Annotated in this window: 51 protein-coding genes and 4 pseudogenes (1 of these 55 only partly in view); 35 read left to right on the top strand and 20 right to left on the bottom strand. The window is 67.9% G+C overall.

Annotated elements, in window-relative coordinates:
• Positions 1-590: 590 nt before the first annotated feature.
• Positions 591-830, top strand: a pseudogene (locus FIV44_RS12365) (PaaI family thioesterase); the annotation flags it as partial.
• A gap of 51 nt (positions 831-881) precedes the next feature.
• Here FIV44_RS12365 and FIV44_RS34045 read toward each other — a convergent pair.
• From FIV44_RS34045 to FIV44_RS12350, 3 genes are all read right to left on the bottom strand, one after another.
• Positions 882-1361: a MarR family winged helix-turn-helix transcriptional regulator gene (locus FIV44_RS34045; protein WP_141004691.1), complete on the bottom strand. Its 480-nt coding sequence runs from the start codon at positions 1359-1361 to the stop codon at positions 882-884.
• Positions 1358-2107, bottom strand: coding sequence for an enoyl-CoA hydratase-related protein (locus FIV44_RS12355; protein ID WP_219996424.1), 750 nt, complete (start codon positions 2105-2107; stop codon positions 1358-1360). Before FIV44_RS12355 ends, FIV44_RS34045 begins: the two co-directional genes overlap by 4 nt.
• A gap of 73 nt (positions 2108-2180) precedes the next feature.
• A complete protein-coding gene (locus FIV44_RS12350; RefSeq protein ID WP_141004689.1) occupies positions 2181-3026 on the bottom strand; it encodes an SDR family NAD(P)-dependent oxidoreductase in 846 nt (281 codons plus the stop codon).
• A gap of 45 nt (positions 3027-3071) precedes the next feature.
• Between FIV44_RS12350 and FIV44_RS12345 the strand changes: the two genes are divergently transcribed.
• From FIV44_RS12345 to FIV44_RS12325, 5 genes are all read left to right on the top strand, one after another.
• On the top strand, positions 3072-4268 hold the full coding sequence (locus FIV44_RS12345) for an acyl-CoA dehydrogenase family protein (RefSeq protein ID WP_219996423.1): 1197 nt from the start codon (positions 3072-3074) through the stop codon (positions 4266-4268).
• Between the two features lie 9 nt (positions 4269-4277).
• A complete protein-coding gene (locus tag FIV44_RS12340; protein WP_141004688.1) occupies positions 4278-5219 on the top strand; it encodes a hydroxymethylglutaryl-CoA lyase in 942 nt (313 codons plus the stop codon).
• Positions 5220-5230: 11 nt separating this feature from the next.
• The gene (locus FIV44_RS12335; RefSeq protein WP_181411136.1) at positions 5231-6013 is read left to right on the top strand and encodes an enoyl-CoA hydratase/isomerase family protein; all 783 of its coding nucleotides are present in this window, start codon (positions 5231-5233) and stop codon (positions 6011-6013) included.
• Between the two features lie 111 nt (positions 6014-6124).
• Entirely contained in the window at positions 6125-6856 is a 732-nt protein-coding gene (locus FIV44_RS12330) for a hypothetical protein (RefSeq protein ID WP_141004686.1), read from the top strand.
• Positions 6857-6954: 98 nt separating this feature from the next.
• Positions 6955-7728 (top strand): MBL fold metallo-hydrolase, encoded by a 774-nt coding sequence (locus FIV44_RS12325; RefSeq protein WP_246087023.1) that lies wholly within the window; start codon positions 6955-6957, stop codon positions 7726-7728.
• Positions 7729-7831: 103 nt separating this feature from the next.
• Here the strand turns inward: FIV44_RS12325 and FIV44_RS12320 are convergent, their stop codons facing one another.
• A complete protein-coding gene (locus FIV44_RS12320) occupies positions 7832-8482 on the bottom strand; it encodes a TetR/AcrR family transcriptional regulator (RefSeq protein ID WP_141004684.1) in 651 nt (216 codons plus the stop codon).
• Positions 8483-8503: 21 nt separating this feature from the next.
• The gene (locus tag FIV44_RS12315) at positions 8504-10006 is read right to left on the bottom strand and encodes an aldehyde dehydrogenase family protein (protein WP_219996422.1); all 1503 of its coding nucleotides are present in this window, start codon (positions 10004-10006) and stop codon (positions 8504-8506) included.
• A 213-nt stretch (positions 10007-10219) separates the two neighbouring features.
• On the opposite strand from FIV44_RS12315, the gene FIV44_RS12310 reads away from it, so the two are divergent.
• Positions 10220-11455 carry a cytochrome P450 gene (locus FIV44_RS12310; RefSeq protein WP_141004683.1) on the top strand — a complete coding sequence of 412 codons (1236 nt, stop codon included), beginning with the start codon at positions 10220-10222 and terminating at the stop codon, positions 11453-11455.
• Positions 11452-11661, top strand: a complete 210-nt coding sequence (locus FIV44_RS12305) for a ferredoxin (RefSeq protein WP_219996421.1) — start codon at positions 11452-11454, stop codon at positions 11659-11661. The genes FIV44_RS12310 and FIV44_RS12305 overlap by 4 nt, the downstream gene beginning before the upstream one ends.
• Before the next feature lie 199 nt (positions 11662-11860).
• Here FIV44_RS12305 and FIV44_RS33175 read toward each other — a convergent pair whose 3' ends face one another.
• From FIV44_RS33175 to FIV44_RS12295, 4 genes are all read right to left on the bottom strand, one after another.
• Positions 11861-11989 (bottom strand): hypothetical protein, encoded by a 129-nt coding sequence (locus tag FIV44_RS33175; protein WP_281285844.1) that lies wholly within the window; start codon positions 11987-11989, stop codon positions 11861-11863.
• Between the two features lie 259 nt (positions 11990-12248).
• Complete coding sequence (locus tag FIV44_RS30445) at positions 12249-12404, bottom strand: hypothetical protein (protein WP_181411134.1); 156 nt, start codon at positions 12402-12404, stop codon at positions 12249-12251.
• A gap of 402 nt (positions 12405-12806) precedes the next feature.
• Entirely contained in the window at positions 12807-12941 is a 135-nt protein-coding gene (locus FIV44_RS31330) for an SDR family oxidoreductase (RefSeq protein ID WP_219996420.1), read from the bottom strand.
• On the bottom strand, positions 12914-13621 hold the full coding sequence (locus tag FIV44_RS12295; protein WP_219996419.1) for an SDR family NAD(P)-dependent oxidoreductase: 708 nt from the start codon (positions 13619-13621) through the stop codon (positions 12914-12916). Before FIV44_RS12295 ends, FIV44_RS31330 begins: the two co-directional genes overlap by 28 nt.
• A gap of 241 nt (positions 13622-13862) precedes the next feature.
• Between FIV44_RS12295 and FIV44_RS12290 the strand changes: the two genes are divergently transcribed.
• From FIV44_RS12290 to FIV44_RS32140, 7 genes and pseudogenes are all read left to right on the top strand, one after another.
• Positions 13863-15686 (top strand): flavin-containing monooxygenase, encoded by a 1824-nt coding sequence (locus FIV44_RS12290; RefSeq protein WP_141004682.1) that lies wholly within the window; start codon positions 13863-13865, stop codon positions 15684-15686.
• A 372-nt stretch (positions 15687-16058) separates the two neighbouring features.
• Entirely contained in the window at positions 16059-17291 is a 1233-nt protein-coding gene (locus FIV44_RS12285; RefSeq protein WP_141004681.1) for an ABC transporter substrate-binding protein, read from the top strand.
• 27 nt (positions 17292-17318) lie between these two features.
• The gene (locus FIV44_RS12280) at positions 17319-18191 is read left to right on the top strand and encodes a branched-chain amino acid ABC transporter permease (protein ID WP_141004680.1); all 873 of its coding nucleotides are present in this window, start codon (positions 17319-17321) and stop codon (positions 18189-18191) included.
• Positions 18191-19303, top strand: coding sequence for a branched-chain amino acid ABC transporter permease (locus FIV44_RS12275; RefSeq protein WP_141004679.1), 1113 nt, complete (start codon positions 18191-18193; stop codon positions 19301-19303). The genes FIV44_RS12280 and FIV44_RS12275 overlap by 1 nt, the downstream gene beginning before the upstream one ends.
• Before the next feature lie 59 nt (positions 19304-19362).
• On the top strand, positions 19363-20154 hold the full coding sequence (locus FIV44_RS12270) for an ABC transporter ATP-binding protein (protein WP_246086932.1): 792 nt from the start codon (positions 19363-19365) through the stop codon (positions 20152-20154).
• Positions 20151-20909: pseudogene (locus FIV44_RS34040) on the top strand (ABC transporter ATP-binding protein); the annotation flags it as partial. The gene FIV44_RS12270 and the pseudogene FIV44_RS34040, both read left to right, overlap by 4 nt.
• Positions 20910-20967: 58 nt before the next feature.
• Positions 20968-22692 carry an AMP-binding protein gene (locus FIV44_RS32140; RefSeq protein ID WP_141004677.1) on the top strand — a complete coding sequence of 575 codons (1725 nt, stop codon included), beginning with the start codon at positions 20968-20970 and terminating at the stop codon, positions 22690-22692.
• An 80-nt stretch (positions 22693-22772) separates the two neighbouring features.
• Here the strand turns inward: FIV44_RS32140 and FIV44_RS12255 are convergent, their stop codons facing one another.
• The 3 genes and pseudogenes from FIV44_RS12255 to FIV44_RS12245 all read right to left on the bottom strand — a co-directional run bounded on the left by FIV44_RS12255 (position 22773) and on the right by FIV44_RS12245 (position 26573).
• The gene (locus tag FIV44_RS12255; RefSeq protein WP_181411132.1) at positions 22773-23921 is read right to left on the bottom strand and encodes a 2-oxoacid:ferredoxin oxidoreductase subunit beta; all 1149 of its coding nucleotides are present in this window, start codon (positions 23919-23921) and stop codon (positions 22773-22775) included.
• Positions 23918-25941: pseudogene (locus FIV44_RS12250) on the bottom strand (2-oxoacid:acceptor oxidoreductase subunit alpha). Before FIV44_RS12250 ends, FIV44_RS12255 begins: the two are co-directional and overlap by 4 nt.
• 14 nt (positions 25942-25955) lie before the next feature.
• On the bottom strand, positions 25956-26573 hold the full coding sequence (locus tag FIV44_RS12245) for a cyclase family protein (RefSeq protein ID WP_281285863.1): 618 nt from the start codon (positions 26571-26573) through the stop codon (positions 25956-25958).
• 445 nt (positions 26574-27018) lie between these two features.
• Between FIV44_RS12245 and FIV44_RS12240 the strand changes: the two genes are divergently transcribed.
• The 10 genes from FIV44_RS12240 to FIV44_RS12195 all read left to right on the top strand — a co-directional run bounded on the left by FIV44_RS12240 (position 27019) and on the right by FIV44_RS12195 (position 37806).
• Positions 27019-28272, top strand: a complete 1254-nt coding sequence (locus FIV44_RS12240) for a 4Fe-4S dicluster domain-containing protein (protein WP_141004676.1) — start codon at positions 27019-27021, stop codon at positions 28270-28272.
• Positions 28273-28294: 22 nt separating this feature from the next.
• On the top strand, positions 28295-29974 hold the full coding sequence (locus tag FIV44_RS12235; RefSeq protein ID WP_141004675.1) for an AMP-binding protein: 1680 nt from the start codon (positions 28295-28297) through the stop codon (positions 29972-29974).
• A gap of 313 nt (positions 29975-30287) precedes the next feature.
• A complete protein-coding gene (locus FIV44_RS12230) occupies positions 30288-31175 on the top strand; it encodes an amidohydrolase family protein (protein ID WP_181411131.1) in 888 nt (295 codons plus the stop codon).
• The gene (locus FIV44_RS12225; protein ID WP_141004673.1) at positions 31172-32308 is read left to right on the top strand and encodes an amidohydrolase family protein; all 1137 of its coding nucleotides are present in this window, start codon (positions 31172-31174) and stop codon (positions 32306-32308) included. The genes FIV44_RS12230 and FIV44_RS12225 overlap by 4 nt, the downstream gene beginning before the upstream one ends.
• Positions 32309-32340: 32 nt before the next feature.
• On the top strand, positions 32341-32532 hold the full coding sequence (locus tag FIV44_RS12220; protein ID WP_141004672.1) for a ferredoxin: 192 nt from the start codon (positions 32341-32343) through the stop codon (positions 32530-32532).
• Positions 32529-34139 (top strand): FAD-dependent oxidoreductase, encoded by a 1611-nt coding sequence (locus FIV44_RS12215; protein ID WP_141004671.1) that lies wholly within the window; start codon positions 32529-32531, stop codon positions 34137-34139. The genes FIV44_RS12220 and FIV44_RS12215 overlap by 4 nt, the downstream gene beginning before the upstream one ends.
• Positions 34140-34148: 9 nt before the next feature.
• The gene (locus FIV44_RS12210; RefSeq protein WP_141004670.1) at positions 34149-35402 is read left to right on the top strand and encodes an Nramp family divalent metal transporter; all 1254 of its coding nucleotides are present in this window, start codon (positions 34149-34151) and stop codon (positions 35400-35402) included.
• Between the two features lie 54 nt (positions 35403-35456).
• Positions 35457-36086, top strand: a complete 630-nt coding sequence (locus tag FIV44_RS12205; protein ID WP_181411130.1) for an MFS transporter — start codon at positions 35457-35459, stop codon at positions 36084-36086.
• Positions 36065-36589 (top strand): MFS transporter, encoded by a 525-nt coding sequence (locus tag FIV44_RS12200; RefSeq protein ID WP_141004668.1) that lies wholly within the window; start codon positions 36065-36067, stop codon positions 36587-36589. Before FIV44_RS12205 ends, FIV44_RS12200 begins: the two co-directional genes overlap by 22 nt.
• Positions 36590-36660: 71 nt before the next feature.
• On the top strand, positions 36661-37806 hold the full coding sequence (locus tag FIV44_RS12195) for an acyl-CoA dehydrogenase family protein (protein ID WP_141004667.1): 1146 nt from the start codon (positions 36661-36663) through the stop codon (positions 37804-37806).
• Between the two features lie 8 nt (positions 37807-37814).
• On the opposite strand, the gene FIV44_RS12190 is transcribed toward FIV44_RS12195, so the two are convergent.
• Both FIV44_RS12190 and FIV44_RS12185 read right to left on the bottom strand, forming a co-directional pair.
• Positions 37815-39917, bottom strand: coding sequence for an acetate--CoA ligase family protein (locus FIV44_RS12190; protein WP_141004666.1), 2103 nt, complete (start codon positions 39915-39917; stop codon positions 37815-37817).
• A gap of 58 nt (positions 39918-39975) precedes the next feature.
• Positions 39976-41058, bottom strand: a complete 1083-nt coding sequence (locus FIV44_RS12185; RefSeq protein ID WP_181411129.1) for an ABC transporter substrate-binding protein — start codon at positions 41056-41058, stop codon at positions 39976-39978.
• 242 nt (positions 41059-41300) lie between these two features.
• Between FIV44_RS12185 and FIV44_RS12180 the strand changes: the two genes are divergently transcribed.
• From FIV44_RS12180 to FIV44_RS12170, 3 genes are all read left to right on the top strand, one after another.
• Complete coding sequence (locus tag FIV44_RS12180; RefSeq protein WP_219996416.1) at positions 41301-41996, top strand: carboxymuconolactone decarboxylase family protein; 696 nt, start codon at positions 41301-41303, stop codon at positions 41994-41996.
• A gap of 104 nt (positions 41997-42100) precedes the next feature.
• A complete protein-coding gene (locus tag FIV44_RS12175) occupies positions 42101-43894 on the top strand; it encodes an ABC transporter permease (protein WP_141004663.1) in 1794 nt (597 codons plus the stop codon).
• A 26-nt stretch (positions 43895-43920) separates the two neighbouring features.
• The gene (locus FIV44_RS12170; protein ID WP_141004662.1) at positions 43921-45009 is read left to right on the top strand and encodes an ABC transporter ATP-binding protein; all 1089 of its coding nucleotides are present in this window, start codon (positions 43921-43923) and stop codon (positions 45007-45009) included.
• Between the two features lie 92 nt (positions 45010-45101).
• Here FIV44_RS12170 and FIV44_RS12165 read toward each other — a convergent pair whose 3' ends face one another.
• The gene (locus tag FIV44_RS12165; RefSeq protein WP_141004661.1) at positions 45102-45926 is read right to left on the bottom strand and encodes a mycofactocin-coupled SDR family oxidoreductase; all 825 of its coding nucleotides are present in this window, start codon (positions 45924-45926) and stop codon (positions 45102-45104) included.
• Positions 45927-46016: 90 nt separating this feature from the next.
• Positions 46017-47249, bottom strand: a complete 1233-nt coding sequence (locus tag FIV44_RS12160; RefSeq protein WP_141004660.1) for an NAD(P)/FAD-dependent oxidoreductase — start codon at positions 47247-47249, stop codon at positions 46017-46019.
• A gap of 235 nt (positions 47250-47484) precedes the next feature.
• Here FIV44_RS12160 and FIV44_RS12155 point away from each other — a divergent pair, with 235 nt between their 5' ends.
• Together FIV44_RS12155 and FIV44_RS12150 are read left to right on the top strand one after the other, a co-directional pair.
• Positions 47485-48492 carry a LuxR C-terminal-related transcriptional regulator gene (locus FIV44_RS12155; protein WP_181411128.1) on the top strand — a complete coding sequence of 336 codons (1008 nt, stop codon included), beginning with the start codon at positions 47485-47487 and terminating at the stop codon, positions 48490-48492.
• Positions 48493-48543: 51 nt separating this feature from the next.
• The gene (locus tag FIV44_RS12150; protein ID WP_141004658.1) at positions 48544-49437 is read left to right on the top strand and encodes an alpha/beta fold hydrolase; all 894 of its coding nucleotides are present in this window, start codon (positions 48544-48546) and stop codon (positions 49435-49437) included.
• Here FIV44_RS12150 and FIV44_RS12145 read toward each other — a convergent pair.
• From FIV44_RS12145 to FIV44_RS12130, 4 genes and pseudogenes are all read right to left on the bottom strand, one after another.
• On the bottom strand, positions 49426-50505 hold the full coding sequence (locus tag FIV44_RS12145) for a hydroxyacid dehydrogenase (RefSeq protein ID WP_141004657.1): 1080 nt from the start codon (positions 50503-50505) through the stop codon (positions 49426-49428). The two genes, FIV44_RS12150 and FIV44_RS12145, sit on opposite strands and share 12 nt — an antisense overlap.
• A gap of 5 nt (positions 50506-50510) precedes the next feature.
• Positions 50511-51943 (bottom strand): annotated as a pseudogene (locus FIV44_RS32135) (aldehyde dehydrogenase family protein).
• A gap of 8 nt (positions 51944-51951) precedes the next feature.
• Positions 51952-52731 carry an SDR family NAD(P)-dependent oxidoreductase gene (locus FIV44_RS12135; protein ID WP_141004656.1) on the bottom strand — a complete coding sequence of 260 codons (780 nt, stop codon included), beginning with the start codon at positions 52729-52731 and terminating at the stop codon, positions 51952-51954.
• Between the two features lie 69 nt (positions 52732-52800).
• On the bottom strand, positions 52801-53835 hold the full coding sequence (locus FIV44_RS12130) for an Ldh family oxidoreductase (protein ID WP_181411127.1): 1035 nt from the start codon (positions 53833-53835) through the stop codon (positions 52801-52803).
• Positions 53836-53936: 101 nt separating this feature from the next.
• Between FIV44_RS12130 and FIV44_RS12125 the strand changes: the two genes are divergently transcribed.
• The 5 genes from FIV44_RS12125 to FIV44_RS33165 all read left to right on the top strand — a co-directional run.
• On the top strand, positions 53937-55574 hold the full coding sequence (locus FIV44_RS12125) for a thiamine pyrophosphate-binding protein (protein ID WP_181411126.1): 1638 nt from the start codon (positions 53937-53939) through the stop codon (positions 55572-55574).
• Positions 55575-55729: 155 nt separating this feature from the next.
• Positions 55730-56836 (top strand): mandelate racemase/muconate lactonizing enzyme family protein, encoded by a 1107-nt coding sequence (locus FIV44_RS12120; RefSeq protein ID WP_141004653.1) that lies wholly within the window; start codon positions 55730-55732, stop codon positions 56834-56836.
• A gap of 3 nt (positions 56837-56839) precedes the next feature.
• Positions 56840-57094, top strand: a complete 255-nt coding sequence (locus tag FIV44_RS12115; protein WP_141004652.1) for a hypothetical protein — start codon at positions 56840-56842, stop codon at positions 57092-57094.
• Positions 57091-57501 (top strand): DODA-type extradiol aromatic ring-opening family dioxygenase, encoded by a 411-nt coding sequence (locus tag FIV44_RS33170; protein ID WP_141004651.1) that lies wholly within the window; start codon positions 57091-57093, stop codon positions 57499-57501. The genes FIV44_RS12115 and FIV44_RS33170 overlap by 4 nt, the downstream gene beginning before the upstream one ends.
• Positions 57468-57671, top strand: the start of a protein-coding gene (locus tag FIV44_RS33165; protein ID WP_141004650.1) for a DODA-type extradiol aromatic ring-opening family dioxygenase. Its footprint extends 261 nt past the window's final position; 204 of the gene's 465 nt are visible here — the first part of the coding sequence; the start codon lies at positions 57468-57470; its stop codon lies off the right edge, out of view. The genes FIV44_RS33170 and FIV44_RS33165 overlap by 34 nt, the downstream gene beginning before the upstream one ends.

Raw genomic sequence — 57671 nt, 5'->3', positions numbered from 1 at the left:
ACGCGGTGCCGCCACCTCCGAGCACCATGAGGATCGCGACCGGATCGTGGGGGTCACGCCCCGACCGGTCGATCCACCAGCCGGTGGCCAGGCGCATGGCGATCCCGCAGCAGTTCGCCACGACCACCACGGCCACGGAGACGTTCTCGGTGAGCCCTCCCGAGATCAGGGAGATCACGGCGAAGCCGGTGAGTGCGCCAGACAGCAACGACGCGAGGAAGACGGCACCACCGACCCGGAGGAAGGACGGTGTCGTGGCCAGGCCGCGGCGAGTCGGGACTGTCGCCCCAATGAGGTCGAGTCGTATCGATCGCTCGCGGTCGCGGCCAGGACCTTCCTGGACGCCTTCTCCGGAGCAGACCCGGACGAGGCGCAGCGGTGGTGGTTGCGAGAGGAGCTGGAACGACTTGACGGCTGTGCTTCTCGATGCGCGAAGGGCGCCCGGAGTGCACAGGTTCGGCCACACGGCAGAGCTGCCCTCCCACGGCAACGTGATGTTGCCCGAGGCCACCTCGGAGGTGTAGGCGACCGGCGCCCTCCGGGGGACAGCCCAGTTCTCGGAGTGCTTCCTCGGCGGCAACGGCGCGGCACACGGCGGAATCGTGGCCTCGCTGCTGGACGAGGTCTGTGGCGAAGTGGTCGAGCGGCGGACATCTGGGAGGTCGCGCACGGCATACCTGCACGTCAACTTCCGCGCAATCGCGCCGCTGAACAGGCCGCTCCAGATCGAGGCACGCATCAGGAGATCCGTCGGCCGGAAGACGTACGTCGACGCCACGATTCGTGACGGCGAGACGGGTTTGCGCCCGATGCTGAGGGCCTCTACGTGATGCTCCGCGCGGACCAGCCGTGAGCCAGAGAGGTCGGGGAAGCCGGAGAGGTCAGGGACGTGGTTCGCTCTGCGGATGTTCCCAAGCGTCGGCGAGTCGCCGGAGAGCCGACCCGTGCCGGCGGACCTCCTCGGCAGTGATGCCTGCACCGTGGGCCTGCTGTGCCAGGGCATTGCCCAGCTGTCGCCGGTAGGTCATCAGAGCCTGGCGGCCGCGTTGAGTGATCCGGACCCTGCGCACTCGCGCGTCATCGGGGTCGGTCGCGCGTTCCACCAGCTGTCGGTCTGCCAGGGATGCGACTGCTTCCGACATCGTCGGTTGCGCGACACCGTCGCCGATCGCCAGCTCGTTGATGGTCGCCGTGCCAACCTCGTCGAGGATTGACAAGACCCTGGCTCCTGGGAGCTCCGGGACGGCCAGCCGGGCCCGGCGCAGGACTCGGGCCGCGTGGACCACGAGGTCGGCCAAGCCTTCGGGATCGAGGCTTTCGCCGCACGCCGAGGAGATCGCGCGGGCTCTCTGGCCACTCATCGTCTTCTGAACTTCCGGTAGTCTGGCTCGCGCTTCTCCAGGAAGGCGTTGATGCCCTCCAGATTCTCGTCGTCGCCGAACGTCGATGCGAGAAGCTCCGCTCCCATGGCGTAGGTGGGATGGTCCAGGTCCGATCCGTGGTTGACCAGCATCTTCAGCAGCCGCAGGGACCGCGGGCTGAGATCGAGGATTCGCTGGGCCATGGCATCGGTCTCGGCCGCGAGCTCGGAGAGGGGCACCACCTTGTTGACCAGCCCCATGGCGAGAGCCTCGTCGGCGGTGTACTGCTCACAGAGGAAGAGGATCTCTCTCGCGCGCTTCTCGCCGACGGTTCGTGGCAGCATCTGTACGGCGCCCCAGAACGGCAGTCCCCCAACGCGCGGTCCCACCTGACCGAATCGTGCCGTGTCTGCGGCGATCGTGAGGTCGCACATGAGGTGCAGCTCGTGGCCCGAGCCGATCGCGTAGCCGTTCACCGAGGCGAGGACGGGCTTGCCGCACGTACGGATCGACTCGCCGAGCTTGAGAAGCGTACGCATGTGGGAGCGACCCTCCTCGGGGCGTCGAGTGCGCTGCCCACGTACGTCGCCGCCCGAGCAGAAGGACCGGTCGCCCGCGCCGGTGATGATGACGACGCCGATCTCGTGGTCGTCCGCACACGCATCCATGGCGGCGAGCAGCTCCACGTACGTCTGGCGCCGAAGGGCGTTGAGCACCTCGGGGCGATTGATGGTGATCCGCCCCACGCCGTCGTCCGTCGTGAACAGGATGTCGTCGAGCCCGGGAATCGGGGTGTTCATCTTCTGCTCCTTTGTGTGATCAGCAAGGTCGGAAGGTTCCGCCGTTGACGCTCAGGATCTGGCCAGTGAGATAGCTCGCGTCCGAGCGCAGGAAGTGGGCCACCGCCGACGCGATGTCGTCAGGGGAGGCCAGGCGGCCGACGGGATTCGCGCGCTGACGCTTCTCGATCTCCTCGGGTGTGTACGCCTCTGTTAGCATCGGCGCGTCGGTGCTCCCGGCGCTCACGACGTTCACGGTGAGCCCGGCTCGGGCCGTCTCGAGGGCGAAGGACCGGGCGAACCCGTTGACGCCGGCCTTCGCCGCGGCATACACCGCCAGGTCCCGCACTCCGATGCGTGCGGCGTCGGAACTCACGAACACCAGCCGCGCGTTCTCGCCGTACTCGAGGAGGGAGGCCGCGAACGCCTCGGTGACGTTCATGACGCCCAACAGGTTCACGTCGAGTATCCGCTGCCACAGGGACGACGGTGAGCCGAGGAACGCGCCGCGCTGGGCCCAGCCGGCCGCCGCCACGACCGCGCGCACCGGTCCGAGCTCGGTGTTCACGTGGACCGCAGCCTCGGCGACGGCGTGGGGATCGGTGACGTCGCACACCACTCCGTGGGAGTTGTCGCCGAGTTCGAGCAGCGCGTCGTCGATGTCTGCGCCGCGCAGGTCTAGGAGGACGGCGCGCTCGCCGTCGGCGATGACCCGGCGTGCGATCGCACGCCCGATGCCGCCGGCGCCACCGGTGATCGCCACCGCCGTTGGGGTGAGGGGAACTGAGCCTGGGATGGACACCTGCTCAACATACTCGTTGACAGTCGATTGTCCAATGTCCGCAGGTTGCTCCAATCCAGCGAGATGTCTGGCGGCGATTGACATCAACGGACTTGTTGATAACGTTCGCAGTGCCGTGTACTTCGAGAGATGGGTCCGATCACCGTCATGCTCAACATCCAGACGACCACGGGTCACAACGACCTGCGCCGAGCGGTGCGCCAGCTCTGTTCCCGGTTCGACGAGACGTACTGGGAGAAGCACGACGCCGACCACGAGTTCGCCTGGGACTTCTTTGAGGCCTTCGCGAAGGCGGGCTATCTGGGACTGACCATTCCCGAGCAGTACGGCGGCGGCGGTGGCTCGATCGGCGATGCGTGTGCCGTGCTGGAGGAGGTCGCGGCCGCGGGCGGTGGTCTGAACGCCTGCAGCACCGTGCACACCTCGATGATCAGCCTCCATGCCATCGTCGCCCACGCCGACGAGGAGTTCCGCCGCAAGTACCTCCCCCGGATCGCCGCGGGCGAGATGCGGGTCTCCTTCGGGGTCACGGAGCCCAATGCCGGCACCGACAGCACGAGGATCACCACCTTCGCCCGACGGGAGGGCGACAAGTACGTCGTCAACGGTCAGAAGGTGTGGATCTCGGGAGCGCAGGAGGCCGAGAAGGTCCTGCTGCTGGTGAGGACGGCGCCGCGGGAGCAGTCCGCCCGCAAGACAGACGGGGTGAGCCTGATCCTCGTCGATCTGTCGGCTCCCGGCGTACGCATCCAGCCGATTCGGAAGATCGGGCGCAACGCCGTGGACTCCAACGAGATCTACTTCGACGACGTCGTTGTCGAGGCCTCCGATCTGGTGGGGAGCGAGGGAGAGGGCTTCCGCTATCTGCTCGACGGGCTGAATGGCGAGCGGATGATGATCGCCGCCGAGTCCGTGGGGTTCGGGCGCTGGTCGCTGGAGACGGCGGTCGACTACGCGAGGCAGCGAGTCGTCTTCGATCGCCCTATCGGGATGAACCAGTCGGTCCAGCACCCGTTGGCTGCCGCCTTCATGCAGTTGCGTGCGGCGGCCGCAATGGTGCGTGAGGCGGTGGACCTGTTCGACCGAGACGCGTCAGTCGCGGAGCAGGGTACTGCGGCCAACACCGCCAAATGGCTCGCCTCGGAGGCGGCGTACTTCGCGGCCGACAGCGCGATGCAGACGCATGGGGGCTACTCGTTCGCCCGCGAATACCACGTTGGCCGGTACTGGATGGAGGCCCGGCTCCAGCGGATTGCGCCGGTCAACAACCAGATGATCCTCAACTACGTCAGTGAGCGGGTGCTCGGACTCCCGCGCAGCTACTGATCCCCAGACATGAGAAGCGAGCTTGCGATGCGGCAACCCCCTGCCATCCACATCCGGGAGGTAACGCCTCGCGACGGTCTTCAGGCCGAGCCGCGGATCGTGGCCACGAGTGACAAGGTCGCGCTCACGGAGATGCTGGTCGATGCTGGCTTCACCCATGTGAACGTGACGTCGTTCGTCAGCCCGACCGCCGTACCCCAGATGGCTGACGGTGCAGAGGTGTTGCAGCGCGTACGGCGCCGGCCGGGTGTGGTGCTCGACGTTTCGGTTCCCAACGCGAAGGGCGCGGCCCGAGCGGTGGAGGCTGGCGTCGACGCGGTGTCGGTGTTCGTCTCGGCCAGTGACGAGGCGAGCCGCAAGAACGTCCGTCGCGGTAGGGAGGAGGCCCTCGCGGGTGTCCTCGAGGCCGTGTCCGTCGCTGTCGACGGCGGTCTTCCGGTGATCGGCACGATCGCCAACGCCTTCGGGAGTCCCTATGGCGACACCGTGTCGCTCGACGTGGTGCTGCAGATCGCCGGCCGGCTGGTCGACCAGGGGGTCTCGAGCGTGACGTTGGGTGACACCAGTGGGGAGGCCGTGCCTCCTCAGATCCTGAAGTGGGTGTCCGCGCTGACTGCGGAGTACCCCGAGCTTCCGGTCGCGCTGCACCTCCACGACAGTCGCGGAAGTGCTCTTGCGAACACGGTGGCGGCCATGGATGCCGGTGTGACGCGATTCGACTCCGCGATGGGCGGCCTGGGCGGGTCGCCGTACACGAAGGATGCCTCGGGGAACCTGTGCACCGAGGACCTGATCAGTCTGTGCGAACGAAGCGGAATCGCCACGGGCGTGCGTCTCCAGGACGCAGTGCGCATATCCAGGTTCTGTGCCGAGCTGGTCGGACGTGAGCTGCCTGGTCGGACGGCGCGTCTGGGTGCCGAGCCGCAGCCATCGGCGGGTGTCAGCTCGTGACGGTCGTGGTCGTGGTCGAGGTCGAGGCCGGCGTTGCGACAGTGACGCTCAACCGGCCGGAAGCACGCAACGCACTCGACAGCCGGTTGCTCGGTGAGCTCTCGGCGGCCCTGTGGGCAGTGGAGGCGGATCCGGACGTCGGGATGGTGGTACTGACCGGGGCCGGCCCGTCCTTCTGTGCGGGTGCCGACCTCAAGGAGATGTCCGCGCAGCACGACCAGGACGACTTCTTCGTCACGCGCGCTCGAACCGATCAGTCGATGAACGTGCATCTGGCGCTGGTCCAGATGACGACCCCTGTCATCGCGGCCGTGAACGGCCATGCGCTCGCTGGCGGCTGCGGGCTGGCGCTGTCGTGCGACCTGGTCTTCGCCGCCGAGTCGGCGACGTTCGGCTATCCCGAGGTGCTGCGCGGTCAGGTTGCGGCGCTGGTGATGGCGAACCTCGTTCGGGTGGTCGGCCGCAAGCCGGCCATGGAGTTGCTGTTGAGTGGTCGAAGGATCGACGCGGCCGAGGCCACCCGGCTCTCGATGGTGAATCGTGTGGTGCCCGATGATCGCCTCCTGGCCGAGACGCTCTCCTACGCCCGGGAGCTTGCCGGCCGCAGCAGGTCGTCCGTACAGATGACCAAGGAGCTCTTCTATCGCGTGAGCGAGGGTACCTACGACCAGGCGATCCGGATCGCACGGGACGCCAATCTGCTGATGAAGTCGACCCGGGACTCCCACGATGGAGCCCGCACATTCGCCGAGAGAAGTCGGATCGATCGACATGGCGCTCCGGGACAGAACTGACAAGGAACGAGAAAGGATCCGATGGTGACGACAACGTCATCCACGTCCGTCGACGCATACGCCGAGCCCTTCGAGGTCGTTCCTCGGACGCTCTTCGCGGTTGGAGGTCTGGTGGAGATGGACGGCCGAGCCAGCTGGAGCCCGGTCGACAAGGGCTGGCAGCCTGCCAATACCTATGTCTTTGTCGATGGCGATACGCTCCTGATCGACCCCGGCCTTCCGGCGGTCGAACAGGGCGTCATGGCCGGTTTGCAGCAGTTGATCTCGAAGGACCAGGCGCTCAAGATATTCCTGAGTCGCGCGCAGTTCGACTCCGTGGGGAATCTGGGCCGCATCATCGCGAAATACGATGTGCAGGAGATCTTCACGGGCGGGATGCGCAATCGCTTCGACCAGTTCGAAGAAGCCATGTCGGTCGAGAGCGACCGGGTTCGGCCGATCGTGGTGGAGCGGACCCCGGAGGAGTCTCGGCTGGAGATCTACAAGCCGTCGCTGCGGATCCTTTCGACCTACTGGGGATACGATGCCAGGTCGAAGGTGGTCTTCACCTCGGATGCGTTCTCGCACGGCATCCTCGACGACAACAGGCGTGACTCGATCGCGATCGACTCGGGTGCGGACGACCGCATCACCGTCGACGACGTCCGCGCGCACCTCCATGCCTCGTTCTGGTGGTTGCCACTCGCGGACAAACGCGCACTGACCGAGGACCTGCGCAACTTCTTCAGCAGTCACGAGGTGGAGGTCATCGCCCCGGCACGTGGTCAGGTGCTCAGAGGAGCTGATGTGGTGAAGCGACACGTCGACCTGGTGGTCGAGGTTCTGGAAGAGAGGGGTCAGTGAGGATGACAACGCAAAGCGAAGAGAGTCCCGAGTCGACGGCCACGAGTGAGCCTCGCGAGATCGCGCCGGGCGTGTGGTGGATCACGGAGTGTCTGGTGATGCCCCTGTCGGGGGTCACGACGCACCTGCATGTGGCTCCCTTCCTGATCGTCGGGTCCGAAGGCGTCCTTCTCTACGACACCGGCACGCCGATCCAATGGTCTCAGGTGGAGGGTCGCCTGGACGCCATGCTGGGCGATCGCCCGGTCGACTTCATCGTGCCGTCCCACCCCGAGATCGCGCACTGCGGGAATGTGGTCCGCCTGCTCGAGAAGTATCCAGCGGCGAAGCTCGCCGGCGACGTGCGCGACTATCCGCTGTACTTCCCGAGCTATGCGGACCGGTTGGTAGAATTCGCCATCGGAGACGAGATCGATCTCGGTTCCCATCGGTTCGTCTTCCTCGACGCGATCGTCAAGGATCTGCCCAGCACGGTGTGGGGCTACGAGCGGTCGACGGGCGTTCTGTTCGTTGCCGACGGGTTCGCTTACTCCCATCAGCCGCCCCTCGAAGGCGACGACCGGCCGACTCATCTCGAAGGTGAATGCAACCTCTTCGCGAGCGAGCTCGGCACGCCACCGGCAGACGACCAGATCCTGTGGATCACGAAAGCCGCGCTGTACTGGACCCATTTCGTGAAGTTCGACCTGCTTCTCGATCGGTTCCAGACTCTCCTCGAGACGTATCCGCCGAAACTGGTGGCTCCGGCTCATGGCGCCGTCATCGATGACATCGACAACGTGCTGTGGATGATCTGGAACTCGTTGGGGAAGGCCTACGACCCGCTCGCCGGCGTCGCGCGTGCGGGCGTCGATGTCCACAAGGCCGGTTGAGACCGCAGCGCGCACCACGAGAGGAAGCCTGCACGGACGCGAACTCCCGATCCTCGGGCCCGCGCATCCTGCCCCAGCCTCGACGAGCACGTCGGCGCGAGGATCAGCGGGCCAGCCCGGACAGAAGGATGTCCGAGAGCCCTTCGCCGATCTCGAAGGCATCCATGAGTCCCTCGGGCCGGTACCACCGACTCGAGGAGTTGATCATCCCGATGACGCAGTTGGCCACGACACCGGCGGGCAGCGCTGTCTTGATGCTTCCGTCGTTGATTCCGTCGAGGATGATCTGGCGTACGGCCTTGAAGTAGCGCGCGTTCCATTCACGCGCGGCGGTCAGCCAGTCGCCCTCGTTGTTGTCGTCGGCCGTCAGCTTGGTCATGTCCTCCTGCACGAAGACGTACATGAAGGGGTAGTGACGGTCGAAGGAGTCCATCAGATCCTTCACCAGCCGAGAGAGCTTCTCGGGTGCAGGCAGATCCGAGGCGACGAGTGTCTCCGCCTTGTCGATGTTGCCTGTCACGGCCTCGGCGACCACGTCGCGGAACAGCTGCTCCTTCGAGCCGACGTAGTAGTAGAGGGAAGCCCGGTCCACGCCTGCCTCTTCCGCGACGTCGTTGAGCTTGGTGCCGTGGAAGCCCTTCTCGTGGAAGACCTTGCTGGCGGCCTGCCGGATCAGCCGAACCCTCTCGGCATACGCGGGGTTGGACTCCGCGGACGCTGCCGCAGCGGCCCGTCGCCTGGCGATCTGGCTCACGTGAGCACCGTCCTGTTCATCTCACCCACCGTCCGTGCTGATCCAGACGGCCTTGGTGTTGAGGTAGTCATCGAACTGCTCCTTTCCACCCTCGCGGCCGTAACCGCTCTCCTTGAACCCACCAAAGGGTACGGCGGGGTCCATTCGCTGATAGCAGTTGACCCACACCGTTCCCGACCGCAGGCGGTCGGCGAGCCTGTGTGCGTGTCCGATGTCGCGGGTCCACACCCCGGCGCCGAGGCCGTAGGGCAGCTGGTTGGCTCGATGTGCGACCTCGTCGATGTCGGTGAAGCGAAGGGCGGAGATCACCGGCCCGAAGATCTCCTCCCGGGCGATCCGCATGTCGTCCTTCACGTCCGCGAAGACGGTCGGCCGCACGAAGAAGCCTCCGCTGCGGGAGTTCTGCTCGTCATCGATGCCGCCGGTCACGGTCCGCGCTCCCTCCGTCGACGCGTTCTCGAGGTATCCGCGGATGCGGTTGAGCTGGCTGGCAGAGATGACGGGGCCGATCTGTGCATCGACGTCGAATCCGTCGGCGACGACCACATCGTCGGCGAACGCTGCCAGTCGCTCGACGAACTCATCGTAGACGGACTCCTCCACGAAGAGTCGCGTGCCGGCACTGCAGATCTGCCCACTGTTGGCGAAGACCGCCATCGCGGCTCCGGGGACGGCCTTGTCGAGATCGGCGTCCCTCAGCACGATGTCCGGGGACTTGCCACCCAGTTCGAGTGTCACGCGTTTCAGGTTCGCCGCCGAGGCCTGGACGATGGCACGCCCCACGGTCGTGGAGCCGGTGAACGATACCTTGTCCACTCCCGAGTGGGCGGCCAGCGCGGCGCCTGCGGTCTCCCCGTCTCCCGTCACGACGTTCACCACGCCGTCGGGCACACCGGCCTGCCGACACATCTCGGCGAAGTACAGAGGTGCGAGCGGTGCCTCCTCCGCGGGCTTGATAACGATCGTGCAGCCCGTGGCAAGAGCCGGGCCGGCCTTCCAGACGCACATCACCATCGGTGCGTTCCACGGGACGATGGCGCCCACGACGCCGACCGGCTCCCGTGCGGTGTAGGTGAGGAAGTCCTGGTCCGTCGCTGAGTTCCGGATCGTCTCCCCGTGCAGCAGCACCGAGTTGGCGGCGTACCACCTCAGCAGCCGGACGCAACGATCGGATGTCATCCGGGTGCGCGAGAGCGGAGCGCCCATGTCCATGGTCTCGAGCCGGGCGATCTCCTCCACGTTCTCCTCGAACAGGTCGGCCAGGCGCAGGAGCAGCCGCTGCCGATCATAGGGGCGCCACGTTTGCCACGGCCCGTCGAAGGCTGCCCGGGCGGCGGACACCGCAGCATCCACGTCGGACGCATCCCCTGCGGGGACGTCGCAGAGCACGGCGCCGGTCGCTGGGTTGAGGACCGGCAGTGTCTGCTCGGAGTGGGGATCCAGCCACGAACCTCCGATGAACATCTTCCTGGGCAGGGACGCCACGACATCCGTGGTCGTCCTGTCTGCGGTGGCGCTGCTCATCGTTCCTCCGTAGGTCGAGTGGCCGGCGATTGAGTCTGACATCAGTCCAGCGCTGCGTCAACGACGGCGTTGAAGAGCGGTTCTCCACCACCGGCTCTCGATGGGCATGGCGTTCGCGCTTAGGAATCAACACAGCAGTTGACGGCCGATGTGGTGTTGGTTACGTTGGGGTTCGCAACCAGGCCGGTCCCACCGATCTCACCGAGGTGAAGCATGACGACGACCTATGTTCCGGAGACCGACCTCTCGGTCGACGAGATCAACCTGGCCGACCCGGACTTCTGGCTGCGGTCGGATCGGTGGGCCGCTTTGGAGATCCTGCGCCGCGAGCGGCCGATCGCCTGGCACGAGCACCCGGAGTGTGGCAAGGGGTTCTGGTCGTTCGTCGACTATGACGACATCCGTGAGGTCACTCGCGACTGGCAGAACTTCACGAGCCGGTACGGCACCCGCGCCCACCACGACGCCGACCAGGGCAAGGTCCGGCCGGGCAGCAACGCGATGATCGAGATGGACCCTCCAGAGCACACGCGGTTCCGCCGACTGGTCAGCAAGGGCTTCACGCCGCGCCAGGTAGCCAAGATGGACGAGTACATCCGCGAACAGGCGAAGGCCGTGGTCGGCAGATTCTCGACGGGTGAGGAGGTCGACTTCATCACCGACATCGCGCGGCCGCTGCCAGCACAGATCATCTGCGACATCATGGGTGTCGACCAAGCGGATCGCGACGACCTGATCCGTTGGACCGAGCTCACCATGGGTGAGCAGGATCCAGACTTCATGTTCTCCCCCGAGGAGGGCACCAAGGCCATGGTCGCGCTTCGCGACTATGGCCTCGCCCTCGCCGAGGAACGTGAGCGTTCCCCACGGGAGGACCTCATCTCCGAGCTGGTTCAGGTCGAGGTGGACGGGCAGCGACTGACTCGAGAAGAACTCGGTGGCTACTTCGCGTTGCTGATCGTGGCGGGTAACGAGACCACCAGCACGACGGTCGCCCACGGCATGCACGCATTCTCGGAGTTTCCCGAGGAGAAGGAGAGGTTCGCGTCGGACCCAGAGAGGTGGTCGCCGACTGCGACCGAGGAGCTGCTCCGATGGTCGACGCCGGTGCGGAATCAGTCACGGGTTCTGATGAACGACATCGACTTCAAGGGCGTCCATATGCGCAAGGGTCAGAAGGTCGCGACATGGTTCGCCGCCGCGAATCGCGACCCCGAGCGCTTCCCCGACCCTCACCTCTTCCGCATCGAGCGCGATCCCAATCTCCATCAGAGCTTCGGAGGAGGCGGTCCGCACTTCTGTCTCGGCGCCAATATCGCACGCCGGGAGATCTCGGCGCTGTTCCAGGAGCTGCTTCGTCGGTTCCCCGGCGCCACCGTGACGGAGGAACCCAGACCGCTGCGGTCGATGCACATCAACGGCATTAAGTCGATGCAGGTGCGGCTGTGAGTCCGGACGAGCACATCGTCGTCGACGAGTTGGTGTGCGAGGGAGCCGCGGTCTGCGAGATGCTGGCGCCCACCATCTTCCAGGTGGGCGACGACGATGTCGTGTCCGTTCGACGTCAGCCTGACGACGATGTGACGCGGGCAGAGGCGGCCGAGGCGGTGGACCGCTGTCCGAAGCAGGCGCTTCGCCTCATGCAGGTCGTCTGAGTGTCGACCCGTCGATCTCCCGCCAGCCACGTCCATGGCATGGTCAAGCCACCTCCTCGGTGTCCGGGACTGCTGCACTGATTGTGACAGTCGGTCACGCGGTCTGGTCGGCCAGCGTGGTCATGATGGCTTCGTACTCGATGGGCGTCAATCGACCGAGTCGTGCCTGGCGTCGGCGGTGGTGGCAGGTTCGCTCGATTCAGGTCACGATCGGGATCCGGGGGTTCTCCCGGTTGGTTCGCTTGTGCCGGTCCGAGACGTTGCGTTGGAGCAGGCTGAAGAAGCTCGCCATGGTGGCGTCGTCGCCGGCTGGGCCGACCTGCCCCATCGAGCCAACCATCTGGTGACGCCGCAGCGACTGCTGCAGTTTCCGGCTTCGACGCTGGCCTCCACGATCAGAGTGACAGCGTGAATCCGACCACCCGGGCGCCGCGTCGGGCGACAGCCGATCCGAGGGCGTCGAGTGCGAGTTGAGAACTCTTCCGGGAATCGATGGAGTAGCACATGATCCGGTTGGACCACACGTCCTTGACCGCGCAGGTTCAGAGCTGACCGACCGCGGTCGGATGCTCGGAGATGTCGGTCAACTATGCCCTGTTGGGGCCGGTCACGGTGAACTGACGACGGACCAGATCCTCGTGTGCGGGAGCGCCGGGCCGACCCTTCTTGCTGCGGACCTTCTTGCCGAACACGCACCACCACTCGTTGGTCGAGCAGATCTTCCACACCGTCCGCTCCGACACGACGTGTCCTGCGTCGGGTGACCTCGTCGAACAGGAGCCGGTAGCCGAGCTCGGGGTCCTCGCGGTGTGCGTCGAAGATCCCGTTTCGGAGGTAGGCCTCCCCAAGTTCGCTATCGGTGACCGGGTTGGCGAGCCAGGCGCAGCAGTGCTGGACGCAGTCACTTCGAGATCGTCATCTCATGGACCCAAGTCGGTCGCGATCTGCGCGAGTGTCACACCAGGACCGCGGTTCGGAGAAACCCGGACAACGTCCTCACAGAACTCGCGGGGATAGGGCTTGGGCACTGCGACATCCTTCCAGCCTGACAACTCATCAAGCGATCTCAGATATCACAGATCCGTTCATCAGGCCCTCCTGCCCGCGGGGCCGGCCGGCTCGGCCGCATGCTTGACGGCTCCCCGCTACTTCAGTGCGCAGCCGGCGTCGACCGCCAGGTTCACGCCCGTCACGTACCGCGCCTCGTCGGATACCAGCCAGGCGACGGCGGCGCTCACGTCGCTGGCCTCGATCAGTGGAACCGGCAGCACATTCGACATGTCCCACGGCACTTCCTGCACTCGTTGCGCCATCGACGACTCCCCCCGAGGGAGACCATCGGAGTATTGACACCGGTGGGACTGACCATGCTGACGCGGATCGACTCGCTGCCCAACGCCAGTGCGTAGCTGCGCATGAGGCCCACCAGGCCATGCTTGCTCGCGGTATAGCCGCGAGCACCTGCGCTCACCTCCGAGGCCTTGCCCGAGGTGCCGTTGGTGGAACCGGTGATCACGACGGCGCCGCCTCGGCCGCCGGCGACAATGTGCGGAACCGATGCCTCCAGGGTGTTCCAGGTGCCGATCAGGTTCACCTCGATCGCGTCCCGGAATCGCGCTGCCGGGCGATCCTTGCCGTAGGTCAGGATCCCCGCGTTGGCCACGACGATGTCGAGCCTGCCCAGCTCTGCGACCCCGTCGGCCACGGCTTGCTCGAGCGCCGCCTGATCGCGGGTGTCGGCGCGCGTGGCCACGACCTGCCGACCCGTGTCCCGGATCTGGGCCTCGGTCTCGGCCAGATCCTCCTCGGTGCCGAGTCCGTAGTCCGCCGTGTCGATGTCCGCGCAGATGTCGAGGGCGATGATGTTCGCCCCGGCCTCGGCGAGGCGCACGGCGTGACTCCGCCCCTGGCCGCGAGCGGCCCCGGTCACCAGCGCGACGCGGTTGCGCAGATCCGACATGGATGAGCTCCTCACAGCTGGGCGGTATTGACGGGCACGCTATCCCTGCGCACAGAGAAGGTCAACTCATGCGTTGAACGCTGCCACGGAGCCGCCGTGAAGAAAACTGCTCTCATGCCTACGCGAAGGTGAAAAGGTGTGATCCAGACGATCAACGACAATGTTGACAGAAGGTCGTCGGTCGGCCGACGATGGAACGAGTGGGCTCGCCACGCGGCGAGCGACGAGGAGGAGGCTCCAGATGACGTCGACCGATCCGACAGCAGAGCGCGCGCAGCGCGTCTTCGAGCAGTGGCTCTCTGCGTTCACGCCCGCGGTCGCTGATGGCGACCTGCACATGGTGGGAGAGTTGGTCGAGCCCGACGGATATCTGAAGGACATGCTGGCGCTGACCGGCGGCTTCCGGACGTTCCAGGGGTCTACCGAGATCGGGCTGGCTCTCGTGGACGCGTTCCCAGGCGTTGGGCTCTCGAACATCCGTCCGTCGTCCGACCGGATCCAACCCAGGTGTGTGCGCCGGTCTGCTCGAGACGTCGTCGAGGGATTCTTCGACTTCGACACCCGGGTGGGCCGAGGCACCGCCTTCGTGCGTCTGGTCGACGCGGAGCCGGGTCCTGCCAAGGCATGGACCATCCTGACCGCTCTCCAGGAGCTGAACGGCTACGAGGAGCGGATCGGTCCGCACCGGCCGGAGGGTCTCGAGTACTCCCAGACGTTCTCGGGGCCCAACTGGCTGGACAGGCGGAACCTCGATCGCGAGTACCTGGACCGCGACCCGGAGGTGCTCGTCATCGGTGGCGGCCAGTCAGGGCTGATCCTCGCCGCGCGGCTCGTCGCCCAGGGAGTCGACGTGCTGGTGGTCGAGAAGACGCCGCGCGTCGGCGACAACTGGCGCGAGCGCTACCACTCGCTGACCCTGCACAACGAGGTGTGGGCCAACAGTCTGCCGTACATGCCGTTCCCGCCGACATGGCCGACGTTCATGCCCAAGGACAAGCTCGCCGGTTGGCTGGAGTACTACGCCGAGGCGATGGAGCTGAACGTATGGACGTCGGCCGAAGCGGCATCGGCGGAGTACGATGCCGAGGCTCGGACCTGGCGGGTCGAAGTGAGGCGTGCGGGACATGAGCCGCGATCGTTGACCGTCCCGCACGTGGTGCTCGCGACCGGCGGCGCGAGCAGCATCCCCCACATCCCCGAGATCGAGGGCCTTTCCCGCTTTCAGGGCGAGGTGATCCACTCGAGCAGGTACTCGAGCGGATCTGCGTATGCCGGCCGCCGGGCGATCGTGGTGGGTACGGGCAACAGCGGTCACGACGTCGCACAGGACCTCCACGCCCATGGCGTGCCTGTGGCGATGGTGCAGCGGAGTCCGACCTGTGTGGTGAGCCTCAAGCCCAGCGGCACCATGGTCTATGCGGTCTACTCCGAGCATCCCGACATCGAGTCGATCGATCTCATCACGGCGTCCATTCCCTATCCCGTGCTGCAGACGAGCTACCAGTGGCTGACCCGGAAGACATGCGAGCTCGACTCCGAGTTGATCGACGGCCTGGAGCGGGTTGGGTTCCGGACCGACTACGGGCCGGACGGAACCGGCTTCCACATGAAGTACCTCCGGCAGGGCGGTGGGTACTACATCAACGTCGGCTGCTCCGATCTCATCAGCGCGGGAGAGATCCCGTTGGTGCAGGCCGCCGACATCGCGAGCTTCGCCGAGGATGGTCTGCGACTGGCCGACGGCACGTCGCTCGACGCAGACCTCGTGGTTCTCGCCACGGGCTATCTGAACCAGCAGGAGGGCGTTCGCCGGCTGATGGGCGACAGCGTCGCGGACCTGGTCGGTCCCATCTGGGGGTTCGACGAGAACCACATCATGAGGAACATGTGGCAGCGCACGGCCCAGCCCGGCCTCTGGATCATGGGCGGGTCTCTGGTCGACGGTCGTGTCTACTCGACCTTCCTCGCACTCCAGATCGTGGCAGCCCTGCGAGACGTCGAGCTTGGTCCCGGTCGCGATACGGCGCCAAGCGACTCGGAACTCTCCGCAGCGGGAACGCCATGACCGGCGATGAGCGTGAGGCGACATCATCCCCACCGTCGACGCGGAATGCACGCTCTGACGCGAGTCGAGGGCCGGTGGGCGCGGCCAGCGGCGGTGGTTGTCAACCATAACGTTGACCCCCTGTGGCGCGCCCTTTGCGCTATCGCGCGCCTCATATCCGTTCCTGTAGTCAGGACCAAGGGGTTGACTTCAACATAGCTGTTGACAATGATGGTGTTGCCGACGTCACACTGTCGCCGGTACCGCCAAACGTCAGCGGCAGCGCTCGGCGAGCGGCCCGCCGGTACTCGGCCGACGGATGTCAATGAAGACGGGGGACTGAGGCAAGTTCTCGGTTGACCAGGTCCCCACTGACCAGAGGAACCAGTGCACATGAGCAAGCGATTCTGGACCGGTGCCTTCGCCGCAGTGGCCGCGGCCGCGAGCCTTACCGCCTGTGGTGGCGGCTCGGGCGGTGCGAACAACGAAGGTGTGAGCAAGGATGAGGTGACGATCGGGGTCATGGTCGACGGAAGTGGACCGACGGCCTCCGACCAGCTGCCGTGGCAACACGGTTTCGAGGCATACGTGAAGCGTCTCAACGACGCTGGCGGCGTGGATGGACGCAAGGTCAAGGTGGTCGTGAAGGACGACAAGTTCGACGCCGCAGTTGGCGTCACGGCGTACAAGAGTCTCGAGTCCCAAACCCCCTCGCTCGCCATCTTCGGGCTAGGAAGTGGTGGCCCTCAGTCGGCAGTCGCTCCCCTGGCCGCCAAGGACGAGATTCCCGTGGTCACCGGCTTGCTGACTACCAAGGAGTCGCTCGTGCCGTTCAATCCCTATGTGTTCGGGATGGCTCCGAGCTACGCCGACCAGGTCGACGTGATCTTGGCTCACGGTAAGGAGAAGGTCGGATCGGACACGCCCCGCGTCGCCGTGGTCGACAACGGTGCGGCCACCGGCATCGAAGTCGAGGAGCTGGTCGAGGAGCGCGCTGTCGAGGGGGTGGAGTACGCCGGAGCGGTGGCCTTCCCGCCGACGGAGACCACTGGCGACGCCATTGTCCAGAAGCTGATCTCCATGAAGCCGGACTTCGTCGTCTACCACGGAGGCGCCGGCAATGTGAACCTCCTGATGAAGGCTCAGGCGAAGTTCGGCACGGAGATGCCTGTCATCGGAATCACGCCCACGGGCAGCTACGCGGCGTACCAGGGGCTGGACCCTGAAGTGGGCAACCTGTTCGAATTCGTGCAGTGGTCGACGCCCAGCACTCTCGAGGTCGAAGGAACGAAGCAGCTCCTCGAGGACGCGGAGGCAGCCGGATTCGGCGAGGACGACATCAGTGCGTCGACCTTCACCCAAGGCTATGTGGCAGGGATGGTGCTGGAAGAGGCGCTCAAGGGTGCCGGCGACGATCCGACACGTGAGTCGTTCCGTGACGCGCTGGAGGGCATCAGCGATCTGGACACGCTGGGACTGAGCTCAAGCATCCGCTACAGCGCGGAGAACCACGGGGGCGCCTCCGGCCTTCGTCCGATGAAGTACGACTACGCGACCGAGACCTTCGAGACGCTGGGCGAGTTCTCGGACTACGAGGGATTCATCGTCCACCAGTACACCAAGTAGCCAAGCCGGGAAACGGGAGCGATCAGGATGACGCAGTTCGTGCAGCTACTCGTCAGTGGTCTGGCAGTCGGCTCGATCCTCGGGATCGTCGCCCTGGGCTTCGTCCTCATGTTCAAGTCGACCGACGTGTTCAACTTCGCGCAGGGTGACCTGGTGATGGTTGGCGCCTACCTGTGTCTCGGATCGCTCACCGTTCTGGGGGTCTCGATCTGGGTGGCCACGCCCGTGGCGCTGCTGCTTGCGGCAGTGCTCGGGCTGGTCATCTATCGGTTCCTGCTACGTCCCATGATCGGCAGTCCTCTTCTCACGATGATCATGGTCACGATCGCGCTCAGCCTGATCCTGCAGTCGCTGGTCGTGATTCTCTGGGGACCGCACACCTACACCTTCCCGTCCACACTTCCTGCACACGTCATCAACGTCGGTGGGGTCCGCATGTCGTCCATCGACCTGACCATTATCGCGGTGGCTGCCCTGTCGATCGCCGCGTTCGGCGCCTTCTTCCGATTCACGAAGCTGGGACTGCACATGCGGGCCGTGGCCGAGAATCCCGAGGCAGCTGCGGTCGTGGGCATCAACACGGGTCGGATGTTCGTCATCGCCATTGTGATCGCCACGGTGTTGGCGACGATCGGCGGCATCCTGCTGGCCAATCTCCAGATCGTCTCCGTCGGGCTGACCGCCATTGGACTGCTCGCGTTCCCGGCCGCGGTTCTCGGAGGCATCCGTAGCATCCCGGGCGCTGTCGTCGGCGGTCTTCTGATCGGCGTGATCGGGCAGCTGGGCAGCGGCTATCTGGGTCGCGGAGCGAGCACGCCGGTGACCTTCGCGGTCCTGCTCCTGGTCCTTCTGCTCCGCCCTGAAGGAATCCTCGGCAAAAGAACGGTGGTGCGAGTCTGATGGCTGCCCTCGGAGTGCAGCGTCGCCTGACGACACGCTACTCGCAGGAGCGGGCCCTGATCCGGAGTCCACTCCATGTGCTCGGCTATGCGTTGGCGATCCTCGCCGTCTTGGCGGTACCCCGCGTGTTCGGCGACCGGTTCCTCCTCGGTTACTACTTCACCAACGACCAGTTGCTCGGGATCGGGATGGCTCAGATCAATGTCGGCCTGATCGCCGTGCTGGCTGCGATGGCGTTGAACTTCCTCGTCGGCCAGACCGGCCTCATCTCTACCGGACATGCCGCCTTCTTCTGTGTCGGAGGGGTGGTCGCCGCCGTCTGTCAGAGCAACTGGGATCTTTCCTTCCCGCTCATCGTCCTGCTCGCTGGTCTGGTGGGAGCGCTGGTGGGGGTGCTGGTCGGCCTGCCGAGCCTGCGCCTGTCGGGGCTCTATCTCATGCTGGCCACGCTCGCCCTGCACTTCATCGCGATCTTCCTGTTCCAGAAGTACCAGCTCGAGTTCTTCGGGCCCGGAGGTGTCATCTATACGGAGGTCTCGATCGGGCCGTGGGCCCTGGACTCCGATGAGCGGTGGTTCTTCGTCCTCGCGGTCTGCGTGGTGGCGCTTGCGCTCGCGATCCGGAACCTCATGAGATCCCGGCATGGCCGCGCCTTCATCTCGGTGCGGGACCACGAGGTGGCAGCTGGCTCGATGGGCGTGAATGTGAGCGCAGCCAAGCTTCGCGCCTTCTCTGCGTCGTCATTCGTGGTCAGTGCGGTCGGAGCGGTCTACGCCTTCTACATCGGAATCATCACTGACGAGAGCTTCACGCTGATGTTCGTCCTCGGATACTTCGCCATGATCATCCTCGGGGGCATCGGCTCCACCGGCGGGGCGGTCCTGGGGGCGCTGGTGTGGACGTTGACGCCCTATGCCCTGCAGAACCTCTCGCTGCGGGTGAGTCCCGACACGCCGCTCATCGGGGAAAAGCTCGTGACCTATCCCAGCCAGGTCGCCTCGTTAGGGCTGGGCCTGCTGATCATCGTGATCATGCGCTACCGGCCCGAAGGCCTCAACGGCTTTCTCACTGCGACGCGAAGGACGGTTCGGGCATGGCCCTACCGCGATTGAACAGATCGGGTCTGGAGACCGATGTGACATCCCGCCAGCCTGCAGACCACCAGCCCGATGTGGTTCTCGCCGTCCATGGCGTGGAGAGTGCCTACGGCAATGCCACCGCTCTCCGGGGTGTGTCCCTGTCTGTCGCCCGGGGATCCGCGGTAGCGCTTCTCGGTGCCAACGGAGCCGGCAAGACCACCACGATTCGCGCCGTGGCGGGACTGCTCGGCATCCATGGAGGCGCGCTGACAGGCGGTGAGGTCGAGTTCAACGGCAGGCCCGTCGTCGGTCTCGGGTCCCACAGCATCGCCCGGCTGGGGGTTGCGCACGTCCCCGAGGGCCGCCTGATGTTCTCGGGTCTCACGGTCGAGGAGAACCTGGAGGTCGGGGCGGCCGCGCGAACGACCCCCGGCGCCGATGAGACGCGATCCTGGGTCTACGAGACGTTCCCGATCCTCGGTGAGCGGCGGCGCTCCGCTGCGGGTCTGCTCAGCGGTGGCGAGCAGCAGATGTTGGCCATCGGGCGGGCACTCATGGCTGATCCCTCGCTGATCCTGCTCGACGAGATCTCCCTCGGCCTGGCCCCTCTCGTCACCCGCAGGATCTTCGAGGACCTCGCCGCCATCCGTGAGCAGACCTCGACGTCGATGTTGGTGGTCGAGCAGAACGCCACTCTTGCGCTCGAGTTCTGCGACTCGGCGTACATTCTCGAGAACGGAAGAGTGGTGCACCAGGGACTCTCTGCGGCCCTTCGCGACGACCCGCAGGTGCAGGAGCTGTACCTCGGCGGTGCACCTGGCGAGGCGGAGCGCTCCTTCGCACAGGCCCGCATTCACCGCCGTCGGCAGAGGTGGTTGGCATGACGAGCGCCAGCAAGCTGGTCGTGTCCGACGTCAGCCTTCGGTTCGGCGGCGTGAATGCCCTCTCGGAGGTGTCGTTCGACGTGGCGCCGGCGTCCCTGACCGCGTTGATCGGGCCGAATGGCGCCGGGAAGACCAGCATGTTCAACTGTGTCTCCGGCGCCTACCGGCCAACGTCCGGCGAGATCCTGCTCGACGGGGCTCCCATCACCCGCCTCGCCCGGCATCGCATCGCGCGCATGGGGTTGGCCCGCTCCTTCCAGACTCCTGTCGTGCTCGCCGGACAGTCGGTCCTCGACAACGTCATGGCGGGTCGCTACCTGCAGGGCAGGCACGGCATCCTCTCGACGGTGCTCGGGTTGTCGGCAGTGCGTCGTGACGAGGACGCGAACCGAGGCAGGGTCGAGCACATCCTCCGTCTCCTCGACCTGACCAGTCTGCGGGGCGTCTGCGTCGACGATCTCTCGTACGGGACGAAGAAGCGTGTCGAGATGGCGCGGGTGATCGCCCAGGAGCCCACGCTCCTTCTCCTCGACGAGCCGATGGCCGGAATGACGCTCGACGAGAAGGAGGCGATGTCCGCCTACATCCTTGCTGTTCGCCAGGAGCTCGAGACCGCCGTCCTCCTCGTCGAACACGACATGGGCGTCGTCATGCAACTGGCCGAGCACGTCGTGGTCCTGAACTTCGGTCGCAAGATCAGCGAAGGTTCACCGGACGAGGTACAGAGGGACCCAGCCGTGATCAGCGCCTATCTGGGTGCCGCCCGGACGGCGCCGAGCAGACGACTGCGGTATCCACCGAAGGAGATCAGCCATGACATCCCTTTCGACCGCGTCCGCACCGCCGTTCCCGCGGGCTTCCGTCGGATCGGCGCTCAGCGACCACGCACGATCGCATCCCGACTCGGTGGCTGTCGCCCAGAAGCGGTTCGGGCGGTGGATCGACATCAGCTGGGCGGACCTTCGTCGTATGGTGGCAGAGACGGCCGACGAGCTCGCTTCGCACGGCGTCGCCGCGGGAACGGTGGTCGCCCTCATCGCGGACAACTGCGTGGAGTGGCTGGTGGTCGACTTTGCCCTTCAGGAAAGGGGCGCGACAGTCCTCCCGGTTCTGCCGGGCACGAGGCCGTCCGTGCTGTCGGCACTTCTCCGGCAGCACGGTGTCGATCTCGCGGTATGCGGCGATCAGGAGCACATCGACTTGCTCCTCTCCGCCGAGCACTCAGCCACGCTCCGTGGGTTCCTTGTGCTGGATACCGTCGGCCTCAGCCGGCCCCTGGACCCACGCCAGCTCTCGGACGTACCCCTGGTCACCGTCGAACGCCGTTCACCGAGAGCGCAGGCAGGCATGGATGGCCCTGATCGGGCCGATGGTGCGACCGGAAGGGGGGAGCGGATCGCCGCGATCGACCTCACGAGCGTCACGCAGGAGAGGGTTGGCGTCGAGGTGAAGGCCGGCAGGCTCCGGGCGGGAGCCGAGCGGGCTGCGTCGTACCTCGGGCTCTCGTCTTCGGATCGGGTGATGTGCCTTGACTCCATGGCTGACACGGTCGTCCGCAGTGCCACGGCGTATGCGGCGGTGTTGTCCCGCGCGCGGCTGCATTTCGCGGAGACCGTCGGATCCGTGGCCCACGACCTCGCCGAGATCCGGCCGACCGTCCTGGTCGGATCGGAGGATGCGATCTACACCCTACGCTCGGAGTCCCGGATGAGGCAGCTCCGGTCCGGACGAATGCGGAGAGCCGTCATCGACAAGGCACTGTCGAGCTCGGCGCGTCGCCACGGAGAGTGGAGTGCACGGCTCAGCGCCCTGCCTACGCGGTTGCTGGTCATCGGGCCCCTGGCGCGGCATCACGGCCTGTCCCGCGTACGCAAGGTCGTCGCACTGGGAGGTATGCCACTGGGAGCGGAAACCTCGAACTTCTTCAGGGCGACGTGCGAGCAGCCGTCTCGGGTGTGGGGCGACGCGGCGGCAGGCGGTGTTCTCCTGGCCGACGAGGGCCTGGGCTGGCGGCCCGTGACGGGTGTCGATCTGGAGCCGGTCGGCGACGGGCGATGCAGGATCGTGACAGGCAACGACTCCTTCGAGTACGCCTGCGTTGCGATGGTCGATGATGGGAGTGTCGTCCTGGTGCCGCCCCACGGCGTCCACGACATGACCGAACTCGGCGCGGTGGTCTCGCTTGTCGCGCTCAGCGAGCGGGTCGCGGGCCTCGACCTGGTCCGGAGGATACTTTTCGACCCGCAGGCAGGCCACGCCCAGGCCCTCGTTGCCTACGTCGAACTCGATCTCGGCTGGGCGGCGTGGTGGACGAGCAACCGGGGTCTCGACTTTGCGAGCCAGCGGGAGCTGGCGCAGATCCCCGCAGTCGTCGAGAAGATCCGCATTCAGCTCGACCAGGTCGCCGCGACGGTTGATGACGGATGGTCCATCGACCGGATCGTCATTGCGCAGGCTCCTTGGTCAGTCGCCAGCGGTACTCTGACGCCGGCGCGCCGCATCGATGTGGCGGCGGTACGTCGGTCGATGCAGGCGTGAGGACGTTCCTTCCCGAGCCCGGGCGCTGATCCCCCACGTCGTACGCCGGCGAGGGCACTTTGGGTCTTGTCTCCAGCGGATCAGTCGATGGTCCAGGTGTCGCCGGCGTTGATGAGGGCGGTGAGGCGTTCCTCGGGGCTGCCGTGGGTGGTGGCGGTCTCGCTGGCGGTGGCGACCTGGGCGCGGGCCTGGTCGTCGTAGGTGGGGCGCTGGACCTGGCGGAAGATGCCGATGGGGCTGCGGTTGAGGTAGCCGGCGTCGGTGAGCCGTGAGATCGCGAACGCGGTGGACGGGTCGGGGTTCTGTGCGTCGTGGACGATGATCTGTTCGATCGGGACGGATGTGGTGTCGGCGACCTCGACTCCGCCCGCGGCGCTGCGGATGAGGGCCTTGTCGCCGAGTCCGTTGAGTGGGCCGGTGGTCTCGTCGCGGGTGCCGAAGGTGATGGGCTGGCCGTGGACCAGCGGGATGATCGCGTGTTCCTTGGTGTCCTTGTGCTCGCCCATGCCCTTGAGGGCGTCGAAGGCGCCGTCGTTGAAGATGGGGCAGTTTTGGTAGATCTCGACCAGGCTGGTGCCGCGGTGGGCGGCGGCCGCTTGCAGGATGGTGGTGAGGTGTTTGCGGTCGGAGTCGATGGTGCGGGCGACGAAGGTGGCTTCGGCGCCGAGGGCGAGGGAGACGGGGTTGAAGGGGTGGTCGAGGGATCCGGTGGGGGTGGATTTGGTGATCTTCCCGACCTCGGACGTGGGGCTGTACTGGCCTTTGGTGAGGCCGTAGATCCGGTTGTTGAACAGCAGGATGGTCATGTTGACGTTGCGGCGCAGCGCGTGGATGAGGTGGTTCCCGCCGATGGACAGCGCGTCGCCGTCGCCGGTGACGACCCACACGGACAGGTCCTCGCGGGCTACTGCGATGCCGGTGGCGATGGAGGGGGCGCGGCCGTGGATGGAGTGCATGCCGTAGGTGTCGAGGTAGTAGGGAAACCTCGAGGAGCAGCCGATCCCGGAGACGAAGACGATGTTCTCCCGAGCTAGTCCGAGGTCGGGGAGGAAGGACTGGACGGCCTTGAGGACGGCGTAGTCGCCGCAGCCGGGGCACCAGCGGACTTCTTGGTCGCTGGAGAAGTCCTTGCCGGTCTGGGTCTGGCCCTCGGCCAGCCGGGGCACCAGGGCGGTGCCCGCCGTGTGATGTGCGGGCATGGGCAGGTCTGCCAGGTTGTTGGTCGTCATCGGACGGGTGCCTCCTCTGGGCTGGTCTCGTGGTCGGCGGGTGGGTTGAGACGGTGCCCTTGTTCGTCGATGACTCCGTGTTCGCCGAGGTCGACCTCGCGGCCTTCGGCCTCGCCCACCAGGATGCCGATGGCTTCGGCGAGCTCGGCGGCCTTGAGGGGGAGGCCGTAGACGTGGTTGTAGCCCTGGGCATCGACCAAGAACTCCGCGCGCAGCATCTTGGAGAGCTGGCCGAGGTTCATCTCGGGCACCAGGACCTTGTCGTAGGAGCGCAGGATGTCTGCGAGGTCGTTCGGGAACGGGTTGAGGTGGCGTAGGTGGACTTGGGCCACGTGGTTGCCGGCGCGGCGCACGCGGCGGCAGGCGGCGCCGATGGGGCCGTAGGTGGAGCCCCACCCGATCACCAACACCTTCGCCTTGCCTTGTCCTGGGGGACCGGAGGGGTCGTCGACCACGAGTGGGGGGAGGGTGTCGGCGATGCGCTGCACCTTGGCGGCGCGCAGGCGGACCATGTGGTCGTGGTTGGCCGGGTCGTAGGAGATGTTGCCGGTGATGTCGGCCTTCTCCAGTCCGCCGATGCGGTGCTCCAGGCCGGCCACACCCGGCGGCGCCCACGGGCGGGCGAGGGTGGCCTCGTCACGCAGATAGGGCAAGAACTCCCCATCCTTGTTGGCCTCCTTGTCGGCCGGGGTGGCGAAGTTCGGTTCGATCACCGGCAGGTCGTCGATGGTGGGGATGGCCCAGGGTTCGGAGCCGTTGGCCAGATACCCGTCGGAGAGCAGGAAGACGGGGGTGCGGTAGGTGATCGCGATCCGGGCGGCTTCGAGGGCGGCGGCGAAGCAGTCTCCGGGGGATTGGGGCGCGATGATGGGGACGGGGGCTTCGCCGTTGCGGCCGTACATGGCTTGGAGGAGGTCGGCCTGTTCGGTCTTGGTCGGCAACCCCGTGGAGGGGCCGCCGCGTTGGACGTTGACCACCACCAGGGGGAGTTCGGTCATGACCGCGAGTCCGATGGCTTCGGACTTGAGCGCGATCCCGGGCCCTGAGGTGGTGGTGACGCCGAGTTGGCCGGCGAAGGAGGCGCCGATCGCGGCGCCGATCCCGGCGATCTCGTCCTCGGCCTGCAAGGTGGTGACTCCGAACCCCTTGTGGCGGGAGAGTTCGTGGAGGATGTCGGAGGCCGGGGTGATCGGATACGAGCCTAAGAAGAGCGGTACACCGGCACGAACACTGGCCGCAACCAACCCATACGACAGGGCGAGGTTGCCGGTGATGTTCCTATAGGTGCCGGTGGGCATGACGGCGGGTTTGATCTCGTACTGGACCACGAAGGTCTCGGTGGTCTCGCCGTAGTTCCACCCCGCGCGGAATGCGGCGATGTTCGCGCCCAAGATCGCGGGGACCTTGGCGAACTTGCGCTCCAAGAACGCCACCGTGGGTTCGGTGGGGCGCCCGTACATCCACGACAACAACCCCAACGCGAACATGTTCTTCGCCCGTGCCGCGTCCTTACGCGAGAGCCCGAACTCCGCCACGGCCGCGATGGTGATGCCGGTCAGGTCGACCGGCTGCACCGCGAACCCCGCCAGCACATCATCGACCTCACCGAGCTTGTCCAGCGGGTTGGAGTCGTAGCCGGCCTTGTCCAGGTTGCGTTGGGTGAAGTCGTGGGTGTCCACGATGATCGTCGCCCCCGCGGCAGATCACCCAGATTGGCCTTCAACGCGGCGGGGTTCATCGCGACCAGCACATCCGGGCGGTCCCCGGCGGTGAGGATGTCGTGATCGGCGAAATGGATCTGAAACGACGACACCCCGGGGATCGTGCCCTGCGGGGCGCGGATCTCGGCAGGGAAGTTCGGCAACGTGACCAAGTCATTGCCGAACACCGCCGACTCCTGCGTGAACCGGTCACCGGTCAGCTGCATGCCATCACCGGAGTCACCCGCGAACCGGATGATCACCCGGTCCAACCGCTTGACCTGCTTGACCTGCTTGACCTGCTTGGCCGCGCGAGACATCCCCGCACCTCCCATCACTCAGAGTACGGCGATTGGATTGACCGGACTTCCGACCCCCCGACCAGGGGCATGGGTGCGATGGAGAGAAGAAAGGAGGAGCGCCCTTGCGCAGCGATCGCCTCCAGGTCGAGCAACTCCACCAAGTAGATGCCGAAGTCGCGGACCAGTCGTGCATGAAGTGGTGCGGCGTCGTTCTCGCGCGGTGAGGGCCCCAGTTCGACGGCGATATTGTCCGCTCCCACCAAAGCGAAGCCGGCTTCATTGATCCACTCTGCGCAGTTGGGCGCCAGTCCTGGCCAAGCGGTGACCTGAGCGCGCTGGGAACGCCATGCCCGAACCCATCCGGTGCGGACGAGCAGCGCATCACCGGGCATGACGTCGATGCCCGTCGCCGCCACGGCGGCAGACAGGTCGTCGACGTCGATGGCGTGGCGCGGATCTCCCGATGCCTCGTACTGGTCTGCGAAGTCGACCAGTACGGCCCGGGTAACGATGGCACCGACGTTCTCGATGCCGCACTTGCGCGCGCCGATGCTCGTGACGAGGTTCGACGAATGGCCATTCCACATCGCTCCCTCGCGCCAGACGTGCGCCAATGCGTCGATGTGGGTCGTGCCGTGGGTGGCGACCAGAACGTAATCGTCGGCGAAGCCGAACCCCTTCTCCTTGAGACCGGCGGCGTAGTCGCCCCGTGCCTGGTCATGAAGTGCTGCAGCGGTGCTCGGCCTTCGAAGATCGGCCCCTCGCCCGCGCGGAGCGGGACGGCGAGCGTCAAGGCTGTGCCGGTGCGGACGGTGCTGACCGCCCGCAGTACGGCGTCGGCGGTGATGAGGTTGAGCGCCCCCCGCTCGTCGTCATCTCCCCAGCGACCCCAGTTGTTCGAGGGATCGGACTCCTTCTCCACGGCCGACGTCCTTTTCCTTGGGACCGCACCTCGACGGCCCGGTCATCAACACATACGTTGAGACCAACATACAGCACCCCAATGCCTGCTCTGCAAGGTGATGGTTGCGACCGGTGCGTGCTTGTGGCAGGCTGTTAACGCTGACGTTGACAACGCCGCAAGCAAGGATGCCAATGAAGATCCTCAACGCGCTCGTCGAGCAGGTGCGGGTACGGGCCGGCAAGCTGGCGACTGATCCCAGACTGCGCCGTGCGCCCTCCCTGCCGGCCCGGTTCAGGAGGAAGTTCCTGTCCCCGAGGACGCCCTGGGACATGGACGTGCGGGTCCCTGCGCTCCTCAAGGGCTACCCCGGTATCGTCCGGGACCCCGCAGGCGAAGCCGAGGCGTTCGCTGCCGGCCCGCTTCCCGACTTCATGCTGGCGAACGCCGGCCCCTTGGTCTGGCTGCGTGGATTCATGTGGCGGTCGACCCTGCCGGCGGCTCCCCGCCGGCAGCGCGCCACCGCACTGGCGCAGCGCGTCAGTGACCGGCCCCCGTCTCCGGCGACCACGGTGCCGGCCGACCAGCTCACAACCGGCCTCAAAGAGCTGGCGGCGCAGATCGGCCTGAGTGGGATCGGCGTCGCCCACTACGACGAGAAGTACATCTTCGAGTCCTTCCTCGGGACCGAGGTGGGCGATCGGATGATCGTGTGCGCCCTTGAGCAGGCGTGGGCGCCCACGCAGAAGATCCCCAGCTCGGAATCCGAGCAGACGGCCCTCAGCACATACGCGGAGGCGATGACCCTGGCCTCGGCGATCGGCGACTACCTGGTCGACCACGGATACCGGGTCAAGGTCCACGACGCCGCCGGTCCGGGCATGGCGATCCACTTCGCAGTAGAGGCTGGGCTCGGGCAGCTGGGCCTCAACGGTCAACTGCTGACGCCGGTCGGCTCCCGCTGTCGGTTGATCCTCGTCAACACCAATGCACCCCTGGTGCTGGACGAGCCGAAGGACTTCGGCATTCCGGCGCTGTGCGATGCCTGTCAGGTCTGCGTGAGGCGCTGTCCTCCTGGGGCGATCCCTGTGAAGCGCAAGTTCAAGCGAGGCGTCGAGAAGAGCTCCCTCAACACCAAGCGGTGCCTGCCGATCGTGGCCCAGGCCCATGGTTGTGCGATCTGCATGAAGGTCTGTCCGGTTCAGCGGTACGGTCTGCAGGAGGTGCTCAACGAATTCGAGGCGACCGGCGAGATTCTCGGTAGGGGCACCGATGAGTTGGAGGCCTATCACTGGCCGATCGACGGGCGCACCTATGGCGTCGGTCAGAAGCCCCGGATGTCGCCAGAGCTGACCTCGCCGTCGGACATGGGCGACATCAATCTTGGTCGTCACGACCCTGAACGGCTCTCCGAGCGAGAGATCGAACAAGCGCGAGACTGGGCCTGATGTTCGGCGGAAGGAGGCAAGGATGAAAGACATCGGTGTGGACAGTCCGGTGAACCGGCTCCGCTCCCGTGCTCCAGGAGAGGTCTCGATGACCGCGTTGCTGGAGAGGGCCGCGCGTGAGCGGCCTGGGGACATCTTCTTCACCCACGGGGACGAGGCGGTCGGTCTCGACGAGTTCAACCGTCTCGTCAACCGCATGGCACGCAATCTCCAGCAGGCAGGAGTGACCGCCGGCGTGCACGTGGCGGTGATGATGGACACCGGTCGTGACTACTTCGCCACCTGGTTCGCGCTCGCGAAGGTCGGCGCGGTCGAGGTGGCGATCAATCCGGCGTACCGGGGCGAGCTTCTGGCCCACCAACTGCGCCAGAGCGCCAGCATGATCGCGGTGATCGACGAGGAGTACCTGCCGAACCTCGCCACGGCGGCTGGGGAAGTGGACGACCTGCGCACCGTGGTGGTCCGCGGTGACTCCTGGTCACCTTTCGAGGTGGCGGGGCCCTCGAGGAGCTGGAGCGGGTTCGACCGCCTGCTGGCTCCACAGCCCGAGGACAACCTGGGCCTTGAGGTGCCACCGGACTCGATCGGCGGCATGGTGTTCACCTCCGGCACCACCGGACCGTCGAAGGCCGTGCTGCTGTCCCAGCACTACATGGCTGCCTACGGACTGATGTACGCCGAGGTGAACGAGCTGGACGAGTCCGATGTGATCCTCAACTTCCAGCCGGTCTTCCATATGACGGGCAAGTTCGTCGCCATCGCGGCCCTCGCGGTGGGCGGCCGGATGCACGTTATGAGCCGGTTCAGGGTGACCGGGTTCTGGGACGAGATGCGTGCGTTCGGTGTCACCAACGTGGTCGCCATCGGAGGCGTCTGCAACATGCTGCTGTCGGTTCCAGCAACGCCTGACGACACCGACAACCCGGTCAAGGTCGTCTATGCGGTCCCGGATCTCCCCGAGCTCCACACCGAGTTCGAGCAGAGGTTCGACTGCGTTGTCACGACCGTCTTCGGCTCGAGCGAGGTCGGGCTGCCGATCTTCCGGTCGCCGGCCGATGTCTATGCTCCGGGCAGCGCAGGTCGGCGCAGTCCGCACTATGAGGTGGAGGTCGTCGACGGATTCGGTGCGATTCTCCCGCCGGGTCAGGTGGGCGAGATCGTGGTGCGCGGGCGGGGGCCCCTCCTCCTGTGCTCGGGCTACAACGGTCAACCCGAGAAGATGCTGGAAGCGACCCGTGACCTGTGGTTCCACACGGGTGATCGCGGCAGGTTCGACGACGAGGGGAACATGTGGTTCGTCGACCGAGCCACGGACTCACTGCGACGTCGCGGGGAGAACATCTCCTCGTTCGAGCTCGAGAGCCAGATCGCGAGGCACCCAGCCGTGGCCGAGGCCGTGGCGGTCTCCACACCGTCCGAGCTGGGGGAGGACGAGGTCTGGGTTCTGGCACGTCTGCGAGAAGGGTTCAGCGTCACCCCAGAGGAGCTGCTGCAGCACTGCGAGACGGTGCTGCCCTACTTCATGATCCCGCGCTACATCGAGATCGTGGAGGACTTCCCGCGTACGCCGACGGCCAAGGTCCAGAAGTACAAGATCCGTGCGCAGGGGCCTGGAGTGGCCACGTGGGACCGCGAGGCGCATGGATGGTTCATCCGCGGCCGGAAACTCGTTCGTGAAGCCACCGAAAGGACAATGCCTTGACCACCCTTGGCTCAGTTCCCTCCGACCGCCGCGTCGACTTCGTGGCGAACGACGCGCACCTCGCCACGGTGTCGATGACGGAGCGGTCGGGGCGGTCCAGAGCTGCCACCACGTACGAGATCGTCGACGCGGCAGTCCATGTCCGGCCGGTGGACCAGGCAGATCTGCGGCGGTACCTGCCTGCGATCTGGAAGCACCGTCGGCTGCCCTTCGGCGACCGCTACTACTACCCCAACGTCGTGGGCGACTCCCTCATCGAGTCCTACGGCAACGAGGGTCCCCTGCGTCGACCCACCGCCTGGTCGAGGAGCACGTGCGCGGCGCCGTCGGTGCCCGACACGCCATCCTGCACCCCTACACCTACGGACTCCTCCCGGACGAGGATCTGCTTGCCGCGATCTGCTCGGCCACCAACGCCTGGCTCGCCGAGACCTGGCTCGAGGACCAGCCGTCCGATCGGCCGTACCGCGGAACGATCCGGGTCTCGCCGACCAGCGTCTCCCACGCGGTCGCAGAGATCGAGAAGTGGGGCTCCCACCCGGACTTCGTGCAGGTCGGGGTTCCGATGCAGTCGCTGCAGACCTACGGCAAGCGGGTGTTCTGGCCTATCTGGGAGGCGGCGGTCGCTCACGATCTACCCGTCACCGTGCTGACCGACGGCGAGACAGGCGTCGAGCTTGCTCCTACCCCTGTGGGCTACCTGCGGACCTTCCTCGGCTTCTCGTCGTACAAGCCTCTCAACTTCATCAACCATCTGGCGAGCTTCATGGTCGAGGGCGTCTTCGACCATCTGCCCGACCTGCGGGTCGTGTTTGCCGATGGTGGCTATGACTTCGCCGTCGCCATGTCCTGGCGCATGGACAAGGACTACCGTCCCATGCGTGCAGACATGCCGTGGATGACCGAGCTGCCGTCCCACTATCTCGCCTCGAACGTGCGATTCGTGACGTCGTCGACCGACCGATGCACCGATCCGGAGATCCTCGGCGAGTGGCTCGCGATGGGCGACGCCGACCAGATCCTGGTCTACGGCAGCCACTATCCCGAGTGGGACTTCCTGGCTCCGGAGGAGGCCATTCCCGAGGCGGATGACGCCACCCGGCAGCGTGTCCTCGGAGGCACGGCCCGCGAGCTCTTCGGGCTGACCCCCGAACCCCTGACCCCCGACCCCGAATCACGACCCGCCAAGGAGGGCTCATGACCAGCGGACTCATCGACACCACCGCACCGGTCGAGCAGGTTGCCGTCGAAGTGGTGGATTGCGACATCCACGTGAATCCGCGCAACGGGACTGAGCTGGCGGACTTCATGCCTGTCGAGTGGGCCCATCTCAAGGATCTGCTCTACGGCCGCGGCATGCTCGGTACGTCGGTCATCTTCGCCGCTCCCAACGAGGGACGCCGACTTGACGCGTTCGGTGACGACGGCAGTCCCGCTGGCTCGGACCCCGGCCTCACCGGACGTCAGCTGTTCGACGAGGCGGGCGTCGACATCGCCATCATCATCCCGCTGACCGAGAAGTCATCGGCGAATCCAGAGCACGAGGCCGCCATGGCCGCCACGACGAACAACTGGCTCGCGGAGACGTGGCTGAGCACCCACAACGGGCACGGTCGCTACAAGGGCACGATCCGGGTCAGCTCTGACCCGGCCCTGGCGGTGGCGGAGATCCGGAAGTGGGCCGACCATCCCCATTTCGTCCAGGTCATGCTCAACCCCTACCTCGGCGTCGGCATGGGTCAGCGTCAGTTCTGGCCGGTCTACGAGGCGGCGATCGCGGCAGATCTGACCGTCTGCACCCACGTGACGCTCCAGCGTCCCGGCCCAGCTCTGATGACCTCGACGGGCGCTCCCCGCACATTCCTCGAGAACCATTCGCAGTTCTCGATGCTGTATGCCGGGCACCTGGTGAGCATGCTCGAGTCGGGGGTGTTCAACCGCTTCCCCGACCTGCGGTTCACGTTCGTGGAGGGAGGCTACGCCTGGTGTCTGCCATTGCTGTGGCGCCTCGACAACCACTGGCAGCGGCTCAGGGCGGAGATCCCCGAGCTGAAGCGCCCGCCTTCCGACTACGTTCGCGACCACGTGTCGTTCACCCGCCAGCCCTACGAGGAGCCACGTGATCCGCGCTACCTCGCGCGCGTCATCGACTGGCTGGGCCCCAAGACGCTCGAGTTCGCCACCGACTACCCGCACTGGGACGGCGACTACAACCGTCGCGTCGGGTTCACCGGTGTCGATCAGGACAGCATCAGGCGAATCCTCGGTCTCAACGCGATCGAGAAGTACAGGCTTCCCTCGACTCGCGCGGCTGCCCACTGGAGCGAGTTCTGATTCCGGACGACAGAAATCAGAGGACGGTCGAAATGAAGATCCGCGTCGACGAGGATGCCTGCCAGGAGCACGGGCAGTGCGTGCTGATCGCGCCCGATGTTTTCGATCTGGGGGTCGACGGCCTCACCTACGTTCCCGATCCGCCGGATGAGCTTGAAGCCACCGTGCAGGAGGCTGCGGCAGCCTGTCCCGTCCAGGCGATCTTGCTCGGACCCGCAACGTGAGCGGCACGATCCTGGTGGTTGGCGCCTCCATGGCCGGCCTCCGTGTTGCGGAGCGCATCCGCGGACTTGGTCACTCCGGACCGATGACGGTGATCGGCGACGAGCCCTGCATGCCCTACAACCGGCCACCGCTCTCGAAAGAGGCGCTTCGAGGCGAGGAGTACGACGAGCGGCTCCCGTTCCCGATCCGTCCTGCCCTCAACGACGTACAGTGGCGTCTGAGTACAGCCGCGGTGAGCGCTGACCTCGACGAGCGCCGGGTGGTGACATCCGCAGGTGACGAGCTCAGCTACGACGGGATGGTCATCGCAACCGGGCTGCGACCCCGCCGTCTGGATCTTCCCGGCCCGCAGGCCGGTCGCCACGTGGTTCGTTCGATGGCCGACGCGCAGGCGCTGCGCGATGCCTTGAGGAACGCGCCGTCGGTGGCCGTCGTCGGCGCGAGCTTCATCGGATGCGAGGTCGCGGCAGTCGCCGTCACCCTTGGCTGCCAGGTGACCGTGGTGGCGCCGGAGCGTGAGCCCATGGAGAGGGTGCTCGGCACCGAGCTGGGTGCGCAGGTACGTCGCCGCCACCACGAAGCCGGTGTCACCTTTCGGATGCAGGAGGTGCCGGTCGCGTTCGAGGGTGACGGCGCCGTGGAGGCGGTACTGCTCTCGTCGGGTGAGCGGGTCCCCGCCGCCGTCGTGGTCGAGGCAGTGGGCTCGATGCCCAACGCCGAATGGTTGGGCGGCAACGGTCTCGATCTGTCCGACGGTGTGCTCTGTGACGCAAGGATGCGGGTCGAAGGCGCCGAGTGTGTCGTCGCCGCGGGCGATGTCGCCCGCTTCCCACACCGATGGTCTACCGGTCGAGCCGTCCGGGTCGAGCACTGGAACACCGTCGGCGACATCGCGCGCGTTGCCGGTGACTCCCTTCGCCATCTTGTCACGGATGATCTGGGGGACATCCGGCTGACGAGGGAGAGGCGGCGACGACAGCGACGGTCGTCCCGTCCTTCTGGAGCGACCAGTACGACCTGCGGATCTACGGCCTCGGCGACCCGGCAGCGGGCATCGGCGACGTACGGCTGCTGTCCGATGCCGACGTGGCTCCCGTCTACGGATACCACGTGGACGGCCAGCTCAGTGGCGTGGTCGGCCTGGGCGGACTGCGGAGCGTCCTGCCCCATCGTGAGAGCCTGCTCGGCTCCGCCTTCAGCAACGACCTGGCCGACCATCACTGGCCCGGCAGCAAGTGAGAGGGGATGGTCCATGGCGACCCCACATGTCATCTGTCCGGCTGAGGAGCTCCAGCCGGGTATGCGGAAGCTGGTGCGCATCGGCAGGCTGGAGCTGGGCGTCTACAACGTCAAGGGGCAGATCGTCGCCGTACGCAACCTCTGCCCCCACGCCGGAGCTCCGCTGTGCCACTCCCGCGCGACAGGCACCGTGGTCTCCCCCGCGCCCACTCAGCGTGAGTGGGCATACGACGGCGAGATCCTGAAGTGCCCCTGGCACGGCTGGGAGTTCAAGCTGCCAAGCGGCGAGACGCTGGTCGAACCGAAGTACAAGGTGGTCACGTTCCCGGGTCGCATCGAGAACGGCGACGTCGTCGTCGACGTGTGACGCGCCAGGATGGTCGAGGAGGGCGTGCAGGTCCAGCGCGAGAGGTCGCGAAGCCGACTGGCTGCAACGGCTCCGTTCCTCGGTCCGGCACTCGTTACGGCGATCGCCTATGTGGACCCGGGCAACTTCGCCACCAATGTCTCGGCCGGTGCGGAGTACGGGTACCTGCTCGTCTGGGTCGTGCTCGTCAGCAATGTCATGGCGATGCTCATTCAGTACCTGTCCGCCAAGCTGGGGATCGCGACGCGACGGAGTCTCGCCGCGGTCTGCCGGGACCGGTTTCCGCGGCGCGTGGTCGTCCCGCTCTGGCTACAGGCTGAGCTTGTCGCGATCGCGACCGACCTTGCCGAGGTCGTCGGCGGTGCCGTCGCCCTCCAGATCCTGTTCGGCACGCCCCTGCTCGTCGGGGGCACTATCACTGCCGTCGGAGCCTTCGCGCTCCTCACCCTTCACACCCGCGGGGCGCGAACCTTCCAGGCTGCGATCGCCGTGTTCCTGGGGGTGATCCTCCTCGGATTCGCGTGCAATGTCTTCCTGTCGGACGTCGAGCCGAAAGGACTGATCGAGGGCGTTGTCCCTCGCTTCGACGGAACGAGCAGCGTCCTGCTCGCGACAGGGATGCTCGGAGCCACGGTGATGCCGCATGCGATCTACCTGCATGGCGCGTTGACCGGTGCGACGATGGCCGGCCGGACCGCGGATCAGCAGGGAGCGGCCCTGCGCGCCCAGCGGATCGACGTCGTGGTCGCCATGACCTGCGCAGGAGTCATGAACCTGGCTCTCCTGGTGATCGCCGCGGCGGCGCTCGCGAGCCAGACTGAGGACCTCGCCACCCTGCAGGCGGCCCATGGAGCTCTCGGCGAGGTCCTCGGCCCGGCCGCTGCGCTGGCGTTCGCACTCAGTCTGCTCGCCTCGGGTTTCGCCGCTTCGAGCGTCGGCACCTTGGCTGGACAAGTGGTGATGGAGGGCTTTCTCCGGCGCCGCCTGCCTCTTGCCCTGCGTCGCCTCGTCACACTCGCACCGGCCCTGGTCGTCCTGGGCCTCGGAGTCGACCCAACCCGAGCGCTGGTCATCTCGCAGGTCGTCCTCTCCTTCGGGATCCCGTTCGCGCTCGTCCCTCTCGTCATGATCACCGCCAGCAAGCAGCTGATGGGCACGCTGGTGAACCGGCGGATCACGACCCTCCTGGCATCCCTGGTGGCGGCCGTGATCGTGGTGCTCAACCTCGTTCTCGTGGTTGAGACAGCGCGCGGGAACGGCTGAGGTCAGGGTCAATTGACAAGGACACGAGCCACCAACGCCGTACGCCTCGTCGTGGTGGCGACGCTCCAGGACTGCGTCGCGATCCTGCCCCTTGGCCTCGTAGCGGCGTTCGCGGCGCGGTTGACGACCGCTCACGGCGGGGATGGCAACCTGGCGGGCTGGCTCACCACGAGCTTCTTCCTGCTGGGGAGCCTGACGGCGATGGGCTTGGGGCCATTCATCGATCAACTCGGCGTGCGCCGGACAGGCGTCGTGTCGGCGATCACTCTGGTCACGATGGCGCTGCCGCTCATGGCGTGGCCAGGGAGTCCGATCGTGTTGGGTATCGGCGTGGCGGCGGCCGGTGGGTGCTTCGCCGTCGTCCTGCCGTCGACGAATGGGCTGATCGCCGCTGCTGTACCGATGGATCGGCAGGTACTCGCTGTGTGCACGAAGCAGGCCGCGCTTCCGCTTGCGATGCTGCTCGCGGCGGCGGCATCGTCGGCTCTGGACTGGATCTGGGCGGTGGTCGTGGCGGAGGCGGCGGCGGTGGCTGTCCTCGTTGTCTTCGCTCGTACGACACGTTCTCTAGGCCCTGGAAGGCGGAGGACGTCGCGACGGCCGGCCGCCGCGTCGCGCGATACGGCGTCGCCACCTTCCTGGCCTCCGCGGTGGTCGGCGGCATGCTCGGCTACTCCGCGCTGACGTTGGCGGGAGCGGGTCTCTCGTCGGGGACAACCGCCTGGGTTCTGCTGGTGGCGGGCCTTCTCAGCGTCGTCGCGCGGATCCTGAGTGGCGTCTTGGTGGATCGTTGTGGTTTTCGGTCCTGGTGGCTGGTCACCCTCACGATGTGGATCGGTGGGACCGGCGTCGCGCTTCTCGGCGCCGGGGCGCAACCCGTCGTGCTTGTCGGCTGCCTCCTGGCCTACGCCTTCGGCTGGTGCTGGTCAGGCCTCACCTTCGCTCTGGTGCTGAGCGAGAACAGTGGCCGGCCTGGGCGTTCGAGCGCTGTCCTGCAGGCGGGCGGCATGGCGGGCTCGGCAGCAGGTCCGGTGCTGATGGCTTGGACGATCACCCATGCCGGCATCGGATCGGCGTGGTTGGTGATGGCGGCGGCGATGCTGGTGGCTGGCGCCATCGTCGCCCCCGTCCCGGCTCCGCCCACTGCCCGAGTCCAGGCACGTCTGGGCGAGGCGGAGCCAGGCTGACTCGCGACCTCCGGCCTTGTTGTGCACGGGGACAACGACCGCGCAAGTGACCCGCGAGTAGAGTCGCGAGCATGAAGCGTGAGATCTACGACGAGGACCACGAGGCCTTCCGCGCGTCCGTCAAGGAGTTCGTGGACCGGTCCGTCCTGCCGCACACCGAGGAGCACATCGCCGCGAAGGCGCTCCCGCGCGAGTTCTGGCTCGAGGCCGGCAAGCAGGGCCTGCTCGGGCTGTGCGTGCCGGAGGAGTACGGCGGCTCGGACGCCGGCGACTTCCGGTTCAACGCCGTGCTCCAGGAGGAGCTCGCGAAGGTCGGCGCGGCGTACCCCACCTGTCACGGCATCCACGCCGACATCACGGCGCCGTACATCGTCGAGCTGGGCACGTCCGAGCAGAAGGAGCGGTGGCTGCCAGGCGTCTGCTCCGGCGAGATCCTGCTGGGCATCGGCATGACCGAGCCGTCCGGCGGCTCCGACCTCGCCGCGCTGAAGACCACCGCGGTCCGCGACGGCGACGCGTGGATCATCAACGGCTCGAAGACCTTCATCACCAACGGCTACTCCGGCGACCTCTTCGTCACCGCCGTGCGCACCGACCCGGAGAAGGGCCCCAAGGGGATCACCCTCTTCGGCATCGAGGCGACCATGGAGGGCTTCTCGCGCGGCCGCAAGCTCGACAAGGTCGGCATGGAGGAGTCCGACACCGCCGAGCTGTTCTTCGAGAACGTCCGGGTCACCGACGCCGAGATCATCGGCGAGCTCGACATGGGCTTCATCCACATGATGCAGAAGCTCCCGCAGGAGCGGCTCGGCTGCGCGGTCGCCAATGTCGCGCACGCCAAGCAGATCCTGCTCGAGACCATCGAGTACGCCAAGGAGCGGCACGCCTTCGGCGCCCCCATCGGCACCTTCCAGCACAACAAGTTCCTGCTCGCCGACCTGGTCACCCGGATCGAGGCGGCCGAGGCGTACATCGACAAGTGCGTCCTCAACCACTCCCAGGGCACGCTCACCGCGATCGACGCCGCCAAGGCGAAGTGGTTCTCCTCGCAGGTGCAGTCCGAGGTGCTCGACCACTGCGTGCAGCTGCACGGCGGCTACGGCTTCATGAACGAGTACCGCGTCGCCCGGGCCTGGCGCGACGCCCGGGTCACCAAGATCTGGGCCGGGTCGAACGAGATCATGAAGGAGCTGATCGGGCGCGACCTGGGGCTGTGAGGCCGGCATCACGTGGATGGACCAGGCTCCGCCAGGGTGACGACGACGTCGAGCGCCTCGACGGAATCGGACACGATGCGCAGGGGGTTGATCTCGAGCGCGGTGAGCCGAGGGCCGAGAGCCAGGGCCAGGTCGCCGATGCGGGTGATGACCTGCGCGAGCTCGTGGAGTGGCGCCGGCGGGTGACCTCGACCGCCGGCGAGGGCCGCGCGGGCGCGCAGGTCGTCGAGCATCGTACGGACAGTGGGGACGTCGACGGGCAGTAGGCGGGTACTGACGTCGTCGAGCACCTCGGTCCACACGCCACCGAGACCGACCGCGAGCACCGGTCCCCACTGGGCGTCGCGGACCACGCCGACGATGAGGTCGATCCCATCAGGCCGCATGGGACCCACGAGCGCGCACGGGGGCTCTCCGCGGTCTGCGAGCACGGCTGCGACCTGCGCGAAGCCCCGGGCGACGTCGGCCGGGCCGACGAGCCCCAGGTGAACGCCGCCCACGTCGCTCTTGTGCGGGATGTGCGGCGAGACCAGCTTGAGCGCCACCGGTTCGTCCCATTGCGCCGCCGCGGCGACGGCGGCCGCCGATGTGGTCACGATGGTGGCTGGGGCCACCGGGATGCCGTTGGCGCGCAGGAGCTGGCGGCCGTCCTCCTCGGACCAGGGCTCGTCGAGGTCGCGCCGGGGAAGCACGGATGGCGGACTCGACACCGCTGTGGCGTGGGGGCGAGCCCACCACCTGCTCATCAGGGCGACGGCGCGGACGACCTGCGTCATCGAGCCGGGCAGGATCGGCAGGCCGTGTTCCCGGGCGCGCTCGCGTACCCCCGCAGGAAGTCCGTACGCCGAGCCGGGGCAGAGGGCCACCGGTGCCCGGCCCGGGTCCGGGCGGGTCGCGCGGGCGGCTGCGTCCAGCATCGCGGTCGTCGCGCCGGTGCCGTCGACGGGGATGGGTACCTGGGCGAGCACCAGTCCGACACCGGGATCGGCACGCAGGCTCGTGAGCACGTGCTCGAGGACAGCAGGATTCGAGACGGCCGCGCCGGTCGCATCCAGTGGGTTCGTCACCGAGCCGAAGGAGGGCAGGACGGTGCTCAGGGCCGCCACGGTCCTCGGCGCGAGGTCGGCCAGCGTCACGCCGTAGCGGTCGGCCGCATCGGCGGCGACGCTGCAGGCGCCCCCCGAGATCCCGGCGGCGGCGATGGCCGGGACAGCGGGCGGCGGCACCGTGGTCGCGATCGCTGCGGCGAGGACCGCCTCCTCCAGGCTGTCGACGGCCACGACGCCGACCGATGCGAAGGCGCTGCGGGTGGCCCGGTCGTCGCCCACGAGGGCGCCGGTGTGCGCCGCCACCGTCCGGGCGCTGGCGGCGCTCCGTCCCACCTTGAGTGCGATGACGGGCTTGCCGGCCTCCGACGCGCGCCGCGCGGCGTCGAGGAAGGCCCTCGGCCGGCGGACGGTCTCCAGGAACAGGCAGATCGCTCCCGTGCGCGGATCGCCGACGAGGTGGTCGATCACCTCGGCGACATCGACCCCGGCCTCGTTGCCCGTGCTGACGAGCAGGCTCAGTCCCACGCCGGTCGCCGCGAAGAGATCGAGGGCCTCGGCCGCGATCCCGCCGCTCTGGGAGACCATCGCCACCGAGCCCGCAGGAGGCAGGCTTCGACGGGCGAGGGGAGGGAAGAGCGCGACCCGGTCGTGAGGGCTCACGAAGCCGAGACCGTTCGGGCCGATCAGGTGGAGGCCGGACCGCACGACGGCCTCGCGCAGTCGCTGCTCGGCGTGTGCACCGTGCGCGCCCGCCTCGGTGAACCCCGAGGCGAGGACGACGATGTTGCGGATGCCCGCCGCGGTGGCGTCGCCGAGGGCCCGCTCGACCGCGGCCTCCGGCACGAGGAGGTAGGCGAGATCGACCGGCCCACCGATCTGGGCGAGGCCGGTCACGGTCGCCCTCCCGCCCACCGTGCGTCCACGGCCGTTGACGAGGTGCAGGTCTCCGGCGTAGCCGACCCGATCCAGGCCGTCGAGGACGAGCTGTGTCCACGGGGCGGAGTCCGAGGCGCCGACGAGAGCGATCGAGCGAGGGGCGAAGAGCGTGCTGAGGGAGCTCATGTGTCCAGGGCGGCTGTGCGGGGCCGGGCGGCGTCCGGCCCCGCACCTGTGCCGCCGATCAGCCGAAGAGCGGCTTCCACTCGGCGGTGTACTTCTCGTCCAGCGCCGACTGGTCCTCCGGGACCGGCATCGCGGTGAGATCGTCGATCCCGGGAAATCCTTCGGGACCGGGCGAACCGCTCACCAGGCCGTAGTCGCCACGGGCGGCGATGGCCTCCTGGCCCTCGGGGGTGTAGAGCCATGCGATGAACAGCTTGCCCGCGTTCGGGTGCGGCGCCTGCGTGGAGAGCATCGTCGCCTGAGGAGCCATGAACTGTCCGCTGTCGGCGTTGCCCTCGACGGGGAACACCATCCCGAGCGGCCCGCTGCTCTTGACCGCCTGGTAGAAGCTGATCGGCATGCCGACGCCGATCATCGCCTCCCCGGCCCCGACGACCTGGGGGTACTCGGTCGACGAGGCGACGATCTTCGGTTCCTGCGCGGCGAGCTTGGCCATGTGGTCCCCGGAGATCTCGCCGTTCTCGGAGAGGTTGGAGTAGAGCGCCTCGGTGCCGCTGACCTTCGTCAGGTCCTGGAGAGCGATCTTGCCCTTGTACTGGGGGTCGAGCAGGTCGTCCCAGGATGTCGGGGGCTCGCTCACCCCATCGGTGTTGTAGACGATGCCGAAGCCGGTCCCGTTGGCCATGGTGATGCCGTCGTGCAGCACGCCGATGTCGGCCATGTCGTACTGACTCGCGTCATAGAACTCGACCCAGCCGGAGTCGGCGTACTGGTCGATCTGCTGGGGACCTGCCATGACGACGTCCACGGTGTGCTGCTTGGTGGCGAACTCCTGCTGGAGCTTGGTGTACTGATCGGCGCAGCAGATGGCCTCGCTCTTGATCGTGATGTCGGGGTACGTCTCGGTGAACTTGTCGAACAGCGGCTTCCAGGCCTCCGCGAGGATGCTGTAGAAGACCAGCTCGTCCTCACCGTTGTCCTTGGCCGCTTGGTAGAGCTCGTCCAGCGAGCCGACGGTGAACATCAGGTCGTCGGAGCCGGACGCCTCCTTGTCGTCGTCGCCGCAGGCGGCGACCAGGGTCGATGCGAGGACCAGCGCAACGCCGAGCTGCAGCCCTCTCGAGATAGCGCGGAACCTCATGGATGGTTGTCCAATCTTCAGCCGAGACGGTGGTGAGCTGTTCGATCGCCCTGACGGCGGATCCAACGGGCAGCCGGGCTGCTTGTCGGAGAAGGCAAGCATCGAGTGCGCGTCACGCACCGTCCCCATGCGGGTACATTTCGCGATCACCCGGCTCCCCGAGCCCCGGGGACGGTGATTTCCCGGCCTCGTCGTGGCTACGCTCCCGACCTCGATGACTGCCGAGGATGCTGGAGGGCGACGTGGACGATCGGTACGAGCGCGGGCGCGTGCGGCGCAAGGAGGTGCTCGGCGATGCGTACGTCGAGGAGGTGCTGGCAGCGGCCACTCCGTTCACACGAGATCTGCAGGAGTACGTCACGCGCGCCTGCTGGGGTGACATCTGGAGCCGCCCGGGGCTCCTGCGCCGCGAGCGCAGCATCCTCAACATCGGAATGCTGGTCGCCCTCGGGCGGGCAGCTGAGCTCCGGCTGCACCTGCGCGCGGCACTCTCCGGTGGTGTCACCGTCCGCGAGATCAGGGAGCTGCTGCTCCAGAGCGCCTTCTACTGTGGCGGCCCGGCGGCTCTCGACGCCTTCCGGGTCGCCTCCGACGTCCTCGACGAGCTGGGCCTCGACCAGGCCGAGGCCGACACGACGTGCCGGCACCTGGTCCATCAGGCGGCGTTCGCGTGGGCCGAGCACGCGCCCTCCGACATCTCCGAGAAGGTCCGTTCGGCGCTCGACGACCTGCGGCCCCACCTGTGCGGCGTGCATCTGCTCACCTATGGGCCGGATCTCGGCCTGAACGAGGAGACCGCCGACTTCGCGGTGTTCGGGCTCTTCGCCGACGAGCCGGCCTATCGTGCCTATGCCGACCACCCGGACCACCGATCCATCCTGCACGACCTGGTGCTGCCGAACGCCACGTCCAGAACGGTCATCCAGTACCAGGTCTGATCCCGCCCTGGCCGGGGCCGGCCGATACTACCCGTTAGGGTCCGGCGGCCTCCGAGAGTGCGACCTAGTGTCGTTCCGACCACCACACAGGGCAGGAGTCCTCTATGCCTGGATCCATCGCGGCCATCGGGGACCGGCTGCGGAAGTCCGGTGGCATCGCGACGGCTGTTCGCCTCGGGGCGTGCCTCGTCATCGTCGCGGTGCTGGCGGGGCCGATGCTGGCCGTCGTCTACGGAGCCTTCCGGTCCGAGCCCCCCGGCATACCGGGGGAGTGGACGCTGGACTCCGTGCGCGGCATGTTCGACGACCCGTCCGCGGTGAAGTCTCTGCGCAACACCGCGCTGATCGTGGTGACGGTCGTGCCCCTGGCGATGGCGATCGCGCTCTACTTCGCGTGGACCGCAGCGCGGACGAACACGCCGCTGCGCTGGCTCATCACCCCGGCCATGGCGCTGTCGCTGGCCGTGCCGCCCCTCTTCTTCGCGCTCAGCTGGCGCCTGGTCGGCAACGAGAGCTCGGGCCTGCTCGCCGAGATCTCGGGAGCCCTGCCCCTCGTCCCGGAGCTGTCCTTCGACGCCGAGTCGATGCTGGGGCTGATCCTGGTCAGCGCGGTGAAGCTCGCTCCCTTCCTCTACTTCATCATCATCGGTCCCGTCATGGCGATGGACTCGACCCAGGAGGAGGCCTCCCGGTTGTCCAACGCCGGGCCGTTCGTCACGTTCGTCCGGGTGACCCTGCCGGCACTCGCTCCGGCACTGCTCGGTGCCTCGCTCCTCGCGGTGGTGATCTGCCTGGAGTTCTTCGAGATCCCGCTGCTGCTCGGCACGGCACCGCGCATCCGCGTCATCTCCACCGAGATCTACGACCAGATCAACAACAGCATGCCGCCCGACTACTCCGGCGGGTTCGCGCTGGCGCTGCTCCCGATCGTCGCGGTGATCGGCATCGTGGTCCTGCAGCGAAGGGTGATCGGCAACCGCAGCTTCCAGACGGTGGGTGGCAAGGGCTCCCGTGCCACCGTGGTCGACCTCCGCCGGGGTCGGGTGCCCAACCTCGTCGTCATGCTGGTCGCACTGCTCGTTCTCGCGGTCCTGCCGATAGCCCAGCTCGTGGTCGGCTCGTTGCAGCCCATCTTCGGTCTGGACCAGGGTCACTACGGTCTCCAGTCCTACCGCGCGGTGCTCGACCAGCCCCAGCTGCGCGAGGCCGTGACCAACAGTCTCCTCCTCGGGACCGTGGGCGGCGGGATCGCGATGGTGCTCGCACTGGTCCTCAGCATGACGAGCGGGCGCCGCAACGCGACACGGGTCGACCGGCTCGTCGGGTCCGCCTCGTGGCTGCCCTGGGCGGCGCCCGGGATCATCCTGTCGATCGGGATCTACTCGGTCTTCCTCGTGGTGCCTGGGCTGGCTCGTTTCTACGGGTCGATCTGGATCATGCTCGCCGGGCTGATCATCTCCGTGATGCCGGTCGCGGCCCGCGCGGCCGAGGGCGGCGTCGCCCAGCTCTCCTGGGAGCTCCAGGACGCCGCCCGCACCTCCGGTGCCGGACCGCTCCGGGTGTTCACCGACGTCGTCGTGCGCCTGCTGCTGCCGACCTTCCTCGCGGGCTGGCTGATCTCGGCCGTCGTCGTCGCGGGCAACCTGTCGGTCGTGATCATGCTCGGTACGCCGAGCAGCACGCCGACGGTCCCGGTGATGGCCTATCGCCTGATGACCGCCGGCAACATGTCGCAGGCGGCCGCGCTGTTCCTCGTCTTCATGGCCTGCATCGCGGCGGTCAGCCTGGTGCTGGCCGTCGCGCAGCGCCTGGCGAGGGCGGCCGTGACCGGCCGTGCGCCGCGCGTGGCCGACACCCCCGTTCCCGGCGCGGCTGCCGCCGAGCCGATCGCGTCCTGAACATCTCGACACACCCTGGAGCACCTATGTCGACAGTCGCCATCGACGGCCTCGAGAAGCGGTTCGGTGAGTTCACCGCCATCCGCCAGCTCGACCTCACGGTCGAGCAGGGGGAGCTCGTCAGCCTGCTCGGGCCGAGCGGCTGCGGCAAGACGACGACACTGCGGTGCGTGGCGGGGCTCGAGCACCCGACCGCGGGCACGATCTCGATCGGCGCCCGGCTGGTCGCCCACGGTGGGCGGGGCCGGACCGTCCCGCCCGAGAAGCGCGACCTGGGCATGGTCTTCCAGAGCTATGCGCTGTGGCCACACATGACGGTCGCGGGCAACGTGGCCTACCCGTTGCGCCGGGCGGGTGTACGGCGCTCGGAGGCGCGGCGTCGCGCGGCCGAGATGGTGGAGCTGGTCGGCCTCGCCGCCAAGCTGGACAGTCCGGTGTCGCAGCTCTCGGGTGGGCAGCAGCAGCGCGTCTCGCTGGCGAGGGCGCTGGTGAAGTCACCTCAGGTCCTGCTCTGCGACGAGCCTCTGTCGAACCTGGATGCCTCGCTGCGGCGTCAGGTGCGCAACGAGATCCGGCGCCTCCACGACGAGACCGGGACGACGTGCGTCTACGTCACCCACGACCAGGAGGAGGCCGTCGCCCTCTCCGACCGCATCGTGGTGATGCAGGACGGTGAGGCCACCCAGATCGGCAGCCCCCGCGACATCTTCTCCAGGCCGCGCACCGAGTTCATCGCGCGCTTCGTCGGGATCGAGAACGTCCTCCCGGTCGCCGACACGGCCATCCGTGCCGGTGGCGGACATGAGCTCGGCACCGCCCTGGGGAGCCGCCTGGTGTCGGCCCAGACGCTCGACGAGAGCCCGGTCGCCTGCGCGTTCCGGTCCGAGGACGTCGTGATCGCCGACGATGTCGCTGAGCTCAACGTGTTCCGCGCAACCGTCCTGAACAGCACCTTCGTGGGCACCTACACCGAGCTCCTGCTCCAGGTCGACGGCACGACCGTGGGCTGCCGGCTCCCCGAGCGCGACCTGCAGGGACGGGCTCGGCCCGAGGTCGGCGGACAGGTCGCGTTCCGCGTGGCGCCGGAGAACGTCGTCCCGCTCGCCTCCGCCTGAGGCGGCCGCACGAACGACAGTGGGAGCGCCGCGGCACCCGCGACGCTCCCACCGTGTCCGATGCCGGTGCCCGTCCTAGCGACCAAGGATCGCTAGACGGGACCGCCCAGGACGGGCAGCAGGACGCCGGTGATGTAGCGCGCCTCGTCGGAGGCCAGGAACAGCGCGGCGTTCGCGATGTCGACGGTCTCGACCCAGGGGGTGTTGAAGGGCTTGTTCGCCATCAGCGCCTGGCCCGCCTGCTCGCGGGTCGGGTTCTCCACCCCGGGCACGAAGAGGCTGTAGAAGTACGGGTTGTGGATCAGGTCGGTGTCCACCGTGGTCGGACAGATCGCGTTGACACGGATGTTGTGCGGCGCGACCTCGTTGGAGTACGCGCGCATCAGGCCGACCACCCCGTGTTTCGCGGCGACGTAGTGCGACACGTTCCGCATACCGCTGAACCCCGCTACGGACGCCGTCAGGATCAGCGAGCCGCCCTGGTCCTGCTCGATGATCCGAGGCACCGAGGCACGCAACGTGTTCCAAACGCCGGTCAGGTTGACGTCGATCATCTCGTCCCACGCCGACTTGTCGAGCTCCCATGCCTTGCCGAAGCCGCAGATGCCGGCATTGGCCACCACGGTGTCGAGGCGCCCGTACTCGTCGAACGCCAGGTCGACCATCCCCTGCACCTGGTCGAGGTCGCGCACGTCGGCGACGCGGGTGACGATCCTGCCGCCGCGCTCGGTCACGAGCCGCTCGGTCTCGGCGAGGTCGTCGTCGACGGGCATCGGATACGGCGCGGAGTCGAACTGGGTGAGGGCGTCGAAGCCCACGATGCTGGCGCCCTCCTCGGCCAGCCGCAGCGCGTGCGCGCGGCCCTGACCGCGGGCGACCCCGGTGATGAGTGCGACCTTGCCGTCGACGCGTCCCATGGTGATCCGTCCCTTCCGTCGAGTGTCGCGCCCACGGACATGAGCGCGGTCCAGTTGGCCGAGGCTAGTCGCGCGCAGGGCGGCCGCCCATTACCCGATCGAGGGATCTTGGACGGCTGACCCCATGTCATGCATCGCCAGCGAGTCCAGCTCCTCGACAGCGGCCGCCCAACCGAGACCCTGCGCGATGTGAGCCCGCAGCCGGGCCGCGACGTGGGGCGCATTGATGCACAGTGCCGCCGACAGCCGGGCTCCGCGGCCGTAGATCCCGACGCGGCTGCGGTCGTCGATCCGGCGCAGGCGGGTGGCGGTCGCCGCGAACGCATGGCCGACGAAGTGGATCATGTGCGTGTACTGCTGCGACCAGAAGTAGGGCACCGCGCGGTACGGCGTGGGCTCGGTCCCCAGGGCTGCGAGTGCCACCGCACGGCCGCGCTCCACGGCGTTGGTCCAATGCTCGATGCGCAGGTGCTGGTCGTAGAGGTCGTTGTAGGACCGCCCGACGTCGCCGGCGGCGTACACCCCCGGGACCGATGCCTGGCCGAAGGTGTCGCAGATGACGCCGTCCCCGATCGCGAGGCCGCTGGTCCGCAACCACTCGACCGAGGGACTGGTGCCCACGGCCGCGACCACCAGGTCGGCCTCGACCACCTCGCCGTCGGCGAGGTGGACCGCGAACCGGCCGGGAACGCCGGCGACGTCCACCACCGGCACGCCGCACCGGACTGCGACGCCCTGGGACCGGTGGACCTCACCGAACCAGTCGCCCATCTCGTCCCCGAACGGAACCGAGAGCAGGTGGGGCAATGCCTCGATCAGGACACACCGGATTCCCACCTGCACGGCGATCGAGGCGATCTCGAGGCCCAGGAAGCCGCCGCCGATGATCACCAAGGTGCGCGCACTGAGCAACGCCTGGCGCAGCTGTACGCAGTCCTCCTGCGTGCGGAGCCTCAGGACGTGCGGGTTGGCCCGGCCGGGCGCCGCCTTCGCCGACGACCCGGTGGTCACGATCAGCCGGCCGTAGGCGGCCTCGGATCCGTCGGCCGTCCTGACGAGCTGCCTGCGGGCGTCCAGCTCGACCGCCCGCGTGCCGAGACGCAGATCGATGCCCTGGACGCCGTACCACTCCGCGGTGCGGAGCACGGTCCCGGTGAGCGGGGCCCCGAGGAGGCCCTCCTTGGAGAGCGGCGGACGTGAGTAGGGGAGCGCGGACTCGTCGCCGATCATCGTGATCGGGCCGGCGTAGCCCTCCTGGCGCAAGGACTCGGCCGCGTTCACGGCCGCCAGGGACGCACCGACGATGAGTACCCCGCGATGCATGTGACCTCCCGGCACTGCGCCTCACTGCGCGTCGCGCCAACATAGCCAGCGCGGTGCCGGCGCCGATGTCACCTGATCGGGGCCTTTCTCCGCCGAGCCTCCGGTACGGCGAACCGCGGTGTAGCCTCGGTTCACGGCGCTGCGTGGCGGTCGGCGTCCGGGGAGGCAGGTTCTGATGGCGACCCGTACAGCTGGTGTCGAGGTGCTTTCCAGCGCGCTCCAACGGTCCTTGTCGATGCGCGAGGTGGAGCAGGCGTACATCGAGCACGTGCCCAACGTGCTCCATGCCGCCGGTCACGGTCTCAACCGCTACGACCTCACGACATCGGAGTCCGTCTCGATCGTCGCCGACGTCACCTCCGACTTCATGTCCGGCTACCAGGAGTACGGTCGCTTCGACGATCCGGTGATGTCCTACATCCGCGAGTACGGCCGACCGGTCGACGACTCCCGGGTCCCCATGGCGACACCCTGGGAGCAGACCGCCGTGTACGAGCTCCTCGCGGCCGACGGGTTCCACCACTCGCTGCGTGCCCCGGTCGTCATCGCGGGCCAGTTCGCCGGTGCGATCGCCTTCGCGCGGAGCCGTTCCCACGGCACGTTCCGGTCATCGGACCTGACCATCGCGCGCCGTGTGGCGGAGCAGCTGGCCCTGGCGATGGAGCGCGCTCTCCGCTTCGAGCAGACCGGGCGCCGGGTCACCCTCCTGGAGGACGCGCTCAACCACGTGCCGCAGGGCCTGATCGTGATCGGCGCCGACGGCCTGCCCATCTTCGTCAATCGGGCTGCCTCCACCCCACCACGCGGTCACGCCCGTGCGGACGTGGAGATCGTCGGTGACCACGGCGAGGAGATCCGGCAGGAGCTGTGGTCCAACAACCGCCGGATCGCCACGATGAACCTCACCGACGGATGCGGCGGCCGCAAGCTCGTCGCGAAGTCGGTGAAGCTCGGCGGGAGCAGTGCGGCATCGCTCACCCTGGTGTACCGGACCGAGGAGTCGGGTGGCCCCCAGAGCCTTCCCTTCTGGGACGTGCTCACGCCGCGCGAGAACGAGATCGCCGAGCTGGTGAGTGCCGGCCTGACCACCAAGCAGATCGCGGAGCGCGCATTCATCAGCGAGAACACAGTCAAGCAGCATCTCAAGCGGATCTTCACCAAGACCGACGTCCGCAACCGGGCCGAGCTCATGCAGCGGGTGTGGAGCGCGGGCAAGCGCCCCGACGCCGGACCGGTCGAGTAGTACCCGTCCGGGTCACGGCGGGCATGCCGCGGAGATGCTTGGCTGACCCGCATGGCTGATGTGGCTCAGATCCTGACGGTGCCGGCACTGGACGGCGACGGCGTTCTCGCAGGTCACTACTTCGCCCCGCGGGCCGAGCCGACCGGGGTCCTGTTGGTCGCCGTCCACGGCGGCACCTACGACCATCGCTACTGGAACGCACCGTCGGTCGGAGGAGTCCGGTACTCGTTCGCCGAGGACATGACCGCGCGCGGGCACGGGGTCGTCGCCGTCGACCAGCTCGGCGTCGCGGCCAGCCGGGTCGCCGATCCCGACGCGGTGACGATCGCCGCCGCGGCCGAGGCGATCTCGGCACTGGTCGCCCGGGCGCGCAGCGAGCTGGCGGACCAGCTCCGACTGCGGAGGGTGGCTCTGCTCGGCCACTCGATCGGCAGCATCGTGTCGGTCTGGACCCAGGCGACCCACCACCCGGCCGACCTCTTGGTGACGACAGGGATCGGCCACGTGCCGCTCGAGGACGACGAGTCGCCGTTCGGCCCCGGGGTGTTGGAGGAGGCGTTGCAGCACCCTTGGGTCGACCTCCCGCCGGCTGCCCGGAAGCGTGCGTTCTACGACCCCCGGACCGCCGATCCCGCCGTCGTGGAGCTGGACAACGCCAGCCTGCGGTCGGTGTTCCCGCGGCAGCTGCTGCTCGACGCGGTCGGCGCCACCACCGGCCCCGAGCTCAGCAGGGTCGACCGCGTGGAGGGCCCGGTCTGCGTCGTGCTCGCCGACCGCGACCCGATCGCGCCGGCCGCCTTGGCCGATCGCGAGACCGCACCGTGGGCAGCCACCGGCGACGTCGAGGTCCACAAGGTGTCCGAGACCGGCCACTGCTACAACCTGCACCCCACCAACGTCGTGTCGTGGGACATCGTCCACGACTACGTCTCGTCACGCGTCTGAGGCGAGTGCCGCCAGCCGCTCGAGGTAGGCGGGCCACACCGACGGATCGACCATCCGCCGTGGACGCTCGCCGCGCAGCACGGCGAGTGCATCGGCAGAGGTGTTCCGCGCGTTCTGCGCCATGAAGACATCGGAGATGCCGGCGACGTGCGGCGTCAGGACGACGTTGTCGAGCGAGAACAGCGGATGCCCCTCGGGGAGGGGCTCGGGCTCCGTCACGTCGAGGCCGGCCCCGGCGATCGTCCCTGCGGTCAGTGCCGAGGTCAGTGCGTCGGTGTCGACGAGCCCGCCGCGTGCGGTGTTGACCAGGAGTGCGGTCGGCTTCATCGACGCGAGCTGCTCCTCCCCGATGAGGTGGTGGGTCTCCGGAGTGAGCGGTGAGTTGACCGAGACCACGTCGCTGGTCGCCAGCACTTCGTCCAGGGGACACAGCTCGACGCCCAGGCGGGCCGCTTCGGCCTCGTCGAAGTACGGGTCGTGGGCGAGCACCCTCATCGCGAACGCGTCGCGACACTTCTGTGCGAGGGAGCGGCCGATGAACCCGAAGCCGATGATCCCGAGCGTCTTGCCGTGCAGGGTCGACGGCATCGGGGCGAGGCCCAGGAGCATCGCTCGGTTGGACTGTCCGCGTCGTTCACGGTGGGCCCGCCGGTCGGTCACGGCGATCCACTTGGTCAGGGAGAGCATGAGGCCGATCGCGTGCTCGGCGACCGGCTCGTATGCCGAGCCTGCGGCGTGGACCACGGGAATCCCACGCGCGGTCGCGGCCGCGACGTCGACGTTGTCGTAGCCGGAGCCCGGCACGACGACGACGCGGAGGCGAGAGCCGAGGTCGAGCAGCTCGGCGTCCACGCGCCCGATCGAGTGCAGGGCGGATGCGGCAGGCAGCAGCTCGAGCACGCGCTCGCGCATGAGCCGAGCGCGGGCGCCGTCCTCGTCGGGCGAGGCGAGCAGCGCACGCTGGTCCTCGGGAAGGGCGTGGACGACGTCGACGGCAGGGGCGAGCACCTCGACGGCAGGCTGGCGGAGCTGGTGGGTCACGAGGAAGAGAGGGCGAGTCCGCGTCATGGTCGTCACGCCTGCCACACGATGCTCTGGGGCTCGGTGAAGGCCTGGAGGCTGAACAGCCCACCGTCCCTGCCCAGGCCTGAAGCGCCGAATCCGCCGAACGGGGCCTCGGGCGAGCGAGCGACCGTGTTCACGCTGACGTAGCCGGTCCGGAGCTGCTGTGCGAGGTCGAACATGCGGGAGGTGTCCTGCGAGAAGAGGTAGTCGTGCAGGCCGTAGCTCGAGGCGTTCGCAAGTGCGATCGCCTCCTCGTCGTGGCGGAAGCTCATGGCAGCCACGACGGGACCGAACACCTCCTCGCGGACGATGCGCATGCCGGGGTCGGCATCGGCCACCAGCGTGGGCGCCACGTAGTAGCCGCGGTCGGGCAACGGAGTCGCCGGGGCGACGATCCGTCCGCCTTCGGCGCCGGCGCCCTCGACGTACGACGCGACCCGGTCGCGGTGGGCGCCCGTGGTCAAGGGTCCGACCGTGGTGGTGGGATCGCTCGGCGAGCCCACCACCTGGGCCTTGGCCCGTTCCTCGAGCCGGCCGAGCAGCTCTGCGTACCGGGACGCGTGAGCGATCACCCGTGTCGGTGCGGTGCAGACCTGTCCGGCATGCCGAGTCCAGGTCGTCTCGATGCCGGCGACGGCGAGGTCGAGGTCGGCGTCCTCGAACACCAGGACCGCTCCCTTGCCGCCGAGCTCGAGGAGCGTGCGTTTCATGTCCCGGCCCGCCACGGAGGCGATCTGCGCCCCCACGGCGGTGCTGCCGGTGAAGCTGACCATGTGCACGTCGGGTGATGCGACCAGGTCGACCCCGACCCGCGCCGAGCTGCCACCGACGATGTTCAGGACCCCTGGGGGAGGCCGACCGCGTCGGCCGCCCGGGCGAGTGCGAGAACGGCCAGCGGATTGGCCGGCGCGGGCTTGAGGACGACCGCGTTGCCCGAGACCAGCGCCGGTCCGATCATCGCGCACGACGTCAGCAGCGGGAAGTTGAACGGAGTGATGCAGGCGACCACCCCGGCCGGCGCCCGGTTGACGACCGCTCCGGTGAGCCGGTGCCCCGGACCTGCGGTGGGCAGGAGCGCCTGCAGGAAGTCGCGAGGCTCCAGCGAGGTCCACTTCGACAGGTAGGAGAGCGCCATGCGGAACTGCTGTGTCTCGGCCAACCAGGAGACGGCTCCCGTCTCGGCCTGCACGAGGGCCACCAGCTCGTCGGACCGGTCGACGAGGTGCCCGGCCATCGCCGCGACGAGGGAGGTCCGCTCCGCCAGCGGCATCGCGGCCCACGAGGGCTGTGCCCTTGCTGCTGCGGCGGTCGCTGCGGCGACCTGGGACGCAGATGCCTCCGGGGCATGGTCGACGAGCTCCTCCGTAGCGGGGTTCACGACGGCGTAGGTGCCGTCCTCGGGCTCGACGAAGGCGCCGTCGACGTACAGCGGAACGGGCATCGGTACTCCTAGAAGACAGGACGGTCGGCCACCAGGTAGCCACCGTCGACGGGTATCTCGGCGCCGTTGACGAACGACGCCGCGTCCGAGAGCAGGAAGGTCACCACGGCCGCGACCTCGTGCGGCTCGCCCCAGCGGCCTGCGGGGGTGCTGGCCCGGATGTACTCGCCGTGGGCCGTGCCGGGCGATCCGGCGGTCATCCCGGTGCCGGCGACGAATCCCGGCAGGACACAGTTGGCGCGGATCCGGTGCGGCGCGAGATCGACGACCATCGACCGGGTGAGTCCGAGCACGCCGGCCTTCGCCGCGGGGTAGTCGGCGACTCCCGGAGGGCCGAGCCGGGCGTACATCGAGCCGATCGTGACGATCGAGCCGCCCCTGCCGCCGGCGATCATCCCGTGTGCGGCTGCCCGCGCCCAGGTGAGGGTGCCGGTGAGGTGCGTGGCGAGGACGGCGTCCCAGTCGGCCAGATCGAGCTCGAGCAGTGACCCGCCGCGCATGATGCCGGCGTTCGCGACCAGGCCGTCGACCCGGCCCCAGACCTCGATGGTCTCGTGCACGACCTGCTCGGCGGCCGTCCGGTCGGTGACGTCGGCGTGGACCACCCGGAGGGCGTCGCCGTCGGTGTCGCGGAGCCTCGCGTTGCGGCGCTCGTCACGGCCGACGGCGACCACGCGGGCGCCCTGGCTGAGACAGTCGCGCACGACGGCGAGACCCAGCCCGGAGTTGCCGCCCGTCACCACCACGACCCGGCCGGACAGGGCATCGGCAACCGGCCTGCTCGTCATGGGTCTCCTTCTCGGTCCTGGCCAACCTAGTCACGGCCCGGATGGTGCGCAGGCCCCGGACGGGTACGGTCAGCGGCTGGCTCGCACTGCCTCGAGCCGTGCCCAGGTCGCCTCGTCGAAGACCACTCCGTCGCGCAGCGCGGCCTGCTCCCGGGCGTGCGCGCGGTCACCGGGGGTCACGACCTCCTCGGATCCGCGCCGGAGCGCCGATCCGCGGACGAGGTCCGACAGCCGGCTCGCCTCACCCTTCGAGTCGGCACCGAATCGGTCGCCGTCGATGACGAGGAATGCGTGGCCCATCCCGAAGGGTGTCCTCGGCGGCGGCTGCAACGGCGGCAGGTCTCCGCTCAGCGTGGCGCCGGCGAGGCAGGTGGACAGCATCTCGGCGAGCAGCGCGAGGCCGAAGCCCTTGTGCTCGCCGATGGGCACGAACGAGCCCTCCGCCGCGTCCTCGGGTCTCGTGGTCGGCCGGCCGTCGCGATCCAGGATCCATCCGTCGGGCAGTGTCTCGCCACGAGCGCGAGCCTGGGCCACCTTGCCGCCCGCGCCCACGCTCATCGCCGCATCGAAGACCACCGGGGGCTGGCCGGCCCGCGGCACGCCGTACGCCGTCGGCCCGTTGCCGATGAGACGTCCCCGTCCTCCCGGTGCGTGCATGGTGGGCGGAGCGGAGCTCCAGGCGACCGCCAGATGGCCGCGCTCGGCCTCGGTCAGCACGTAGTGGCCGAGCGCCCCGGCGTGGTTGCTTCCACGGACGGTGACCATGCCGAGTCCGTGGCGGTCGGCGAGGTCGCCGGCGACGCGGACCGCCGTCGTGGCGGCTACCTGTCCCAGAGCCCCGTGCGCCTCGACGACCGCGACCGCCCCGGATGTGTGCACCACCTCCGGTCGCGCATCCCCGACAACCGCACCCGATCGCATCCAGGAGGCGTACATCGGCAAGAGCTCCACGCCGTGCGAGCGGAACCCGCGAGCGGTGGTCCGGACGAGCACCTCGGCGGCGACCTCGGCGTTGGTGGGCGCCTGCCCGAGTGCCTCCAGCACGCCGGCGCACCACTGGCGCAGCTCCGGGACGGGTACGACGACGGGGTCGGGCGTGCTCACGAGGCCAGCCAATCAGGCATCCGCACCGCACCGACGGGAACCGGGCAGATTGGACCCGATCGGGTCACAGCAGCCGACGCCGGTGCCGCCACGATGGCAGCGTGGACGAGCATCCGGTGGATGAGGCGGGCGCCGCGGCGCGCCGCGACGGTGCAGCGGTGCTGGCCCAGGTCCTCGTGGACCACGGGGCTCGCCGGGTCTTCGCGATCCTCGGGGACAGCAACCATCGACTCGGACATGCGCTGGAGGCGGTCGGCTGCACCGTGGTCGTGGGCCGGCACGAAGGCGGGGTCGCCGCGATGGCACTCGGGGCGGCCCTTGCCGGGACCGGGCCCGGCGTCTGCCTGGTCCACCAGGGACCGGGCTTCACCAACGCCCTGACCCCCCTCGTCGAGGCCGCGAAGTCCCGCGTGCCGATGCTGATGCTGGTGGGCGACACGGCCGAGGGCGACTCCGGCTCCCCGTTCCATGTGGACGAGGCAGCGATCACGGCGGCGCTCGGCGTGAGGTTCCGCGCACTCGACGACCCGCGCCGAGCGGCGGCCGACCTCGCCGCCGTGGTCGAGGAGGTCGTTCGAACGAGTGCACCGATGGTCGTCTCGGTGCCGAGGTCGCTGCAGGCCGCGTCGTCGGTCGCGCCGACCTACGAGCCGGCGCCCGTGGGCAGAGGAGCGGCGGTCGACGAGGCGGAGCTGGCGAAGGCGATGACGCTGCTCGGCTCCGCGCGGCGGCCGCTGGTGCTCGCCGGTCGCGGTGCATGGTCCGCCCGGGTCGGTGACGACCTCGGCGAGCTCGCCCGACGGCTGGGTGCGCCCACCTGCACGACCGCACTCGCCAAGGGACTCTTCGCGGGTGAGCAGGACCTCGGCGTCTGTGGGGGATTCGCCCTGCCGGAGCATCGGGATCTGATCGCGCGGGCTGACGTCGTCCTCGCCGTCGGCACGTCGCTGTCGCGCTGGACGACCTTGCGCTCACGGTTGTTCGGGCCCGGTACCCGGGTCGTCCGCATCGACTCCGACCCCCGGATCGCGGTCGGCCGGCACGACGTGCAGATCCGGGGCGATGCGGCCAGGATCGTGCCGGCTCTACTCGACCGGGTGGCGCCGGCCGACCAGGACACGTGGGCGATCGCGCCGTCGTACCGGTCGCCCGCCGACCCCACGCCGCCCGGCGTCGTGCACCCGGTGCTGCTCAGTCGCGAGCTGGATCGACTGCTCCCGCCGGAACGCACGCTCGTGGTCGACGGAGGTCACTTCATGGGACATCCGATGACCTTCCTCGCCGTTCCGGATCCTGCGGCCGTGGTCCTGACGAGCGCGCGCTACCAGGCGATCGGCCTGGGCCTCGGGGCGGCGGTCGGTGCCGCTCTGGCTCGTCCGGACCGGCTCACGGTCCTCTGCGCCGGTGACGCGGGGACCGCGATGGCCGCAAGCGAGCTCGAGACGGCAGGCAGGTTGGCGATTCCGCTCGTGACGGTCGTCTACAACGACGCACAGTACGGCGCCGAGGTGCACCACTTCGGACCGCTGGGCGAGGACACCCGCCTGGACCGGTACCCGAGCATGCAGCTCGCCGACGTGGCGCGGGCCTGGGGCTGGCATGCCGCGACCGTCCGCAGCCTCGGTGACCTCGGGGCGCTCGAGGTCTGGCTGGCCGACCGGACCGGGCCACTGTTGCTGGACGCGCGGGTCGACCCCCACGTGGTGGGCCACTTCTTCGACGCGGCACACGGGCGCTGACCCGGGCTGGCGCCTGAGAAACCCGGTCGGAGAAGGTACCCGTTCGGGGCACGTGACCGGCCGGCTCCGCTGCGTAGGTTCGGGACACCGGCAACAGGCCGGCCTTCTGCCTCGACGGGCCGCCCGGCCTCGTCCCTCACAGGAACAGGATCTCCATGGTCGCGATCACCGACGTCTCCTGCCACGTCGTCCCCATCGGCGGCGAGAACAGGTTCGGCTTCAAGCGCAAGTTCGAGTGGGGCTGCCTGCTCGTCCGGGTCATGACCGACGAAGGCGTCGAGGGCTACTCCCAACCAGTGAGCATCCACGGCGAGGCGCGGGCCGTCGCCCACTCGATCGTAGGGATGATGAAGCCGCTGCTCCTCGGCGAGGACCCCCGGTTCCCCGAGCGCATCTGGCAGAAGATCCGCGCCAACACGATGAAGGGTCAGGCCGGCCGGAGCACGATCGGCGCCGTCGACATCGCGGTGTGGGACCTGTGCGCGAAGCTCGCCGGTCAGCCCCTCTATCGGATGCTGAGCCCGACCCGCGACAAGATCCGCGCCTACGCCAGCACCATCACGCTCGAGACACCGGAGGCGTACGGGCCGTTCTGTCTCGGACTGAAGGAGGAGGGCTTCACGGCCATCAAGCTGCACATCTGGGGTGATCCGAAGCGGGACGTCGAGGCGTACCGCGTCAGTCGGGAGGCCCTCGGCGACGACTTCGAGCTGATGTTCGACATCGACGGCGCCTACGGCTACAACCGTCAGGTCGCGCTCTGGGTGGGCCGGGCGGTCCAGGAGATGGGCTGCAACTGGTACGAGACTCCCCTCGCCCAGGACGACATGATCGGCTACCGCGAGCTCCGTGAGCACCTCGACGTGCAGGTCGGAGGTCCCGACATGCTCTTCGACCTCGATGACTTCCCGGCGTGGCTGTCCAACCGGGCGACCGACTTCGTGCGGCCGAACGCCGAGATGCAGTTCGGCATCACCGGCCAGCGGAAGGTGGCGGCGCTCGCAGAGCTCAACCACGTCCGATGCGAGCCGCACACCTTCGGGTTCCCGTTGATGCAGGCGGCGAACCTCGCCGGCGTCCTGGCGATCGAGTCGTGCACCTACTGGGAGTGCCCGGCCCCGGTCGGGATGATGGACTACCTGACCAGCGACGTCATCCGCATCGACGCCGATGGGAACGTGGCGCCCAACGAGGTCCCGGGCATCGGTCTCGAGATCGACTGGGACATGGTGGAGAAGCTGACCGTCGAGATCATCAGCTGATCCATGTACTCCGTCCAGCACCTTCTCTGGCAGATCCGCAAGGATCCGGCGCTGGCCGCCCGCTACCGGGAGGAGCCGGACCCCGTTCTCGACGAGTTCGGCGTGACCGGTCCCGCGCGGGACGCCATGCGCTCCCTGGACTTCGCGGCGATGTACGCGCTCGGCGTCAATCCGTACCTCCTCTACTTCTGCGCACTCCAGCTCGGCGTGGAACGTGCCGACTACTACGCCCGACTCCGCGGGGAGGACATCCGATGACCGAGCAGGGCCGCATCGTCGGGGCGTTCACCACGTCCCACTCGCCGGGCCTGACCGGCTTCCCCGAGCGTGCCGAGCCGGCGCAGCGGAAGGCGGTGGACGACGCGTTCACGGAGGTACGGCGGCGGATCGACGCTCTCGAGCCGGACGCGATCATCGCCGTGTCGGTCGAGCACTTCACGAACTTCTTCCTCGGCAATCTGCCCGCCTTCGCTGTCGGGACGTCGGAGGGCTACCTCGGTCCGGTGACCGCCGAGATGGCGGAGTTCCTCCGCGTGCCGCAGCACATCTACACGGGCGCCGCCGAGCTCGGCAGGCACGTGTACGAGTTCGCGCTGCGCTCGGAGTTCGACCCCGCGCTGGTCGAGGGGGCATGGCCTTCGACGAGAACTTCTGCGTTCCCCTGAAGCACCTCGACCCCGAGTCGCGGATCCCGCTGGTCCCGGTCATCGTCAACGGAGTCAACCCGCCGTGGCCTACCCCGCGCCGCTGCTTCGCCTTCGGGCAGATGCTGCGCAGCGCGGTGGAGAGCCAAGCGGTCGCCCGGAGGGTCGTGGTGCTCGGAACCGGAGGCCTC

This window comes from Nocardioides humi (assembly GCF_006494775.1).
GTDB lineage: Bacteria > Actinomycetota > Actinomycetes > Propionibacteriales > Nocardioidaceae > Nocardioides > Nocardioides humi.
Note: the sequence above shows the minus strand (reverse complement) of the source record. Positions and strands in the feature narration are given on the sequence as shown.

Coding starts and splice junctions, on each gene's coding strand:
- FIV44_RS12310 (WP_141004683.1), top strand. CDS start 10,220: ATGACGACGACCTATGTTCCGGAGACCGACCTCTCGGTCGACGAGATC.
- FIV44_RS12150 (WP_141004658.1), top strand. CDS start 48,544: ATGGCTGATGTGGCTCAGATCCTGACGGTGCCGGCACTGGACGGCGAC.
- FIV44_RS12255 (WP_181411132.1), bottom strand. CDS start 23,921: ATGACGACCAACAACCTGGCAGACCTGCCCATGCCCGCACATCACACG.
- FIV44_RS12220 (WP_141004672.1), top strand. CDS start 32,341: ATGAAGATCCGCGTCGACGAGGATGCCTGCCAGGAGCACGGGCAGTGC.
- FIV44_RS12340 (WP_141004688.1), top strand. CDS start 4,278: ATGAGAAGCGAGCTTGCGATGCGGCAACCCCCTGCCATCCACATCCGG.
- FIV44_RS12345 (WP_219996423.1), top strand. CDS start 3,072: ATGGGTCCGATCACCGTCATGCTCAACATCCAGACGACCACGGGTCAC.
- FIV44_RS12175 (WP_141004663.1), top strand. CDS start 42,101: ATGCCTGGATCCATCGCGGCCATCGGGGACCGGCTGCGGAAGTCCGGT.
- FIV44_RS12275 (WP_141004679.1), top strand. CDS start 18,191: ATGGCTGCCCTCGGAGTGCAGCGTCGCCTGACGACACGCTACTCGCAG.
- FIV44_RS12190 (WP_141004666.1), bottom strand. CDS start 39,917: ATGAGCTCCCTCAGCACGCTCTTCGCCCCTCGCTCGATCGCTCTCGTC.
- FIV44_RS12155 (WP_181411128.1), top strand. CDS start 47,485: ATGCGCGAGGTGGAGCAGGCGTACATCGAGCACGTGCCCAACGTGCTC.
- FIV44_RS12240 (WP_141004676.1), top strand. CDS start 27,019: ATGAAGATCCTCAACGCGCTCGTCGAGCAGGTGCGGGTACGGGCCGGC.
- FIV44_RS12185 (WP_181411129.1), bottom strand. CDS start 41,058: ATGAGGTTCCGCGCTATCTCGAGAGGGCTGCAGCTCGGCGTTGCGCTG.
- FIV44_RS12350 (WP_141004689.1), bottom strand. CDS start 3,026: ATGTCAATCGCCGCCAGACATCTCGCTGGATTGGAGCAACCTGCGGAC.
- FIV44_RS12160 (WP_141004660.1), bottom strand. CDS start 47,249: ATGCATCGCGGGGTACTCATCGTCGGTGCGTCCCTGGCGGCCGTGAAC.
- FIV44_RS12200 (WP_141004668.1), top strand. CDS start 36,065: ATGCTCGGCTACTCCGCGCTGACGTTGGCGGGAGCGGGTCTCTCGTCG.
- FIV44_RS32140 (WP_141004677.1), top strand. CDS start 20,968: ATGACATCCCTTTCGACCGCGTCCGCACCGCCGTTCCCGCGGGCTTCC.
- FIV44_RS12135 (WP_141004656.1), bottom strand. CDS start 52,731: ATGACGAGCAGGCCGGTTGCCGATGCCCTGTCCGGCCGGGTCGTGGTG.
- FIV44_RS12295 (WP_219996419.1), bottom strand. CDS start 13,621: ATGTCGGATCTGCGCAACCGCGTCGCGCTGGTGACCGGGGCCGCTCGC.
- FIV44_RS12235 (WP_141004675.1), top strand. CDS start 28,295: ATGAAAGACATCGGTGTGGACAGTCCGGTGAACCGGCTCCGCTCCCGT.
- FIV44_RS12145 (WP_141004657.1), bottom strand. CDS start 50,505: ATGACGCGGACTCGCCCTCTCTTCCTCGTGACCCACCAGCTCCGCCAG.
- FIV44_RS12290 (WP_141004682.1), top strand. CDS start 13,863: ATGACGTCGACCGATCCGACAGCAGAGCGCGCGCAGCGCGTCTTCGAG.
- FIV44_RS12170 (WP_141004662.1), top strand. CDS start 43,921: ATGTCGACAGTCGCCATCGACGGCCTCGAGAAGCGGTTCGGTGAGTTC.
- FIV44_RS33170 (WP_141004651.1), top strand. CDS start 57,091: ATGACCGAGCAGGGCCGCATCGTCGGGGCGTTCACCACGTCCCACTCG.
- FIV44_RS12120 (WP_141004653.1), top strand. CDS start 55,730: ATGGTCGCGATCACCGACGTCTCCTGCCACGTCGTCCCCATCGGCGGC.
- FIV44_RS12195 (WP_141004667.1), top strand. CDS start 36,661: ATGAAGCGTGAGATCTACGACGAGGACCACGAGGCCTTCCGCGCGTCC.
- FIV44_RS12285 (WP_141004681.1), top strand. CDS start 16,059: ATGAGCAAGCGATTCTGGACCGGTGCCTTCGCCGCAGTGGCCGCGGCC.
- FIV44_RS12210 (WP_141004670.1), top strand. CDS start 34,149: ATGGTCGAGGAGGGCGTGCAGGTCCAGCGCGAGAGGTCGCGAAGCCGA.
- FIV44_RS12315 (WP_219996422.1), bottom strand. CDS start 10,006: ATGAGCAGCGCCACCGCAGACAGGACGACCACGGATGTCGTGGCGTCC.
- FIV44_RS12225 (WP_141004673.1), top strand. CDS start 31,172: ATGACCAGCGGACTCATCGACACCACCGCACCGGTCGAGCAGGTTGCC.
- FIV44_RS12280 (WP_141004680.1), top strand. CDS start 17,319: ATGACGCAGTTCGTGCAGCTACTCGTCAGTGGTCTGGCAGTCGGCTCG.
- FIV44_RS33175 (WP_281285844.1), bottom strand. CDS start 11,989: ATGGGGCAGGTCGGCCCAGCCGGCGACGACGCCACCATGGCGAGCTTC.
- FIV44_RS34045 (WP_141004691.1), bottom strand. CDS start 1,361: ATGAGTGGCCAGAGAGCCCGCGCGATCTCCTCGGCGTGCGGCGAAAGC.
- FIV44_RS12325 (WP_246087023.1), top strand. CDS start 6,955: ATGCCCCTGTCGGGGGTCACGACGCACCTGCATGTGGCTCCCTTCCTG.
- FIV44_RS31330 (WP_219996420.1), bottom strand. CDS start 12,941: ATGTCGAATGTGCTGCCGGTTCCACTGATCGAGGCCAGCGACGTGAGC.
- FIV44_RS12165 (WP_141004661.1), bottom strand. CDS start 45,926: ATGGGACGCGTCGACGGCAAGGTCGCACTCATCACCGGGGTCGCCCGC.
- FIV44_RS12115 (WP_141004652.1), top strand. CDS start 56,840: ATGTACTCCGTCCAGCACCTTCTCTGGCAGATCCGCAAGGATCCGGCG.